General features: G+C 71.4%; 51 protein-coding genes and 1 pseudogene (2 of these 52 running past the window's edge). 24 read left to right on the forward strand and 28 right to left on the reverse strand.

The window, feature by feature from the left end; translation table 11 throughout:
• From ACFFR3_RS39400 to ACFFR3_RS39420, 5 genes are all read right to left on the reverse strand, one after another.
• Nucleotides 1–396, reverse strand: the 5' end (the start) of a protein-coding gene (locus ACFFR3_RS39400; protein ID WP_364369062.1) for a glycoside hydrolase family 30 protein. Its footprint begins 936 nt before the window's first position; only the first 396 of its 1,332 coding nucleotides appear in the window; it begins with the start codon at nt 394–396; its stop codon lies off the left edge, out of view.
• A 207-nt stretch (nt 397–603) separates the two neighbouring features.
• Complete coding sequence (locus ACFFR3_RS39405) at nt 604–1,482, reverse strand: hypothetical protein (RefSeq protein ID WP_379484777.1); 879 nt, start codon at nt 1,480–1,482, stop codon at nt 604–606.
• 441 nt (nt 1,483–1,923) lie between these two features.
• Entirely contained in the window at nt 1,924–2,481 is a 558-nt protein-coding gene (locus ACFFR3_RS39410; RefSeq protein ID WP_345399621.1) for a GOLPH3/VPS74 family protein, read from the reverse strand.
• Nucleotides 2,482–2,491: 10 nt separating this feature from the next.
• Nucleotides 2,492–3,877 carry an APC family permease gene (locus ACFFR3_RS39415; RefSeq protein ID WP_379484778.1) on the reverse strand — a complete coding sequence of 462 codons (1,386 nt, stop codon included), beginning with the start codon at nt 3,875–3,877 and terminating at the stop codon, nt 2,492–2,494.
• 159 nt (nt 3,878–4,036) lie between these two features.
• The gene (locus tag ACFFR3_RS39420; protein WP_364369071.1) at nt 4,037–5,491 is read right to left on the reverse strand and encodes a multicopper oxidase family protein; all 1,455 of its coding nucleotides are present in this window, start codon (nt 5,489–5,491) and stop codon (nt 4,037–4,039) included.
• Nucleotides 5,492–5,739: 248 nt separating this feature from the next.
• Between ACFFR3_RS39420 and ACFFR3_RS39425 the strand changes: the two genes are divergently transcribed.
• The 5 genes from ACFFR3_RS39425 to ACFFR3_RS39445 are packed head-to-tail and all read left to right on the forward strand — an operon-like array spanning nt 5,740 to nt 11,083.
• On the forward strand, nt 5,740–6,741 hold the full coding sequence (locus tag ACFFR3_RS39425; RefSeq protein WP_345399636.1) for a LacI family DNA-binding transcriptional regulator: 1,002 nt from the start codon (nt 5,740–5,742) through the stop codon (nt 6,739–6,741).
• A gap of 13 nt (nt 6,742–6,754) precedes the next feature.
• Nucleotides 6,755–8,032, forward strand: a complete 1,278-nt coding sequence (locus ACFFR3_RS39430; RefSeq protein ID WP_364369074.1) for a sugar ABC transporter substrate-binding protein — start codon at nt 6,755–6,757, stop codon at nt 8,030–8,032.
• The gene (locus ACFFR3_RS39435; protein ID WP_364369077.1) at nt 8,029–8,901 is read left to right on the forward strand and encodes a carbohydrate ABC transporter permease; all 873 of its coding nucleotides are present in this window, start codon (nt 8,029–8,031) and stop codon (nt 8,899–8,901) included. Before ACFFR3_RS39430 ends, ACFFR3_RS39435 begins: the two co-directional genes overlap by 4 nt.
• Complete coding sequence (locus ACFFR3_RS39440) at nt 8,901–9,710, forward strand: carbohydrate ABC transporter permease (protein WP_345399642.1); 810 nt, start codon at nt 8,901–8,903, stop codon at nt 9,708–9,710. Before ACFFR3_RS39435 ends, ACFFR3_RS39440 begins: the two co-directional genes overlap by 1 nt.
• Before the next feature lie 11 nt (nt 9,711–9,721).
• Nucleotides 9,722–11,083: a sulfatase family protein gene (locus ACFFR3_RS39445; protein WP_345399645.1), complete on the forward strand. Its 1,362-nt coding sequence runs from the start codon at nt 9,722–9,724 to the stop codon at nt 11,081–11,083.
• Nucleotides 11,084–11,321: 238 nt separating this feature from the next.
• Here the strand turns inward: ACFFR3_RS39445 and ACFFR3_RS39450 are convergent, their stop codons facing one another.
• Complete coding sequence (locus tag ACFFR3_RS39450) at nt 11,322–12,902, reverse strand: M28 family metallopeptidase (protein WP_345399648.1); 1,581 nt, start codon at nt 12,900–12,902, stop codon at nt 11,322–11,324.
• A gap of 146 nt (nt 12,903–13,048) precedes the next feature.
• Here ACFFR3_RS39450 and ACFFR3_RS39455 point away from each other — a divergent pair, with 146 nt between their 5' ends.
• Nucleotides 13,049–13,894, forward strand: a complete 846-nt coding sequence (locus tag ACFFR3_RS39455) for an aldo/keto reductase (protein ID WP_364369087.1) — start codon at nt 13,049–13,051, stop codon at nt 13,892–13,894.
• Between the two features lie 53 nt (nt 13,895–13,947).
• On the opposite strand, the gene ACFFR3_RS39460 is transcribed toward ACFFR3_RS39455, so the two are convergent.
• From ACFFR3_RS39460 to ACFFR3_RS39470, 3 genes are all read right to left on the reverse strand, one after another.
• Nucleotides 13,948–15,921, reverse strand: coding sequence for a glycosyl hydrolase family 18 protein (locus ACFFR3_RS39460; protein WP_364369090.1), 1,974 nt, complete (start codon nt 15,919–15,921; stop codon nt 13,948–13,950).
• 122 nt (nt 15,922–16,043) lie between these two features.
• On the reverse strand, nt 16,044–16,772 hold the full coding sequence (locus ACFFR3_RS39465) for an aspartate/glutamate racemase family protein (protein ID WP_364369093.1): 729 nt from the start codon (nt 16,770–16,772) through the stop codon (nt 16,044–16,046).
• Nucleotides 16,769–18,229 carry an NCS1 family nucleobase:cation symporter-1 gene (locus ACFFR3_RS39470; protein ID WP_379484779.1) on the reverse strand — a complete coding sequence of 487 codons (1,461 nt, stop codon included), beginning with the start codon at nt 18,227–18,229 and terminating at the stop codon, nt 16,769–16,771. The genes ACFFR3_RS39465 and ACFFR3_RS39470 overlap by 4 nt, the downstream gene beginning before the upstream one ends.
• Before the next feature lie 109 nt (nt 18,230–18,338).
• On the opposite strand from ACFFR3_RS39470, the gene ACFFR3_RS39475 reads away from it, so the two are divergent.
• From ACFFR3_RS39475 to ACFFR3_RS39490, 4 genes are all read left to right on the forward strand, one after another.
• Nucleotides 18,339–18,926 carry a helix-turn-helix domain-containing protein gene (locus ACFFR3_RS39475; protein ID WP_379484780.1) on the forward strand — a complete coding sequence of 196 codons (588 nt, stop codon included), beginning with the start codon at nt 18,339–18,341 and terminating at the stop codon, nt 18,924–18,926.
• A gap of 79 nt (nt 18,927–19,005) precedes the next feature.
• A complete protein-coding gene (locus ACFFR3_RS39480; RefSeq protein ID WP_345399666.1) occupies nt 19,006–20,235 on the forward strand; it encodes a Tm-1-like ATP-binding domain-containing protein in 1,230 nt (409 codons plus the stop codon).
• On the forward strand, nt 20,232–21,047 hold the full coding sequence (locus ACFFR3_RS39485; RefSeq protein ID WP_345399669.1) for a phosphoenolpyruvate hydrolase family protein: 816 nt from the start codon (nt 20,232–20,234) through the stop codon (nt 21,045–21,047). The genes ACFFR3_RS39480 and ACFFR3_RS39485 overlap by 4 nt, the downstream gene beginning before the upstream one ends.
• Before the next feature lie 19 nt (nt 21,048–21,066).
• Complete coding sequence (locus ACFFR3_RS39490; RefSeq protein WP_345399672.1) at nt 21,067–21,480, forward strand: cupin domain-containing protein; 414 nt, start codon at nt 21,067–21,069, stop codon at nt 21,478–21,480.
• Nucleotides 21,481–21,511: 31 nt separating this feature from the next.
• On the opposite strand, the gene ACFFR3_RS39495 is transcribed toward ACFFR3_RS39490, so the two are convergent.
• Nucleotides 21,512–22,213: a 4-carboxy-4-hydroxy-2-oxoadipate aldolase/oxaloacetate decarboxylase gene (locus tag ACFFR3_RS39495; protein WP_364369103.1), complete on the reverse strand. Its 702-nt coding sequence runs from the start codon at nt 22,211–22,213 to the stop codon at nt 21,512–21,514.
• Nucleotides 22,210–22,941, reverse strand: a complete 732-nt coding sequence (locus ACFFR3_RS39500; protein ID WP_379484781.1) for a PIG-L deacetylase family protein — start codon at nt 22,939–22,941, stop codon at nt 22,210–22,212. The genes ACFFR3_RS39495 and ACFFR3_RS39500 overlap by 4 nt, the downstream gene beginning before the upstream one ends.
• A 122-nt stretch (nt 22,942–23,063) precedes the next feature.
• Here ACFFR3_RS39500 and ACFFR3_RS39505 point away from each other — a divergent pair, with 122 nt between their 5' ends.
• Nucleotides 23,064–23,876 (forward strand): NAD(P)-dependent oxidoreductase, encoded by an 813-nt coding sequence (locus tag ACFFR3_RS39505; RefSeq protein WP_379484782.1) that lies wholly within the window; start codon nt 23,064–23,066, stop codon nt 23,874–23,876.
• On the opposite strand, the gene ACFFR3_RS39510 is transcribed toward ACFFR3_RS39505, so the two are convergent.
• Nucleotides 23,873–24,514 carry a GntR family transcriptional regulator gene (locus ACFFR3_RS39510; protein WP_345399690.1) on the reverse strand — a complete coding sequence of 214 codons (642 nt, stop codon included), beginning with the start codon at nt 24,512–24,514 and terminating at the stop codon, nt 23,873–23,875. The genes ACFFR3_RS39505 and ACFFR3_RS39510 overlap by 4 nt on opposite strands.
• A 229-nt stretch (nt 24,515–24,743) precedes the next feature.
• Here ACFFR3_RS39510 and ACFFR3_RS39515 point away from each other — a divergent pair, with 229 nt between their 5' ends.
• From ACFFR3_RS39515 to ACFFR3_RS39535, 5 genes are read left to right on the forward strand one after another with little or no spacing between them, the layout of a single operon-like run.
• Entirely contained in the window at nt 24,744–25,235 is a 492-nt protein-coding gene (locus ACFFR3_RS39515; protein ID WP_364369112.1) for a hypothetical protein, read from the forward strand.
• Between the two features lie 34 nt (nt 25,236–25,269).
• The gene (locus tag ACFFR3_RS39520) at nt 25,270–26,664 is read left to right on the forward strand and encodes a hypothetical protein (protein ID WP_379484783.1); all 1,395 of its coding nucleotides are present in this window, start codon (nt 25,270–25,272) and stop codon (nt 26,662–26,664) included.
• On the forward strand, nt 26,661–28,001 hold the full coding sequence (locus ACFFR3_RS39525) for a VWA domain-containing protein (RefSeq protein WP_345399699.1): 1,341 nt from the start codon (nt 26,661–26,663) through the stop codon (nt 27,999–28,001). Before ACFFR3_RS39520 ends, ACFFR3_RS39525 begins: the two co-directional genes overlap by 4 nt.
• Before the next feature lie 15 nt (nt 28,002–28,016).
• Nucleotides 28,017–29,129, forward strand: coding sequence for an ATP-binding protein (locus ACFFR3_RS39530; RefSeq protein WP_345399702.1), 1,113 nt, complete (start codon nt 28,017–28,019; stop codon nt 29,127–29,129).
• The gene (locus tag ACFFR3_RS39535) at nt 29,126–31,900 is read left to right on the forward strand and encodes a DUF5682 family protein (protein WP_379484784.1); all 2,775 of its coding nucleotides are present in this window, start codon (nt 29,126–29,128) and stop codon (nt 31,898–31,900) included. Before ACFFR3_RS39530 ends, ACFFR3_RS39535 begins: the two co-directional genes overlap by 4 nt.
• A gap of 3 nt (nt 31,901–31,903) precedes the next feature.
• On the opposite strand, the pseudogene ACFFR3_RS39540 reads toward ACFFR3_RS39535, so the two are convergent.
• The 6 genes and pseudogenes from ACFFR3_RS39540 to ACFFR3_RS39565 all read right to left on the reverse strand — a co-directional run.
• A pseudogene (locus ACFFR3_RS39540) lies at nt 31,904–32,062 on the reverse strand (alpha/beta hydrolase); the annotation flags it as partial.
• 231 nt (nt 32,063–32,293) lie between these two features.
• Entirely contained in the window at nt 32,294–33,616 is a 1,323-nt protein-coding gene (locus tag ACFFR3_RS39545; RefSeq protein WP_379484785.1) for a PepSY-associated TM helix domain-containing protein, read from the reverse strand.
• A gap of 466 nt (nt 33,617–34,082) precedes the next feature.
• Entirely contained in the window at nt 34,083–34,754 is a 672-nt protein-coding gene (locus tag ACFFR3_RS39550; RefSeq protein ID WP_379484786.1) for a hypothetical protein, read from the reverse strand.
• A gap of 78 nt (nt 34,755–34,832) precedes the next feature.
• Nucleotides 34,833–35,705 (reverse strand): polysaccharide deacetylase family protein, encoded by an 873-nt coding sequence (locus tag ACFFR3_RS39555; RefSeq protein ID WP_364369129.1) that lies wholly within the window; start codon nt 35,703–35,705, stop codon nt 34,833–34,835.
• Nucleotides 35,706–35,942: 237 nt separating this feature from the next.
• The gene (qcrB, locus tag ACFFR3_RS39560) at nt 35,943–37,460 is read right to left on the reverse strand and encodes a cytochrome bc1 complex cytochrome b subunit (protein ID WP_345399721.1); all 1,518 of its coding nucleotides are present in this window, start codon (nt 37,458–37,460) and stop codon (nt 35,943–35,945) included.
• Nucleotides 37,461–37,553: 93 nt separating this feature from the next.
• Nucleotides 37,554–38,201 carry a hypothetical protein gene (locus ACFFR3_RS39565; RefSeq protein WP_345399724.1) on the reverse strand — a complete coding sequence of 216 codons (648 nt, stop codon included), beginning with the start codon at nt 38,199–38,201 and terminating at the stop codon, nt 37,554–37,556.
• A 164-nt stretch (nt 38,202–38,365) separates the two neighbouring features.
• Here ACFFR3_RS39565 and ACFFR3_RS39570 point away from each other — a divergent pair, with 164 nt between their 5' ends.
• Complete coding sequence (locus ACFFR3_RS39570; protein WP_379484787.1) at nt 38,366–39,574, forward strand: L,D-transpeptidase; 1,209 nt, start codon at nt 38,366–38,368, stop codon at nt 39,572–39,574.
• Nucleotides 39,575–39,806: 232 nt separating this feature from the next.
• On the opposite strand, the gene ACFFR3_RS39575 is transcribed toward ACFFR3_RS39570, so the two are convergent.
• Together ACFFR3_RS39575 and ACFFR3_RS39580 are read right to left on the reverse strand one after the other, a co-directional pair.
• Nucleotides 39,807–40,490 carry a response regulator gene (locus ACFFR3_RS39575; protein WP_345409635.1) on the reverse strand — a complete coding sequence of 228 codons (684 nt, stop codon included), beginning with the start codon at nt 40,488–40,490 and terminating at the stop codon, nt 39,807–39,809.
• Nucleotides 40,487–41,659, reverse strand: a complete 1,173-nt coding sequence (locus ACFFR3_RS39580; protein WP_364369138.1) for a sensor histidine kinase — start codon at nt 41,657–41,659, stop codon at nt 40,487–40,489. The genes ACFFR3_RS39575 and ACFFR3_RS39580 overlap by 4 nt, the downstream gene beginning before the upstream one ends.
• A gap of 152 nt (nt 41,660–41,811) precedes the next feature.
• Here ACFFR3_RS39580 and ACFFR3_RS39585 point away from each other — a divergent pair, with 152 nt between their 5' ends.
• The 3 genes from ACFFR3_RS39585 to ACFFR3_RS39595 all read left to right on the forward strand — a co-directional run bounded on the left by ACFFR3_RS39585 (nt 41,812) and on the right by ACFFR3_RS39595 (nt 44,708).
• Nucleotides 41,812–42,258, forward strand: a complete 447-nt coding sequence (locus ACFFR3_RS39585; RefSeq protein ID WP_345399733.1) for a hypothetical protein — start codon at nt 41,812–41,814, stop codon at nt 42,256–42,258.
• Entirely contained in the window at nt 42,255–43,745 is a 1,491-nt protein-coding gene (locus ACFFR3_RS39590) for a multicopper oxidase family protein (RefSeq protein ID WP_379484788.1), read from the forward strand. The genes ACFFR3_RS39585 and ACFFR3_RS39590 overlap by 4 nt, the downstream gene beginning before the upstream one ends.
• Nucleotides 43,746–43,841: 96 nt before the next feature.
• Nucleotides 43,842–44,708 (forward strand): fumarylacetoacetate hydrolase family protein, encoded by an 867-nt coding sequence (locus ACFFR3_RS39595; RefSeq protein WP_345399739.1) that lies wholly within the window; start codon nt 43,842–43,844, stop codon nt 44,706–44,708.
• A gap of 9 nt (nt 44,709–44,717) precedes the next feature.
• On the opposite strand, the gene ACFFR3_RS39600 is transcribed toward ACFFR3_RS39595, so the two are convergent.
• The 8 genes from ACFFR3_RS39600 to ACFFR3_RS39635 all read right to left on the reverse strand — a co-directional run bounded on the left by ACFFR3_RS39600 (nt 44,718) and on the right by ACFFR3_RS39635 (nt 51,966).
• Nucleotides 44,718–45,011 (reverse strand): hypothetical protein, encoded by a 294-nt coding sequence (locus ACFFR3_RS39600; RefSeq protein WP_379484789.1) that lies wholly within the window; start codon nt 45,009–45,011, stop codon nt 44,718–44,720.
• A gap of 6 nt (nt 45,012–45,017) precedes the next feature.
• Nucleotides 45,018–45,932 carry a hypothetical protein gene (locus ACFFR3_RS39605; RefSeq protein WP_379484790.1) on the reverse strand — a complete coding sequence of 305 codons (915 nt, stop codon included), beginning with the start codon at nt 45,930–45,932 and terminating at the stop codon, nt 45,018–45,020.
• A gap of 105 nt (nt 45,933–46,037) precedes the next feature.
• Nucleotides 46,038–47,543, reverse strand: coding sequence for a sulfatase family protein (locus tag ACFFR3_RS39610; protein WP_379484791.1), 1,506 nt, complete (start codon nt 47,541–47,543; stop codon nt 46,038–46,040).
• Nucleotides 47,540–48,508 (reverse strand): aliphatic sulfonate ABC transporter substrate-binding protein, encoded by a 969-nt coding sequence (locus ACFFR3_RS39615; RefSeq protein ID WP_364369156.1) that lies wholly within the window; start codon nt 48,506–48,508, stop codon nt 47,540–47,542. Before ACFFR3_RS39615 ends, ACFFR3_RS39610 begins: the two co-directional genes overlap by 4 nt.
• Before the next feature lie 32 nt (nt 48,509–48,540).
• Nucleotides 48,541–49,311: an ABC transporter ATP-binding protein gene (locus ACFFR3_RS39620; RefSeq protein WP_345399754.1), complete on the reverse strand. Its 771-nt coding sequence runs from the start codon at nt 49,309–49,311 to the stop codon at nt 48,541–48,543.
• Nucleotides 49,308–50,117, reverse strand: coding sequence for an ABC transporter permease (locus ACFFR3_RS39625; protein ID WP_364369159.1), 810 nt, complete (start codon nt 50,115–50,117; stop codon nt 49,308–49,310). Before ACFFR3_RS39625 ends, ACFFR3_RS39620 begins: the two co-directional genes overlap by 4 nt.
• Before the next feature lie 19 nt (nt 50,118–50,136).
• Nucleotides 50,137–51,399, reverse strand: coding sequence for an ROK family transcriptional regulator (locus tag ACFFR3_RS39630; protein ID WP_379484792.1), 1,263 nt, complete (start codon nt 51,397–51,399; stop codon nt 50,137–50,139).
• A 237-nt stretch (nt 51,400–51,636) separates the two neighbouring features.
• Nucleotides 51,637–51,966, reverse strand: coding sequence for a putative quinol monooxygenase (locus tag ACFFR3_RS39635; RefSeq protein WP_345399760.1), 330 nt, complete (start codon nt 51,964–51,966; stop codon nt 51,637–51,639).
• 120 nt (nt 51,967–52,086) lie between these two features.
• Between ACFFR3_RS39635 and ACFFR3_RS39640 the strand changes: the two genes are divergently transcribed.
• From ACFFR3_RS39640 to ACFFR3_RS39655, 4 genes are all read left to right on the forward strand, one after another.
• A complete protein-coding gene (locus ACFFR3_RS39640; RefSeq protein WP_364369165.1) occupies nt 52,087–52,881 on the forward strand; it encodes an ABC transporter ATP-binding protein in 795 nt (264 codons plus the stop codon).
• Nucleotides 52,874–53,029, forward strand: coding sequence for a hypothetical protein (locus tag ACFFR3_RS39645; protein WP_345399766.1), 156 nt, complete (start codon nt 52,874–52,876; stop codon nt 53,027–53,029). The genes ACFFR3_RS39640 and ACFFR3_RS39645 overlap by 8 nt, the downstream gene beginning before the upstream one ends.
• A complete protein-coding gene (locus tag ACFFR3_RS39650; protein ID WP_379484793.1) occupies nt 53,026–53,538 on the forward strand; it encodes an NADPH-dependent FMN reductase in 513 nt (170 codons plus the stop codon). Before ACFFR3_RS39645 ends, ACFFR3_RS39650 begins: the two co-directional genes overlap by 4 nt.
• A 208-nt stretch (nt 53,539–53,746) precedes the next feature.
• Nucleotides 53,747–55,948 carry the 5' portion of a M36 family metallopeptidase gene (locus tag ACFFR3_RS39655; RefSeq protein ID WP_345399775.1) on the forward strand. It continues 702 nt past the right edge of the window, so the window shows 2,202 of its 2,904 coding nt (coding positions 1–2,202); the start codon lies at nt 53,747–53,749; its stop codon lies beyond the right edge, outside the window.

Consider the following 55,948-nt stretch of genomic DNA (forward strand, 5'->3'; position numbering starts at 1 on the left):
GTACCGCTGGGCCTCCTTGGCCACCCAGACCTGGCTGTTGTCGTCGCCGTCCCACACGTAGTCCGGCTTGGCGTCCGGGCCGCCCGGGTCCTCGGGCTGGATCGAGACCATGTGGTCGTACGGGCTGCCGGCGGGGGAGGAGCCGATGCCGAGCCGCAGGATGCTGAGGCCCGCACCCTTGCTCCGGTGGAACCACAGGTCGAGCACCTCGCGCTGCTGGGCCGGCGAGAGGGCTTTGAGCAGCTCGTTGCGGCGGAACGCCTGGGAGATGCCGAAGCCGTCGATCTCCTGGTGCCGGACGCGTTCGTTCAGGGAGATCGCCGGTTGCGGAGCCGGGTGGCCGGGGTGGACGGCGGGGAGGCCGAGCAGGCCGATCGCGATGATCCCTCTTAACATGGCGCCTCCGAAAATTTCGGAATCGTGACGATACATTTCGTCGATCGCCGAGAAACGTAAGCGTTCATGGCGGGCTCGTCAACCATGTGTCAACCCGCGCGCAAAAGCACGGCGGCCCCCGGGGTCTCGCCGGGGGCCGCCGTGGCGCTCATCCACGAACCGGAATTCGCCTGTGGAACGATTCTGGTAAGACGAAAAGACCGGTGATCAGATCTGGCGCGCTTTCCACACGGTCAGGCCGTACTTTTCCGCCACCGGCCGCCACGTCCGCACGAATCGCGTCTTCGCCTCGTGAGCCGCCTTCGACCAGTCCAGGCCGCGCCGGTAATCGGGGTGGTCCCTGCCCACCCCGGGGCAGCCGTCCGCCGCCAGCTTCCTGGCCCACCTCAGGAACGCCAGATCGGCCTGGTACGAGGCGTCCAGCGCGGTCACCAGGGCGTCCCGCAACTGCGCCCCGTCCGGCAGCGCCGACACCGTCAGCCTCCTGGCGGCGGTGAGCTGCCTGCGGCGGGCGTTCGTGATGTCCTTGATCGTGTCCAGGCCGGCGCGCTCGCACAGGACGGCTTCGTCGATGGCCTCGGTGAGGTCGGAGCGGGAGGAGTTGCTGCTGGACAGCAGCTTCTCCAGCTCCTGAGCCTGCCGCCCGGCCTCCTTGCCCGACCCGGCCTGCTCTTCTGCCTGCTCTTCAACAGGTTCTTCGGCCTGCTCATCGGTCTCGTCGGTCTCGTCGTCCGTCTGGGCGCCGGCGTCCGCGGCGGCGTCGCCGGTCGCCAAGGCGGGGTCGGCGTCGTCGGCGGGGGTGCTCTCCCAGACGGGCGGGGGGACGTCGGCCTGGTTCGTGCCGGCGGGGCCGCCGGAGCCCGCCGCCGCGCCGCCCGTGTCGGTGCGCCCTACGACGAGCCACCCGGTCAGGGCGAGGACGAGCAGGGCCGCCACCGCGCCGACCAGCACGGGCGCGCGCCGCCACGCCGGGGGCTCGGCGGGTAACCGCTCGGGCTCCCAGTCCAGGTACGGCGAGGGCGCTGGCCGGTCATCGGGCGCCACCTGCGGGGCCCGGCAGCGGGGGCATGGGGAGAGGGAGCCCACGTGCGCTCCGCAACGCCCGCACGGGCGGCCCGACCCTGATCCGTACGCCACAGCACCCTCCCGGCAGTATCGCGAGAAAACGGGACAAAAAGGGGTGTGCTTGATTTGTCGGTGGTTCCGGCATTTCGTACTACGGACGAGAGACTATTTGATAACAACCCTCTTTCGCAGCATTCGCCGCCCACAAGATCTGCCGTCCTCGAGAAAGGCCGGCACCGCACCGCCCGCCATTTTCGACAGCGATTTCCGTTATCGCGTGAAGTGGAGGGTACGGCCGTCCGTGACGTGCGGCGGGTGCAAGGGCGCGCCCGGGGGAGCGGGGTCGGGGCTGATGACGAAGCTGCCGCGTAACAGGGTGTAGGTCATGGGTGCCCCCTCCGAGCGGATGGCCGGCCCCCGAACCGTCGCCTGCGGAGCGTAACTCGCATAAGGGGCACGCCGCTAGCGGTAGACGGCGACGGCGGCCTCCGCGACCAGCGTGTCCACGATCTCCACCAGCTCGCCCACGGGCGATGCGGCGGAGGCGGCGATCTCGCGCAGTCTGGCGACCAGCCGGGCGGCCGGCTGGTCGAGATAGAGCTCGCCCTCCAGGCGGAGCACCGCGACCAGCCCGCACAGCCCGGCGCAGCGCGCGTCCGGCGTCTTCCAGCCCTCGACCGCCGAGCGCACCCCGGAGGACGCGCGGACGACGGAGGCGATGTCGGCCAGCTCGTACCGCGTGTACGGCAGCATGCCGAGCCGCCGCCCGGTCACCCGTACGAGCACCCCGGAGCCCAGCAGCTCCTCCCTGGTGCGGTCGTAGATCCCGCCGGCCGCGGCCCCCTTGATGAGCGCGACGGGGCCGGGATTGAGCAGCGGCTTGACGGGCCCGGTGAGCAGCCGGTCGAGCAGCGCGGCGCCGGCCAGCCCGAGCGCGAGCGACGCCGGATGGACGTACGGTTTGCCGGTCTTGTCGTGGGCGATGAGATAGAGGTCCTGGTGCAGCGGCAGCCGGTCCATGCAAGTCTCCTCAGCGGCGGTCGGATCCGGCGGGCATGCCGCGCAGCGTGGGGCGGCGGCCGAGCGCGTACAGGGTGATGAGCGCCAGCGCGCCGAGGCCGAGCCAGACCAGGCCGAGGAGCTGGGCCAGGAGGTTCGCGTTGATCACGACGAAGACCAGGATGCCCGCGCCGATCAGCGGCGAGATCAGGTGGGCCCAGAGCCGGTCGGAGCCGGAGCGCAGCGCGTAGTGCACGATGACCGACACGTGCAGGACGATGAACGCGACCATGGCGCCCATGTTGATCAGGCTGCTGAGCAGGGCGACCCCGTCGGCCCGGGTGGCCGCCCAGATGCCGACGCCGATCGACAGCAGGCAGCTCAGCAGGATCGCGTTGGACGGCACCGAGTGCCGTACCGAGACCTTGGCGAGGAACGAGGGGAGCTGACGGTCGCGGGCCATCGCGTACAGCAGCCGCGAGACCGACACCTGGGCGACCATGGTGTTGACCAGGCCCCAGGACAGCGCGGTGGCGGCGGTGGTGACGTGCCTGAGCCACTCGCCGCCCGCGACGGCGGCGGCGTCGTAGAAGGCGGTGTCGCTGGGCTGGTCGAGCAGCCCGGCCGGGTCGGGCACGAGCAGCGCGGCCACCCAGACCTGCGTGATGAACAGCACGCCCGCCAGCAGCAGCGCGACCCGCATGGCCCGGCCGACCTGGGCGGAGCCGCCGGTCGACTCCTCCACCAGCATGGAGATGCCGTCGAAGCCGAGGAAGGACAGCACGGCCACCGACACCGCGGCGAACATCACCGGCCAGGCGAAGGTCTCGGCGTTGAACAGCGGCGTGAGGCTGAACCCGCGGCCCGCGCCCCGCAGCAGCGCCCAGACGCCGACGAGCAGGAACAGGGCGAGCACGGCCAGCTCGATCGCGATGAGCACGCGGGTGAGCTGGACCGTTATCCTGATGCCGCGCAGGTTGATCGCCGTGTTGACGGCGACGAAGCCGATCAGCCAGGCCCAGACGGGGACGCCGGGCACGCTGTCGTTCATGGCGATCGAGGCCACCAGGTAGAGCAGGCAGGGCAGCAGGATGTAGTCCAGCAGGATCATCCAGCCGGTCATGAACCCGACGGGGGGAGCGATGCCGCGCCCGGCGTAGTTGTAGACCGAGCCGGACAGCGGGAACGCCTTCACCATCTGCGCGTACGAGGCGGCGGTGAACAGCAGCGCGATCATCCCGACGAGGTACGCCAGGACCGGCATACCACCGGATTCCGAATAAACATTCCCGAAAATCGCGAAAGGTGCGATCGGTACCATGTATGCCAAACCGTAGAAAATGAGGTCGGCGAGGCCGACCGTACGGTGTAACTCCTGGCGGTAGCCGAACTGCTCGATGTTCTGTTGTGCGCGCACGACAGGCGTCTCCAGTCGTCCTGCGAGGGGCTGGGGTCCGACTGGTGATCCTTTCGCAGCGCGGGTGCGCGTCGCAAGAGTGCGTGGAGTGAATCACGTTAATAGTGAAATGTCGCGCCTGTAGCACATTACTTGCGCGTAACCCCGACAAATGCCGCCTTAATGGCTCATGTGGCGATTTCGGGGCGGAGCCTGGCCGTACCCGAGGACGCCCATCATCCCCTGCTCCTGGTGGTAGAGATTGTGGCAGTGGAACATCCACTCGCCCGGGTTGTCGCACTCCACGTCCACGCTCAGCCGCTCGCGCGGCTTGATGTTCACCGTGTCCTTGCGCACCCCGCGCCGCTCGCCCGCCCGCAGCTGGAAGGTGTGGCCGTGCAGGTGCATCGGATGCCACATGGGCGACTGGTTGTCCATGACGATCCTGATCGTCTCGCCCTTCTCCACCCGCACCCGCAGCGGGTCGGCGGCCAGCCGGTCGTTGAGCGTCCACTCGTTGCCCGACGGCCGCATGCCGAGCGTCACCGTGACGGTCCTGCCCGGGCGGGGCAGCGCGTCGGCCCTGCGCGGCCGCAGGTCGGCGTAGGCGAGCAGGCGCCGCTCCAGCTCCGGCACCTTGACGTCGCGCGGCGGCCGGCGCGCGCCCGGCGTCGTCCTGACGATCGCGAACGCCCGCGCCTGCTTCCCCTCAGCCAGCGCGACCAGCGGGAACGCGCCCGCGCCCAGCCGGGTGACGAAGTCGTAGCGCTCGCCCATGCCGATGAGGAACGTGTCCACGGTGGCGGGCGCGCACGGGAACCCGTCGGTGTGGGTGATCGTCATGCGGTGGCCGCCGAGCGCCACCCGGTACGCCGTGTCGGCCGCCGCGTTGATCACCCGGAACCGCACCGTCCGCCCAGGCCGGCTGGCGAACACCTCGGGCGCCTCCGCCATCCGGCCGTTGACCAGGTGGTACGGATGCCGCACCTCGCCGGTGACCCCGCCGAGCAGGTCGCTGCGCAGCGTGTCGTCGTGCTCGGTGCTGGCGTTGAGCCGCCTCAGCGCGTCGTCGGGCGTGCCGTCGATCCCGTCCAGCCAGTCGTCGAGCAGGACCACGAACTCCTCGTCGTAGCCGAGCGGCTCGCGCGGGTCGGCCACCACGAGCGGGCCGTACAGGCCGCGGTCGTTCTGCATGCCGACGTGCGAGTGGTAGAAGTACGTGCCGGGGTCGGGCACCCGGAAGACGTAGTCGAAGGTGCGGCCCGGCTTCGTGGGCGCCTGGGTGTAGCCGGGGGCGCCGTCCATCCTCGGGTCGATCCTGATGCCGTGCCAGTGCACGGTGGTCTCGGCGGGCAGGTCGTTGACGAGCCTGGCGCGCACCATGCCGCCCGCCGTCGCGCGGATGATCGGCCCCGGCACCGTGCCGCCGTACGTCCAGGTCGCGACCTTGCGCCCGCCCAGCGAGACGGTCGCGGGCCTGGCCCGCAACACCGTGCCGCGCGCCGGCCCCCTAGGACGGCTTCGCCGGTCGGCCGTGGCGACCTCGGTCAGCGCACTCGTCGCGACGGCGAACGTACCGGTGAACAGCAGCCGGCGGGAAAGACCCCCGCCGGTACCCCATGCCGAACCATTCACTACAGATCCCCCCATCCACCTCGCAAGGTAACGGAGAGTGATCGCGAAAGCCCGTACGCCACGCTGATCGGGAGCCCCTGGCCGCGTGCCCCCTTGTCGGAGCGGCACCCTCGACCTATCGTGTTAATCGATTCACATCGGCCGAGCGCCGTACGGCGACCATCACCCCACCTCCGACCTGCTCGCCCAGATCCGCCGCCACCAATTACCCCATAATCCCATAGGGAATGCTAGGTTATTCGACTAACATGAGACCCACAGCGCGACAAGTGGCCGAGCTGGCGAACGTGTCAGTGGCGACCGTCTCCTACGTGCTCAGCGGCCGCGACCGACCCGTGGCCGCCGAGACCAGGCAGCGGGTGCTCGACGCCGCAAGGCAGCTCGGCTACACCCCCAACCAGGCCGCGAGGAGCCTGCGCAGGCGCCGCACCCAGCGCGTCTGCCTGGTGCTGAGCACGTTCGGCGGCGTTCCCACCGACGAACGGCTGGCCACCGACCTGCACGAGATGGCCGACGCGCGCGGCTACTCCGTGGTCACGCTCGCCGTCTACTCCGAGGCGAGGGCGAAGGCCGCGATCGAGATGCTGCGCGGTGGCATCGCCGACGGCGCCCTGATCAACGTGGTCGGCGACCACCTCGCCCACGACCTGCTCGCCGGGCTGGCCGCCACCGGGCTGCCGATGGTGGTGCTGAGCAACGAGAGCGGGCTCGAAGGCTGCGACGTCGTCCGCACCCCGGAGACCGAGGCCAGCGCCGAGGCCGTCGAGCACCTGCTGGCCACCGGCCGGCGGCGCATCGCGTTCATGGGGCAGCGGCACGAGCTCTACCGCGACCGGCCGGCCGGGCGGCTGCTCGGCTACCTCACCGCCCTCGACCGGCACGGCGTCACCGACCGCGTCGTCACCGGGGGCGCCGACGACCGCGTGGCGGCGTACCAGACGGCGACCGAGCTGCTCGGCTCGCCCGACCGGCCCGACGCGATCTTCGCCGCCGCCGACCGGGCGGCGATCAGCGCCATCGCAGCCGCCAGGGACCTCGGGCTGAGCGTGCCGGGCGACGTCGCGATCGTCGGGGTCGGCAACATCGACGAGGGTCTCATCACCAATCCGCAGCTCAGCACCGTCGGCCCGCTGCGCCACGACTACACCGACGTCGTACGCCTGCTCTTCGACCGCCTCCAGGCCGATGAGCCGCCGCCCGCCCGCGAGATCGTCCGGTCGTGGACCTTCGTGCGGCGGGGCTCGTCCTAGAAGGGAAACCCCGATGCCCGCCCACCCCTCACGCCGTGACCTGATCCGGCTCCTCGGCGTGGCCGCCACCGCCGCAGCAGGCGTGCCGGCCCTGTCGTCGTGCGCGGGAGCGCCGGCCCCGCAGAGCGCCGCCCCCGGCACCTTCACCGTCTATTGGAACGCCGGCCACGACTACCAGGCCTACCGCAAGGTGATCGCCGAGTTCGAGCAGGCCCACAAGGTCACCGTCAACCTGCAAAAATATCAGTGGCCCGACCTGCGCACCAGGCTGCTGGCCGACTTCGCCTCCGGCACCGTGCCCGACCTGGTGGAGGAGCCCGGCGGGTGGGTGCAGGAGTTCGCGCTGTCCGGCAACGCCCGCTCGCTGCAGGACTTCGTCGACCGCGACGGCGCCGCCATGGGCTTCCCCGCCGACTGGCAGCCGGTGACCGTCGAGCGCAACTCCTACCAGGGCAAGGTGTACGGCGTGCAGCTGCACCTGACCTGCAACACCCTGCTCCACAACAAGGGCATGCTCAGCGACGCCGGCGTCGAGGTGCCCACCACCTGGGAGGAGTTCCTCGCCGCCGCGAAGAAGCTGACCAAGGACGGCGTGTACGGCGTCGCGCTCAACCAGGACTACACCTACATGTGGCCCTGGATGACGCAGGCCGGCGTCACCCCGTACGACCCGGAGACCGGCAAGGTCATGACCCCGCTCGCCGACGCGATCGAGGCCCTGCAGTTCCAGGCCGACCTCATCCACAAGCACAAGGTCGCGCCCGTGCCCGTCGCGAGCACCGACTACTCCGGCCCGCAGAAGCTGTTCTCCGCCGGGCGCGCCGCGATGATCCTCACCGGCCCCTGGGACCTCGACCCGATCAGGAGGACCAGCCCCGACATCGACCTCGGCGTGGCGCCGCCGCTGGAGCACAAGGTGCGGGCCACGCAGGCCGCCGGGGTGAGCATGTTCGTGCCGGCCAAGGCGAGCAGGCCCGAGCTGTCGTGGGACTTCATCAAACGCGTCACCGCCCTGGAGGTCGAGCAGGCCGCCACCAAGGAGACCGGCATGCTCATGCCCCGCGTGTCCTGGGCGAAGCTGCCCGAGGTGCAGGCCGACCCGGCGACCAAGGTGTTCGCCGACGCGCTGCCGCAGGCCGAGGACTCCTCCCAGGCGGTGCGGCTGACCGGGCAGTTCGGCAAGTGGGAGGAGCAGCTGAAGGTCATGTACCAGCAGGTGCTCATCCAGAACCGGCCCGCCGCCGACGTGCTGACGGAGTTCGCGAAGACGGCGGAGGGTTACCTGAAGTGAGGCCGCGCACGCTCTCCGGCCGGTACGCGAGGACCGCCTACCTCTTCCTGCTGCCGGCCATCCTGTTCTTCGCGGCCCTGTTCTACCTGCCGATCGGCAACGTGGTCGCCACCGGCTTCCGCACCGGGCCGATGGCCGACCAGTGGGCCGGGCTCGGCAACTACAGCCAGGCCCTGGCCGACCCCGCCGTGCGCCACTCGTTCCTCGTCACGGTGGTCTTCGCGGTGCTGGTCGTGGCCGGCTCCATCGTGCTCGGGCTGGCCCTCGCGCTGGCCATCGACCAGCCGCTCAAGGGCCGGGTGGCCTTCCGGGTGCTGCTGCTGGTGCCGTACCTGACGTCGGTGGCGATCGTCGGGCTGCTGTGGCGCAACATCCTCGACCCCGATCTGGGCGTGCTCAACCGGGTGCTGCTCGCGGCCGGGCTGCCCGGCCAGCAGTGGCTCAACACCGCGCCGCTGCTCACCATCGCCGCCGTCACCCTGTGGCAGAGCGTCGGCTACACGATGGTGCTGTTCCTCGCCGGGCTGCAGGGCATCCCCGAGACCTACCACGAGGCCGCCAAGATCGACGGGGCGGACGCCTGGCGCCGGTTCTGGCGCATCACGCTGCCGCTGCTGGCCCCGACCACGCTGTTCGTCTCAGTGATGGCGGTGATCTCGGGGCTGCAGGCGTTCGGGCAGGCGTACATCATCACCGGCGGCGGGCCGGGCGACGCCACCGACCTGTCGGTCTTCCACATCTTCAACGTCGCCTTCCGCACCAGGGACTTCGGCTACTCCTCCGCGCAGTCGGTGCTGCTGCTGCTCGTGATCGTGGCCTTCACCGTGATCCAGCTCAGGGCCGGGCGGCGGGGGGAGGTGACGTACTGATGAGCCGCAAGGTGCTGCTCTACACCGTGCTCACGCTGGCGAGCCTGGTGACGGTGCTGCCGCTGCTCTACATGGTCTCGCTGTCGCTGCAGACCGAGGCGGAGACGCTGGCGGCGAGCGCCGTGCTCTGGCCGGAGACGCCGCAGTGGGGCAACTACGCCGAGCTGTTCGCCCGCGCGCCGTTCGGCGACTTCATCGTCAACAGCCTCGTCGTGGCCGGCGCGATCACGCTGTCGCACCTGCTGTTCGACCCGCTCGTCGGCTACGTGTTCGCCAAGTTCCGCTTCCCGCTGCGCAACACGCTGTTCGTGGCGCTGCTGGCCACGCTCATGGTTCCGTTCTTCGTGCGGATGATCCCGCTGTACGTGCTCATGGCCAACCTCGGGTGGCTGAACACGTACCAGGGGCTCATCACCCCGTTCCTCATGGACGCGTTCGGGATCTTCCTGATGCGGCAGTTCATCCAGCCCATCCCGGACGACCTCATCAGCGCGGCCCGCATCGACGGGGCCTCCGAGCTGCGCATCTACCGCAGCGTCATCCTGCCGCAGACCAGGCCCGCGCTGGCCGTGCTCGCGCTGTTCACGTTCGTCTTCCAGTGGAACGAGTTCCTCTGGCCGCTGGTCGCCACCAGCACGCCCGAGATGCGCACCATCCCGGTCGGGCTCACCCTGTTCAACCAGGAGTACTTCACGCTGTGGCACCTCACGGCGGCCGGCTCGGTGATCCTCTTCGTGCCCACCGCCGTCCTGTTCGTCCTCACCCAGAGATATTTCGTGCGGGGCATCGCCCTCACCGGCCTTCGATAGGAGTCTCCCTTTTGCGCCCGAACGTGATCGTCGTCTTCACCGACCAGCAGCGGTGGGACACCGTCGGCCCGCTCACCCCCAACCTCGACCGCATGGCCAGGCACGGCACGCAGGCCACGGTCGCGCTCACGCCGCAGCCGGTGTGCGCGCCGGCCCGCGCGGCGCTGCAGACGGGCCGCTACGCGACCACGACCGGCGTGCACCGCAACGGCCGCGTCCTGCCGCCCGAAGAGCGCACGCTCGCGCACCACTTCGGCGCGGCCGGCTACGCCACCGGCTACATCGGCAAGTGGCACCTGGCCGGCTCAGAGCCGGTGCCTGAGCACCAGCGCGGCGGCTACCAGAGCTGGCTGGCCGCCAACGCGCTCGAGCACACCTCCGACGCCTACCGCACGATCGTCTACGACGAGGCGAACGAGCCCGTCATGCTGCCCGGCTACCGCTCCGACGCGCTCGTGGACGCGGCCGTGCGGTTCGTGGCCGACCACGCCGGCGAGCCGTTCTACCTGTTCCTGTCGCTCCTTGAGCCGCACCACCAGAACGAGGTGGACAACTACCCGGCGCCCGACGGCTACGAGGAGCGCTATCAGGGCACCTGGATGCCGCCCGACCTCGCCGCGCTCGGCGGCACCGCGCACCAGCACATGGGCGGCTATCTCGGCCAGGTCAAGCGCCTCGACGAGGGGCTCGGGCGGCTGCTCGACGCGCTGCGCAGCATGGACCTGCTGGACGACACGATCGTGGCGTACACCTCCGACCACGGCAACCACTTCAAGACCCGCAACGGCGAGTACAAGCGGTCCTGCCACGACGCGTCGCTGCGGGTGCCGCTGGCGCTGCGCGGGCCCGGCTTCGACGGCGGCGGCGCCATCGCGCGGCCCGTCAGCACGCTCGACCTGCCGCCCACCCTGCTGGAGGCGGCCGGGCTGCCGGTGCCCGACGCGATGCAGGGGCGCTCGTTCCTGCCGCTGCTGCGCGACCCCCGGGCCGACTGGCCCGGCGAGGTGTTCTTCCAGGTGAGCGAGTCCGAGGTGGGGCGCGGGATCAGGACGTCGCGGTGGAAGTACTACGCCGTCGCCGAAGGCGCCGACCCCTGGGACGACCCCGCCGCCGCCCGCTACCGGGAGCAGGCCCTGTACGACGTGGTCAACGATCCGTACGAGCTGGTCAACCTGGCCGGCCACCCCTCGCATGAGGCGGTCGCTGCCGAACTGCGCGAACGCCTGATCCGCCGCATCGTCGCGGCCGGGGAGGCCGAGCCGGTCGTGGAGCCCGCCGAGCGGGTGCCCGGCCGCACCCAGGCGATGCCCGACCCGGCGGTCCGCTCAACGGCTCCGAAGCCGGCCCGCTTCGGCCACCAGCCCCGCCCTTAGCGGAGGGTGCAGCGTCCCGGGCCCCGCGGCGTGCTCGCCCAAGCCGAGGTCCTTTCGAGGGGAGGGGTTCGCCACAGGCTGTCCGCGGGGTCTCCCGGGCGACGGCCTGTTGGCTGGGGGCGGGCCTGGTAGGCGGGTCTGGTCGGTGGGTCTTTCCGGCCGGGCAGGCGTGCTCCCCTCCCGGCAGGTGGGCGCCTCCCCACCCCCTTCCTTCGAGGGTGGAGAGGCGCCTGTGGGGTCAGGCCGCCGCGTCGGCGGGCTGGTGGGTGTGCTTCTCGGCGGTGCGGGCCGCACTCGCCGGGGCGGGCGGTGCGGTGCCTATCGTGCCGATGTCGAACGCGTACGTGCCCGCCAGCGTGGCGATGGCGTCGGAGTTCACGTCCAGGGCCTTGTCGTTGATGTTCTTGATCGTGTCGCAGACGCTGTGGTAGCACGGGTCGAGCGGGAGGCCGGCGGTGCCGCCGAAGATGGCCGCCTCCTCCTCGGTCTTGAGCTCCTCGGCCCCGGTGAACAGGCCGCCCGACGCGATGCCGACCGCGATGAACGGCCCGTAGTCGGAGCGCCCGGTGAACGCCGTGGCCGTGAACGGCAGCCGCCGCCCGGCGAAGAACTTCTCGAAGTCCTCCTCGATCTTGTCGGATCCGGGAGGCCCGGCGGTGCCGAACGCGTCGCCGTCACCGTCGTAGATGCCGAACGTGTAGTTGGGCGAGCCGATCATGTCGAAGTTGAGGTACAGCTTGATCCTGGCCCGCTCCTCCTCGCTCAGCGAGGCCACGTAGTGCTCGGAGCCGAGCAGCCCGAACTCCTCGGCGCCCCAGAAGGCGAAGCGCAGCTGGTTCTTGGGCTTGAGCTTGGCCGCCTGCAGCGCCACCTCCAGGACGCCCGCGCTGCCGGAGCCGTTGTCGTTGATGCCCGGCCCTTCCTGCACGCCGTCGAGGTGCGCGCCGAGCATGACGACCTTGTTCGGGTCGCCCTTCCTGCTCTGCGCGATCACGTTGTAGGTGGTCCTGGTCTCGACGATCGGGTCCCAGTTCATGGTGACCGTGGTGCCGGCCGCGGCCAGCTCCTCGCCGACCGAGAAGCTGGTGAAGAACGAGGGGATCGTCACGCCGGGCCCGCCGAGCACCGGGTTGAGGTCCACCTCCGTACGCCCCTCCTGGCCCTCGTTGAAGACGATGGCCCCGATCGCCCCGGCGGCCATCGCGTTGTCCACCTTCACCCGGAAGTTGCAGGTGCCGCGCTGCATGAGCGCGATGTTGCCGGCGGTGAACCCGGCGAAGTCCTCCGGCTCGCACCCCGAGGTCGAGCTGTTCTCGGGCCCTGGCGGCAGCGTCAGGTCGACGGCCTGGACCGTGCCGGTGACCGACCCGGCGGGCGAGTCGCCCATCGCCACGTAGTCGCTGAAGAACCCGTACTGGTACGTCTTGGGCGTCCCACTGGTGGTCTGCAGCACCGGCGGGGTGACGTAGCCGTCGAAGACGAACTCGAAGGGCTGGATCGTCACCTGGTAGCCGGCCTTGCGCAGCTTGCCCGCCACGTAGTCGCGGGAGGCGTCGAAGCCGCGCGTACCGGAGACGCGGGTGCCGTTGTTGGCGTCGGCGATGGCCTGGAACGCCTTGAGGTGCTTCTTGACGTTCTTGCCCGAGACGGCCTTGACGAGCTTCTCGACTTCCTTCTTGTGCGGGTCCTTGGGCCCGTGCCCGTGCCCGTGCCCGTGCCCGCCTTGGGCGGCGGCGGTTCCGGTGAAGGCGAGGGGTGACAAGGCCACGGCCACGGCGGTGATGGCGCCGAGCATGCCTTTACGTAAGCGGTAAGACATGGTGCTCCTCGTACGTGGAGGGGTGAACCGGGTCATTTTGCGCACGTGTTCCGAAACGTATTCATCGGGCGGGTGATAGGGAAGATTTGTCCGCGTATCCGTTGCATCACGGACTTGGAACGTCGCATCCGAGACGAGGAACTGTCATGTCCATATCGCTCCCATCCACCGGCTCCATCACCATCGGCGGCAAGACCGTGCACCGCCTGGGCTTCGGCGCCATGAGCCTGACCGGCCCAGGAGTCTGGGGACCGCCGTCCGACAGGGACGCGGCCGTCAAGGTTTTGCGCCGTGTCGTCGAGCTGGGGGTGAACCTCATCGACACGGCCGACTCCTACGGCCCGTACGTCAGCGAGGAGATCATCCGCGAGGCGCTGCACCCGTACCCCGAGGACCTGCTGATCGCCACCAAGGCCGGTTTCGTGCGCACCGGGCCCGGCCAGTGGCACGCCGTGGGCCGCCCCGAGTACCTCCGCCAGGAGGTCGAGATGAGCCTGCGCCGGCTCGGCCAGGACCGGCTCGACCTGCTCCAGCTGCACCGCATCGACCCGAAGGTGCCGCTTGAGGACCAGATCGGCGAGCTGAAGGCGCTTCAGGACGAGGGCAAGATCGCCGCCATCGGCCTGTCGGAGGTGAGCGTCGAGGAGCTGGAGCAGGCGCGGCGCATCGCCGGCATCGTTTCCGTCCAGAACCGCTACAACCTCACCAACCGCTTCTCCGAGTCCGTGCTCGACCACTGCACCGAGCAGGGCATCGTGTTCATCCCCTACAGCCCCATCGCCAAGGGCGCGCTGGCCGCGCCCGGCGGGCCCGTCGAGCACGTCGCCAAGCTGCTCGGCGCGACGCCCGCGCAGGTCAGCCTGGCCTGGCTGCTGGCCCGCTCGCCGGTGGTCGCGCCGATCCCCGGCACGTCGTCGATCGCCCACCTGGAGGAGAACCTGGGCGCCTCCACGGTGACGCTGACCGCCGAGCAGGTCGCCGAGCTGAGCTGAGACGCGAGGGAGCCGGCCCTCCACACCCGCGTGGAGAGCCGGCTCGCCGACGGTCAGCCCAGGCCGTTCTTCATGGCCGTGAGCAGCTCGGCGTTGGTCGTGTCGCCGCTGAGCTCCCAGAAGAACGCGCCGCCGAGGCCCTGATCCTTCGAGTAGTTCATCTTGCCGCCGATGGTGGCCGGCGTGTCGTAGCTCCACCACTGGTTGCCGCAGTACGCGTACGCCGTGCCCGCGACCGTCCCGGTGGCCGGGCAGCGGGTCTTGAGCACCTTGTAGTCCTCGATGCCCTGCTCGTACGTGCCCGGCGCGGGCCCGGTGGCGGTGCCGCCCGGCGCCGACTGCGTGACCCCGGCCCAGCCGCGCCCGTAGAAGCCGATGCCGAGCAGCAGCTTGCTGGCCGGCACGCCCTTGCTCTTCAGCTTCTGGATGGCCGCGTCGGAGTGGAAGCCCGCCGTCGGGATGCCCGGGTAGGACGTGAGCGGCGAGTGCGGGGCCGTCGGGCCCTGCGCCGCGAAGGCGCCGAAGTAGTCGTAGGTCATGACGTTGTACCAGTCGAGGTACTGCGCGGCGCCGGCGTAGTCGGCCGCGTCGATCTTGCCGCCGTTGGTGCCGTCGGCCGTGATCGCGGCGGTGACCAGGTAGTTCTGGCCGAAGCGGTTGCGCAGCGCCTGCATGAGGTTCCTGAACGCGGCGGGGCCGCTGCTGTCACAGGTCAGGCCGCAGGCGTTCGGGTACTCCCAGTCGATGTCGATGCCGTCGAAGACGTCGGCCCAGCGCGGGTCCTCGACCAGGCGGTAGCAGGACTCGGCGAACGCGGCCGGGTTCTGCGCGGCCTGCGCGAAGCCGCCGGACCAGGTCCAGCCGCCGAAGGAGAACAGCACCTTGATGTGCGGGTGCTTCTGCTTCAGCTTGCGCAGCTGGTTGAAGCTGCCGCGCAGCGCGCCCGGGTCCCAGGTGTCGGCGACGCCGTCCACGCTCTCGTTGGCCTGGTAGAAGCGGTCGTAGTCGGCGTGGCTGTCGCCGATCGCGCACTGGCCGTTCGTCACGTTGCCGAAGGCGTAGTTGATGTGCGTCAGCTTGGCCGCCGAGCCGCTGGTGTCGATGTTCTTGACGTGGTAGTTGCGGGTGTAGACGCCCCACTGCACGAAGTAGCCGAGGACCTTCTTGCCCCCGCCTCCGCCGCCGCCCGTGGTCGTCGCCGTGACGCTGTTGCTGGTGCCTGAGCGGTTTCCTGCGGCGTCGCGGGCGCGGACGGTGTAGCTGTAGGAGGTGTTGGCGTTCAGTCCGGTGTCGGTGTACGTCGTGCCGGTCACGGTGGCGACCAGGGTGCCGCCGCGATAGACCTCGTAGCCGGTCACGGCGACGTTGTCGGTCGAGGCGTTCCAGGCCAGCGTGACGGAGCCGCCGGTGACGCCGGTCGAGCGCAGGTTGCCCGGCACGCTCGGCGCGCTCGTGTCACCGCCCCCGCCGCCCGAGGTGGTGGCCGTGAGGCTGTTGCTGGTGCCTGAGCGGTTTCCTGCGGCGTCGCGGGCGCGGACGGTGTAGCTGTAGGAGGTGTTCGCGCTGAGGCCGGTGTCGGTGTGGCTGGTGCCGGTGACGGTGGCGACGAGGGTGCCGCCGCGGTAGATCTCGTAGCCGGTGACGGCGACGTTGTCGGTGGAGGCGTTCCAGGCGAGGGTGACGCTCGTGTTCGTCACGCCGGTCGAGCGCAGGTTGCCGGGGACGCTCGGCGCGCTGGTGTCTCCGCCGCCGCCCGAGACGACCTTCCACAGGGCGGGCACGTTCGGCGGCTCCCAGCCGGGCTGGGAGGTGTGGCTCTGGACGCACTCGTACTGCACGCCGTTGTACGTCACGCGCGTGCCGGCCGTGTACGCCGTCCACGCCGCCCAGTCGGCCTGCAGGGCCTGTAAGGAGGACTGCGCGGCGGCGGCGGTGGCCGTGCCGGGCGCGGCGACGAGGGTGGTCAGCGGCAGCGCCAGGGCCGCCAGACCGGCGAGGACCTTGCTCAGGGTGGGGTTCTTCATCATGCTCCGACATCCGGTCGAGGGTGAACGGGGGGTGGGATGCCTGATCAAACTATTAGGAAAGTTTCCTTTTAGTTATGAGCCGACAGTAACCCCAACCCGAGCAGGCGGTCAAGACGTCCGGTCTAGATCGTGAAATCGCGCAGCAGGCCCGTGTAGCGCTTGGGGAGCGGGCGGGCGTACTCGCCGCGCGTGCTCGTCCGCAGCCCCAGCGCCACCAGCGACTCGGCGAACCGCGTGGCCGCCGCCACCCCGTCGATCACCGGCACGCCGGTCGCCCGCGTCACCTCGGCGCAGAAGTCCGCCATGCCCGCGCAGCCCAGCACGATCACGTCGCTGCCGTCCCGCTCGGCCACCGACGCGCACAGCTCGGTCACCGCCGCCCGGGCCGGCGGCTTCTCCAGGTCCAGCACGGGGATCTCGCAGGCGTGCACGCCCCGGCAGGCGGCGGCGAAGCCGTACCGGTGGGCCAGCTCCCACGCCCTGCCGGTGGTCCTGGCCAGCGTGGTCACCACGCTGAAGGTCCTGCCGACCATCGTGGCGGCGTGCATCGCGGCCTCCGCGATGCCCAGCACGGGGCCCGCCGCCAGCTCGCGCGCCGCGTCCAGGCCAGGGTCGCCGAAACAGGCGATCACGTACGCGTCCACGCCGGCCCGCTCGCCCGCCGCGATCTCGGCCAGCAGCCCCGGCACCGCCAGCGCCTCGTCGTAGTGGCTCTCGATCGACTCCGGCCCCATGGCCGGGCTCACCGCCGTCACCTCGGTCGACGACGACACCACCGCCCTGGCGCACCGGCCGATGGACTCGGTCATCTCCAGGGCGGTGTTCGGGTTGATCACCCGGATATGGGTCATGCCGGCATGATCCGGGGTACGCGCCGCTCCAGCAGCACCATCGCCACGAACCCGATCCCGCAGCCGATGAACCAGCTGAAGTCGGCCAGCCAGGCCAGCTCGACGACCGTGATCCACTTGGGCACCAGCACCGAGGCGATGGCCGGCACGCCCGCCGCCACCGTGGCCCAGACCGCGTTGGGGTTGTAGCCCTTGCTGAACCAGTAGCGCCCGCCCGGGTCCATCGTGAACATCTCGTCCACCGAGACCCGCTGCCGCGCGCACACGTAGTAGCCCGCGATCAGGATGCCGAACAGCGGCCCGATCAGTGCCCCCAGCAGGCCCAGCGTGTAGTGGATGGCGTCGGGGTTGCCGTACCAGTTCCACGGGGTGAGCAGCACCGAGCCGACAGCCGCGATCATCCCGCCGGTACGCCAGCTGATGCGCTGCGGGCTGACGTTGGAGAAGTCGAAGGCCGGGGAGATGAAGTTCGCCACGATGTTGATGCCCACGGTAGCGATCACGAACGTCAGGCCGCCCAGCAGGATCGCGAACGGCGTGTCGATGCGCTGCACGGTGTGGATCGGGTCGGTGATCAGCTCACCGAACACCGGCACCGTGGCCGACGCCGTGATGACCGTCAGCAGGGAGAAGAACAGGAAGTTGATCGGCAGGCCGAGGAAGTTGCCGCGCTTGACCGCGTCGAACGAGCGGCCGTAGCGGGAGAAGTCGCCGAAGTTCAGCATCGGCCCGGAGAAGTACGACACCACCAGCGCGATCGCGCTCAGCATCACCGGGATCGACTCGGCGAAGCCCAGGCTCTCGCCCTGCGACAGGTCCAGGCTGATGTTCTCCCAGCCGGCCCTGCTCACCAGATAGCCGGCCAGGACCAGCATGACCACGTAGACGGCGGGCCCCGCCCAGTCCACGAAGCGGCGGATGGCGTCCATGCCGCGCCAGAACACCGCCGCCTGCGCCACCCACAGGATGGCGTAGCAGATGTAGCCGAGCACGGACAGGCCGAGGAAGGTCGGCTCGTTGAGCGCGGCCGTGGCGGGCCAGAACTTCAGGAAGATGATGATGAGCGACTGCGAGGCGAGGTACGTCTGCACGCCGTACCAGGCGATGGCGATCGAGCCACGCACGATGGCCGGGATGTTCGCGCCCAGCACGCCGAAGACCACCCGGTTGATCACCGGGTACGGCACCCCGGTGACCTGGCTCGGCTTGGCGACCAGGTTGCAGAAGACGTTGACGATGACGATGCCGGCCAGCAGCGCGAACAGCACCTGCCAGCTCGCCAGGCCCAGCGCGAACAGGCTGCCCGCGGTGACGTAGCCGCCGACACTGTGCACGTCGGACATCCAGAAGGCGAAGATGTTGTACGACGACCAGGTCTGCTTGCGCAGCGGGGCCAGGTCCTCATTGGTGAGCCGGGGGTCGTGGGGAGGTGCTTGGGCGACGGTCGGCTGTGTCATGTGCGGCATCCTTGGGGGGTAGGGTCGCCGGACGGTGTTAAGCCATCACTTAACACCCTGCGTGCGGCGGCCCCGATTTCGCAAGTGTTAAAGACGTGTGACGGAGGTCATGGAGGACCTGGAGGCGATCGGCGGCGAGCGGCTCGGGCGGCGGCTGCGCGAGCTGCGCACGGAATCGGGCAAGTCGCTGCGGACGGTGGCGAAGGAGCTCGGCATCTCGCCCAGCGCCGTGTCCCAGATCGAGCGCGGCACCATGCGGCCGTCGGTGAGCCGGTTGATCGCGTACGTGACGGCCATCGGGGCGCCGCTGGCGGCGGTCTTCGACCCGCCCGAGCCTCGGGAGGACGCCGTTCCCGGGCTCGCGGTGGGGCGGGCCGGTGAGGTGGCGCCGATCCGGCTGGGCGGCGGGGTGACGTTCCGCCGGTTGTCGCCGGGGCCGACCCCCGACGTCGAGTTCTTCGAGTCCACGTACCCGCCGCACGCGGTCTCCACCGCGCACGGCCGCTTCCTGCGCCACGAGGGGTACGAGGTCGGCACGGTGACGGCCGGGGAGCTGACGATCGAGTTCGAGTCGGAGACCGTCACGCTGGCGCAGGGCGACTCCATCACGTTCCCGTGCAGCAGGCCGCACATCATCGGCAACCGCTCGGCCACCGTCACCGCCGTCGCGACCTGGCTGATCGTGCAGGGCCGCTGACCGGCAGGCGTGAGTCACGGCGCGGCTGGGGAGGCTGTCCGATGGCAGCGAACCCGTCGTTCCCCCTGAGGAGGGTCGGATGGCCGTACTACTGCTGGGCACGCTCGACACCAAGGGCGCGGAGTACGCCCATGTCCGCGACCTCGTCACGGCCGCGGGACAGGAGGTCGTCCTGCTCGACGCAGGCGTCATGGGCGGCGGGACGCTCGCGCCCGACATCCCGGCGGCCGAGGTGGCCGAGGCGGGCGGGGCGAGCCTGGAGGAGCTCAGGAGCGCCGGCGACCGTGGCGCGGCCCTGAGCGCGATGGCCGCCGGAGCCGCGCGCGTCGCCCGCGCGCTGTACGAGCGCGGCGGGCTGAGCGGCGTGCTGGCGCTGGGCGGCAGCGGCGGCTCCTCGATCGCGGCGGCCGCCATGGCGGCGCTGCCCGTGGGCCTGCCCAAGCTGCTCGTCTCGACCATGGCGTCCGGCGACGTGTCGGCGTACGTGGGGCAGAGCGACGTGACGCTCATGTACAGCGTCGTCGACGTGGCCGGGGTCAACTCGATCTCCCGGCAGATCCTCGGCAACGCCGCCGCCGCGATCGCCGCCATGGCCGCCGCGTACGACGCCCGCGCCGGTGCCCCGCCCGGCGAGGACCGGCCGCTGGTGGCGGCCACGATGTTCGGCGTCACCACGCCCGCCGTCGACGCCGCCCGCGCCCGCCTCGAGGAGCTGGGCTACGAGGTGATCGTCTTCCACGCCACCGGCTCGGGCGGCCGGGCCATGGAGGCGCTCACCGCGAGCGGCTACTTCGCCGGCGTGCTCGACCTCACCACCACCGAACTCGCGGACGACCTGGTCGGCGGCGTGCTCTCGGCGGGCCCCGACCGGCTGACCGCCGCGGGAGCCGCCGGGGTGCCGCAGGTCGTCAGCCTGGGCGCGCTCGACATGGTCAACTTCGGGCCGATGGACACCGTGCCCGCCCGCTTCCGCGAACGGAACCTGCTCGTGCACAACCCGACCGTGACGCTCATGCGCACCACCCCCGAGGAGAACGCCGAGCTGGGCCGGCGCATCGGCGCCAAGCTGGCCGCCGCCACCGGGCCCGTCGTGCTGTTCGTGCCGCGCGGCGGCGTCTCGGCCGTGGACGTGCCGGGCGGCCCGTTCCACGACCCGGCCGCCGACGCCGCCTGCTTCGACGCCGTGCTGGACGCCGTGGCGGGCACCGGCGTACAGGTGGTGGAGAGCGCCGACGACATCAACCGGCCGGCGTTCGCGGTGGCCGCCGCGGACCGGCTGCACGAGCTCATCCAGAAGGGAACGGCATGAAGCGTGACGAGGCGCTCGGCAGGTTGCGGGCCGAGCGGAAGGCGGGGCGGCTGATCATCGGAGCCGGCGCGGGCACCGGCCTGTCGGCCAAGGCGGCCGAGGCCGGCGGCGTCGATCTGATCATCATCTACAACTCGGGCCGGTTCAGGATGGCCGGGCGCGGCTCGCTCGCGGGGCTGCTGCCGTACGGGGACGCCAACGCGATCGTGGTCGAGATGGCCGGCGAGGTGCTGCCGGTCGTCAAGGACACCCCCGTGCTGGCCGGGGTGTGCGGCACCGACCCGTTCCGGCTCATGCCGCAGTTCCTCGACCAGCTCAGCGCGATGGGCTTCACCGGCGTCCAGAACTTCCCCACCGTCGGCCTCATCGACGGCGTCTTCCGGGCGAACCTGGAGGAGACCGGCATGGGGTTCGACCTGGAGATCGAGATGATCCGGCTGGCCGCCGAGCGCGGCCTGCTCACCGCCCCCTACGTCTTCACCGCCGAGCAGGCCACCGCCATGGCCGAGGCGGGCGCCGACATCCTGGTGCCGCACATGGGCCTGACCACCAAGGGCAGCATCGGCGCCAGGACCGCGCTCAGCCTGGAGGAGTCGGCCGTACGCGTGCAGGAGATGCACGACGCCGCCGTGGCGGTCAACCCCGACGTCATCGTGCTGTGCCACGGCGGACCGATCGCCGAGCCGGACGACGTCCGCTTCATCCAGGAACGCACCACCGGCGTGGCCGGCTTCTTCGGCGCCTCCTCGATGGAACGCCTGCCCGCCGAGCGCGCCATCGCCGACCAGCTCCGGGCCTTCAAGGCCCTCTGACGACCGAGGGAGTCCCTCCATGCACCGCAGGCCAGAAGACGTCCCGACCATGCTCTTCGACTGGGGCTCGATCAAGTGGCACGTCACCCCGGCCACCGTGCCGGGCGCGTCGTCCACGTTCGGCGAGGTGGTGATCAACCCCGACCGGGGGCACGACCGCCACCTGCACCCCGCCTCCGACGAGGTGCTCTACATCATCGAGGGGGAGGGGCGGCAGACGGTCGGCGACGGGCCCGAGTTCGCGGTGAAGGCGGGCGACGCCGTCTACATCCCCATGGGGACGCTGCACTCGACGTTCAACACCGGGTGGCGGCCGCTGCGGATCATCGCGACGTACACGCCTGGCGGGGAGGAGGAGGCGCTGCGCGAGCTGCCCGGCTTCGTCGAGCTGCCGCCGGGCGAGCATCCGAGCTGGGCGGTCAAGCTGGGGTGACCCGCACCGCAGGCCCTGCTCCGAGCCGTCGCTACCGGTCGCGCTCGTACTCGTCGGCCGTGACGTACGTGATGCCCAGCTCGGGCAGGCGGGCGCGCAGGCCGTAGCGGTCGAGGCCCAGCTCGCCCTTCTCGAACGCCTCGCGCGTCGCCGCCTCCTTGGCGGCCCGCGCGGCGGCGGCCTCGATGCCGCGCTCCAGGTCGGCGCGCGGGCACACCAGCACGCCGTCGTCGTCGGCGATCACCGCGTCACCCGGCCTGACGAGCTGCCCGCCGATCGTGACCGGCACGTTCACCGCGCCAGGCGTCGCCTTCACCGTGCCCTGCGCGCTGACGGCGGAGCTCCACGCCGGGAAGCCCATGGCCCGCAGCTCGGCCACGTCGCGCACGCCCGCGTCGATCACCACGCCGCGCACCCCCCTATGCCGCAGCGCGGTCGCGAACAGCTCGCCGAACATGCCGTCCGTGCACGGCGACGTCGTGGTGACCACCAGCAGGTCGCCCTCCTGGCACTGCTCCACCGCCACGTGGATCATCAGGTTGTCGCCCGGCCAGCACACCGCCGTGACCGCGTTGCCGCCCGCCCGCGCTCCCGGCCAGGCGGGGCGCAGACCGGGGCCGAGGTAGCCGGTGCGGCCGAGCGCCTCGTGCACGGTCGCGACGCCGTACGCGGCCAGCGCGTCGACCCTGTCGACCGGCGAGCGCGGGATGCCGGTGACGACCACGTTCCTCATGCGAGCACGTCCGTCACCTGCGGGTACAGCCGCATGTACGCCTCGCCCATCGTCGCGTGCGGCAGCCCCAGGTTGGGGCCGGCGTTGCGCTTGAGCTGCACGCCCCTGCGCTTGGCGAGGTCGGTGTAGTAGTCCCACATGTGCTGCTGGGCCGGCAGGCACTCCATCGCCTTGCGCTTCTTGTCGAACACCGGCGTGATGTCGAGCAGCACGTCCGGCTTGAAGTCGCACTGCTCGGGCTGGTGCGGCTCGAAGAAGAACACCGGCGGCGCGCCCAGCGGCTCGCCCGGCGCGTCGTAGCCGGCGGCCTGGGCGAGCACGCGCGCCTGCAACGCCATGCGCGCCGCGGCCGGGTGGTCGCCGTTGTACGGGTCGGCCGGCGGGTGGGTCAGGACGACGTCGGGCTCGAGGTCGCGGTAGACGCGTACCAGCCGGTCCACCAGCTCGCGGCTCTCCAGCAGGGGGTAGTCGCCGGCGTCGAGGAACTCGATCTCGGCGCCCAGGGCGGCGGCGGCGTTCTGCGCCTCCTCGCGGCGGATCGCCTTGATCTCCTGCAGCGAGTGGCCGGCCCGCCACGCCTTGGCGGACTCGCCGCGCTCACCGAAACTGAGGCAGACCACCTTGGCGCGCTCGCCGCGGCTGGTGGCGAGCGCGATGGCACCGGCCGCCCGCCAGACGAAGTCGCCCGCGTGGGCGCTGATCACCAGAAGGGTACGGGGTGTGGTCACCCGCCGACGCTAAGAGCCCCTGTAACGATTGTCAACACTTATCGAGCGAGAACGGCATCGAACGCCGCTTCCACCCTATGAGGCGATGTTCTTCAACAATATTGTCAACATAAGGAGGCTCTATGAAAGGACTCAAGGTGGCAGTGCTCGGCTGCGGCGAGGTCGGCCGCATCCTCGCCGCCGGCCTCGCCGACAAGACCCACCTCCGCGCCTACGACCCGGCGTACCCACCGGAACCAGGCAGGGTGGAGCTTGCCGGGGGTAATGCGGAGGCCGTGCGCGGCGCTGATGTCGTCATCGCGGTCACCACGGGGGCCGATGCTCTCGCCGCCGGTGCCGAGTCGCTTCCGCACCTCGCGCCCGGCACGCTCTATGCCGACCTCTCCACCGCAGCCCCCGAGGACAAGCGCCGCCTGGCCGACCTCCTCAGGCCCGCGGGGGCGGAGTTCGTGGACGGGGCGATCATGGCGCCGATCCCGCTGCGCGGCCTCGCGACCCCGATCCTGGCGGCCGGCGACCACGCGGACCGCTTCGCCGCCTTCGCCACCGCCCACGGCATGAACGTCACCCCCATCGGCGGCGCACCGGGCGACGCCGCGGCGCGCAAACTGCTCCGCAGCGTCCTGGTGAAGGGCCTGAGCGCGCTGGTCATCGAGTCACAGCGAGCGGCCGATGCGGCAGGACTGGGGGAGTGGTTCTGGCACCACCTCGTGGAGACGGTCACGGACGCGGACGAGCGGTTCGTCGTACGGCTCCTGCGCGGCGCCGCCCAGCACGGCACCCGCCGCGTCCACGAGATGGAAGCCGCCACCCGCATGCTCGCCTCTTTGGGCGTCCCCCACACGATGACGCTCGCCACCACGACCACCCTCGCCGCAACCGAACGCACCGGCCCCCCACCCCTCCCGGGAACAGACCGGCCCACCGCTGGTTAGTCGGGGGTGGCTTCCAGGGACTTGGTGACACTGCGGAGGTGTTGTTGCATGGCCGTCTGGGCTGCTTCCGGGTCGCGGGCGACGATGGCGGCCACGATCAGCTCGTGTTGCGGCAACGAGACGGCGGCACGGCCTGGCTGGCGGGCCAGGCGGAATTTGTGGCGGACCACCTGGGCGCCCAGGCGTTCGATGATGGCCGCCGACGTGCGGTGGCCGGCGATCTCGCGGACCTTGGCGTGGAGGGCGGCGTTGAGCTCGGAGTAGCGGTCGAGGTCGTTGGAGTCGACGGCGGCGCGCATCTCGGCCACCAGCCGCCGCAGCTCCCCGGCCTGCTCCGACGTCACCCGCTCCGCCGCCTTGGCCGCCGACAGCCCTTCGAGCACCATCCGCACCTCGGTGATCTCGATGGCCTCGGCCTTCGAGACGGCCCGCACCCTGGCGCCCTTGTTGCGCAGGATCTCCACCAGCCCCTCTCCGGCCAGCTCCTTGAAGCTCTCGCGCACGGCGGCGCGCGGCGCGCCGAACTGCTCGCACACGTCGGCCTCGACCAGCCGCTGGTTGGGCACGAAGCCGCCGTCGAGTATGGCGGCCCTGAGCCGGTCGGTCAGCGTCTCCCCGCGCGGGGGCTCTGGGGTCACGCGATCCTCCGGGCGTCCGTACGAAACTTGTTCGACAATATTATGAACAATCCCCGGAGCACCGTGGCCACCGACCCCCGGCGGCGCTCCCACCTGCGAGCTTGATCGTTTGACCGTGTTCTGTCGGTGACCTCCGGTAAGTTCCTCGATCAATTGATCAGCCGGCCGCACGGGTCCAGGCATTCCCGCCTGCGCTCGTGAGCCGGCCGGGGTGGGAGGTTACGACATCGTGGACGCGGACGAAACCGCGTGGGAGCAACGCAGCGTGCTACGGGTGGTCCCGCCCGTGCAGCCGCGCAAGCTGGCCAAGGTGCCCTTCGTCGAGCTGGCCGACGGCCGCCTCCAGGGCGTCGTGTCGAGCGGATCCGACATCGAGCGGGTCTACGTCTCGTCGATCACCGCCGGCACCCTCGCGCTGAGCTGCAGCACCAACAACAACCGGCCGTGCGGCGCGCTGCACGGTTACGCGTGCAAGCACATCAAGATGCTGGCCGACGAGGCGGTCGTCCAATACGGGCTCGACCGGGTGGCCCGCTACCTGCGCATCGAGGTGCCCGAGGGCGACTCGCTCATGGCCCACGTCAACGGGCCGGTCGAGCGGACACCGGCGGCCGTGGTGTTCAGCCGGTTCCTGCGCCACCTGGCCTACCTCGAGGTGCCCGACAGCACCGACCCGCTGGTGGAGCTGCACTGGTTCCCCGCGACGGGGGCGGTGGGCTGATGCCGATCGATGACACGGACAGGGCGGTGTGGTGATGCTGGACGTACAGCTCGGTGAGCTGCTCGACGCGGCCCCCGAGGGCGTGGACGCGGCGCTCGGCCTGGTCGACGACTTCGACGCGGCCCTCACGTACGGCTTCGCGCGCCTCGGCGACGAGCGCGCCGAGGCGCTGACCGCCTTCGCGGGCGCGCTGGCCGGCACCCCCGTCGGCGACCGGCTGGGCGAGGCCGTGGCGAAGGTGGCGGCGGGCTCGGTGGCCGACGAGCATCTGGCGGCGCTGGCCGGCGGCCGGGCCGCGCTGCTCGGCGCGGCCCACGACGCGCTGCTCGCCCGCCTCGACGCGGCCCTGGGCCGCACCCGCGACACCGGCGACACCGGCGACACGGCGGGAGCGCACGCCGAGGTGGCCGACAACCTGCTGGCCGGCTGCCGTGGGTGGCTGCGCGAGCTGGCCATCGCCGGCTGGCGCGGGGTCGATCACGACCTCGTCTCCTCCGCCGACCAGACGATCGAGGCGCTGCTCGCTGAGCCGGCGCTGCGCGGCCTCGCGGTGCTGCTCGACGGGCTGGCCACGGAGCTGCGCGCGTCGTCGCCGGTCGCCACGATGGAGCGGCTGCCCGCGCGCCGGTGGGCCGACCTGTGGACCCGCGCGACGCTGCTGGCGCAGCGCGGCCCGTGGCCGGGCGAGGCTGATGAGGTGTCGGGGCGGCTGCTGATCCTGGGCGCCGACGTCCACGAGCACGCCACCGCCGTACGCGTGCAGGTGCACGCCGTCCTGGAGCCCTCGGGCGGCGGGCCGGCCAGGCTCATCCGTACGAGCGTGGCCGCCGCCAAGGTCGACACCATCGTCGGCCCGACCGTGTGGCGGCTGTTCGGCGGCCATCCCACCCTGCTGGCCGCGCTGGCCGGCCACCGGAGCCTCGACGTCACCGGCATGCCGCTGCTGCCCGGCGGCGACCTGATCTGGCACGACGACCGGGCGAGCGCGGGCGACGAGGCCGATCCGCTCGCGGTGGCCAGGCTCCAGCTCGGGGTGGCGACGGCGCCCGCGGTGCCGCCGCTCGACCGGCATCCCGTACGCATCGGCGAGCCCGTCTTCGTCGAGGGCTACAAGACCGACGGCCGCGCGCTCACGCTGGGCGGCCACACGATCGCGTTCGACCTCGACCGGCTGCCCTCCTGCGGCCCGCTCACCCCCGCGCTGCTCAAGGCGTCCACCGCCTGCGTCGGGCTGCTGCACTGGGACGCCGGCCGCTGGACGCTGCAGCCGCTGGGCGTGCAGGCCACGGTGAAGAAGCAGCCGGTCGCGGCGCACACCGGCGACTGGGCGCAGGGCCCCACCGACCCCAAGGTGGTCAAGGCCGAGGCCAAGGCCGGCGACGTGGTCGCGGTGCTGCGCGAACGAGCGGGACGGTTGCTGCGCAAATGACCGATCCCACCGACCTCACCCCCGACACGCCGGCGGTCGACGACGGCTCACAGAGCGCCGATCAGACGCGGCGGCAGGTGCTCTACTGGCGGTTGCTGTCGCGGCTGTTCAGCCCTGACGAGGAGCCCGCGCTCGAGACGGCCAGCGTCGGCATCGTCGGCGACCTCGGCCTGCCGCCGGCGCTGCTCGACCCGGGCGTCTCGGTCGACAACCTGGTGCAGCGATTCCCCGACCTGGCCGCCGAGTTCCAGGACCTCATGGCCGAGAAGGAGCACGGCGACGGCGACGAGGTGCGCCGGGCCGCGCTGGTGTCGAAGCTGCTGCTCAACGTCTTCGCCACGGGCTCGGGCAACGTCACCGCGACGCAGCTGGAGAGCTGGAAGTCCGACGCCGGCTGGTTCGAGAAGGGCATGGGCTGCGAGCCGGGCGGCCTGCGCCACCGCGTCGGCGACGAAGAGCTGGCCAAGGTGCTCGCCGGCATCGAGGGCGACCTGGTCAGGCGCATGCACCTGCGCGAGGTGCTGGCCGACCCCGCGCTGGCCAGGCAGCTCACGCCCAGCATGTCGCTCATCGAGCAGCTGCTGCACGACAAGTCCAACCTGTCGGGCGTCGCGCTGGCCAACGCCAAGGCGCTGATCCGCAGGTTCGTGGACGAGGTGGCGCAGGTGCTGCGCACCCAGGTCGAGAAGTCCAGCGTGGGCACCATCGACCGGTCGGTGCCGCCGAAGCGGGTCTTCCGCAACCTCGACGTCGAGCGCACGATCTGGAAGAACCTCACCAACTGGAACGAGGAAGACCAGCGCCTCTACGTCGACCGCCTCTACTACAAGCAGACCGCCAGGCGCACCACCCCGGCCCGCATGATCGTGGTGGTCGACCAGTCGGGCTCGATGGTCGACGCGATGGTCAACTGCACCATCCTCGCCTCCATCTTCGCCGGGCTGCCGAAGGTCGACGTACACCTGGTCGCCTACGACACCAGGGCGCTCGACCTGACCCCGTGGGTGCACGACCCGTTCGAGGTGCTGCTGCGCACCACGCTCGGCGGCGGCACCGACGGCACGGTCGCGATGGCGCTGGCCAGGCCGAAGATCACCGATCCGCGCAACACCGTGATGGTGTGGATCTCCGACTTCTACGACAACCGTTCCCTGATCAACGACTTCGAGGCGATCCACCGGTCGGGGGTCAAGTTCATCCCCGTCGGCTCGGTCAACAGCTCAGGCCACGCGAGCGTCGACCCGTGGTATCGCCAGAAGCTCAAGGCCATGGGCACCCCCGTGCTCTCCGGCCACATCCGCAAGCTCGTGTCCGAGCTCAAGAACTTCCTCACCTAGGAGACCCCGACAACCATGAGTGACATGCTGCGCGCACCCGCAGAGGTCAAGTACGCCGAAGAGCTCGACTACCTCGAGTCCATCGACACCGCGCCGAAGCCGTTCTCGTGGCGGCTCAGCCCCCGCATGATCCGGATCTTCATCCTGGGCTCCGAGCGGGCCGACGGCATCGACAGGGAGATCCCGCAGAAGTGGTTCGGCGACCGCAGCTTCGTCGAACGCAGCGTCGTGACCCTGGCCTCCGACCGCGGCCTGCTGCTGATCGGCGACCCCGGCACCGGCAAGAGCTGGCTGGCCGAGCTGCTGTCGGCGGCGATCTGCCGTAACTCCACGCTGGTCGTGCAGGGCACCGCGGGCACCACGGAAGACCACATCAAATACTCGTGGAACGTCTCCATGGTCATCGCCAAGGGGCAGTCCCGCCAGTCGATGATCCCCTCGCCGATCATGACGGCGATGGAGCGCGGCGTGATCGGCCGGTTCGAGGAGCTGACCCGCTCGACGAGCGACGTCCAGGACGCGCTCATCTCGATCCTGTCGGAGAAGTACGTCTCCATCCCCGAGCTCGACGACGACAACATCGTCTTCGCCCAGCCCGGCTTCTCCATCATCGCCACCGCCAACAGCCGTGACCGCGGGGTCAACGACCTGTCGTCGGCGCTCAAGCGGCGCTTCAACTTCGTGCGCATCCCGGTGGTGACGAACAAGAAGAGCGAGGCGGAGATCGTCCGCTTCCGTACCGAAGAGCTGCTGCGCCGGCACCAGATCGAGCTGGACCTGCCGCCCACACTGCTCGACATCCTGCTGCAGAGCTTCGCCGACCTGCGCTCGGCGGCGGCCTCGGCCACCAGCGACGACGACAAGCTGGAGTCGGCGCTGTCGACGGCCGAGCAGATCGGCGTGCTGGAGGACGCGATCCTGCACAGCCACTTCTTCGGCGACCGGACGCTGCGCGCGCAGACGCTGGCGAGCTCGCTGGTCGGGTCGCTGGCCCGGCGCAGCCCCGAGGACCTGGCGATACTCAACAAGTACTGGCACGGCGTGGTCGAGCCGCGCAGCAAGAAGGACGGCGGCGAGTGGCCGGAGTTCCTCGAGGGCGGCCGCGAGGCCATCTCCACGCTCTCATGAGCGATCAGCCCATGACCGGCCGGCAGGGCACCTTCGGTTCGCTCCGCGAGCAGCTCCTCGACGCCGCAGAGACGTTCGCCGGCGGCCCCGTCGAGGTCTCCGGCATCCTGTCCGGCCTGGTGGACGACGTCGATCGGGCGCTGCGCGAGGAGCTGGAGATCTTCCCGGTCTGCCACCACTCGCCGGCCTCGGCGCTGGCGATGGTGCGCAGGCTGCGCGAGAAGCAGCCGAAGGTCATCTATCTGGAGCTGTGCGAGGACCTGCAGCCGCTGCTCACCGAGCTGCGCAACTGCCGGCTGCCGGTGGCGGTGCAGGCGTTCGCGACCGACCTCGACGGGTTCCCGAAGACGTGGGCGCCGCTCAGCGTGGTGGCGCCCATCACCGAGGCGTCCGCCGAATACCAGGCCATCGCCTACGCGCTCGACACCCCCGGCGTCGAGCTGGTGCTGGTCGACCGCTCCACCGACCACGTCTTCCAGTGGGCGCCAGGCGAGGAGCCCAGGCCGAAGGCCGAGGAGGGCGCGGGCCTGCACGGCGACGCGGTCGGCGTGGAGATCGGCGACCTGCGGCCGCGCTTCGCCGAGCTGGAGGAGCACCTGCTGCACCACGGCAAGGTGCGCCACTGGTCGGAGTGGTGGGACCAATACGTCGAGCAGCCCCTGTCCGGCGCGGACTACGACACCTACCGCCAGGTCATGGTGCTGGTCGGCAGCCTGTTCCGTCGGCTGCGCCCCGAGGGCGACGCCCGCCTGACCGTGGACGAGGACCGCGAGCGCCACATGTGGACCAGGATGCGCGAGCACCTGGCCGCCTCCGGCGCCGACCCGGCCGACTGCCTCTACGTCTGCGGCGCCTTCCACGCCGCGAGCCGGGTCGAGGAGTTCGGGCTGCGATCCACGGCCACGTTCGAGATCAGCCCCCGCACCGGCACGAAATGGCTGTACGGGCTCATCCCGTCCAGCCACTCGGCCATCGAGGCCCAGTTCGGGCTGGCGCCTGGCTCGGTGTCGATCGCGGCGGCGACCTGGACCAAGGCGCTGACGCGGAGCAAGCTGACCCCGTTCCAGCTCGCCGGGCAGAAGGGCGCGCGCAAGCGCCAGGTCAAGCTGCCGCCGCCCGCGCCGCAGGGCGAGGTGGCCGACAAGCTGACCGGGTTCCTGTCCAGGCCGCCGGCGCTCGACCCGCTCGACGAGGCCGAGCTGCTCGGCTGGTCGGTCGACATCGTCCGGCTGGCCCGCCGCAACGGCTACCTCGCCAGCACCGCCGACGCGATCGCGGTCTACGAGACCTCGATCCTGCTGGCCGGCATGCGCAACCGCGCCAGGCCGACGCCGTACGACTTCCAGGACGCCGCCGTCACCTGCATCGAGAAGGACGTCGTGCCGGGCCGGCGCGACGTGCGGCGGCTCTGCGAGATCCTGCTCGGCGGCGACAAGCTCGGCGAGGTCGGCTACGACGCGCTGCCGCCGCTGGCCAGAGACGTCTACGACCGGCTCGCGCCGCTCGGGCTCGACCTGGAGAAGCGGACGATCCAGCGGGCGCTGCTCGACCTCAACGCGGAGCCCGAGCTGCGGCCCTGCTCCGATCTGCTGTGGATGCTGCGCTACCTGCTGCCGTCCGACGCGGTGCGGCCCATCATGGGGGAACGGCGCCTCGGCGAGCGCTCGATCCAGGAGAGCTGGGACCTCGCGTTCGGCAAGCACCAGCGCTCGATCATCGAGCTCGGCTACGAGGGCGTCACCGTCGAGCAGGTGGTGGAGCAGCGGCTGCGGCGCTCGGTCTGGGACCAGAAGGCCACCGCCGCCGTCGCGCTCGCGGCCGTCGAGGACGCCATCCTGTTCCTCGGCAGCCGCCGCTTCGCCGACGAGCTGGGGGCGCGGGCGGTGGAGCTGCTCGCGTCCGAGCGGACCGTGGACGACGCGCCCGACGTGCTGCGCCGCATCCGGCGGCTGCTCGCCCACTACCGCGCCACCGAGCCGGAGCTGCCCGCGTGGTGCGAGGCGTTCGTGACGGCCGGCTACGCCCACTACTGCACGCTGCTGCCCACGGCGTTCGTCGACGACGACACCGGCGTGCGGCAGGTGGGGGCCATGCTGGGCTTCCTGTTCGGCATGGAGAGCCTGGCGCTCTCGCTCGGCTGCGAGCGGGCCCAGCTGGAGCTCGCCGTGCAGCAGTCGCACCCCGGGTCGCCGGCCAAGGTGGCGCTGCTGTGGGCCGCCCAGCACCAGCTCGGCCTGCTGCCGTTGGCCGCGCTGCGGTCGCGGTGTGACGAGCTGCTGGCCAACCCGCTGGTGATCCCGTCGTTCCCGCAGTACATCATCGGGTTCGTCCAGGCTCTTGAGCCGGTGCCGGCGTTGTCGGGGTTCGTGGTGGAGGTGATCTCCAAGGCGTTCGGGCGGCTGCCGGACAACGTCCTGCTGCCGTGGCTGCCGAAGCTCATCACCGCTCTGCGCGCCGGTGCCGCCGAGCTGGTGCCGCTGCTGGTCCGCGAGGCGGGGCGCACGTTCCCCGGCTCGCTGACGGCGGTCGACTCCTGGGTGCCGCCGTGGACCGCCCGCCCCAAGCCGGCCGTGACCGCCGCTCCGGTGGCGGCCGGGCCGGTGGCCGAGCTGCTGCGGGCCCATCCCGCGGCCTGCGACGCCGTGGCCGGGGTGCTGGGCTGCTCGGGCGAGTGGGCCGCGCCCGGCGAGCCCGCCGGTGACCCGCGCGTGGCGGCCCTGCTCGCCGCGCACCCGGAGCCCGCGCTGGCGGTGGCCGGGCTGCTGGGCTGACGATCAGGAGGCGGGGCGGCAGGTGGTGCCGGGCGGGGGCAGGCGCAGGTCCGTCAGGTACGCGTTCGTGCACGCGTCCCCCGTCAGGTAGAGCCCGTGCCCGGGGCCGTCGAAGCGGACGGTCACCGAGCCGGGCACCCGCCTTACGAGGTCGGCCGTGTCCGCGTAGTAGGTCCACGTGCCCGCGCCGAGGAACGCCGCCGTACGAGGTGGCGAGGAAGCTCAGCCGTTCCTCGCCGAGCGCCGCCCGCATCGCCTCGATGTCGCGCGCCTGGCCACCTTCAGCGTGATCGCCCGGCCGCGCGGGGCGTCCCGGTCCAGCGGCACCCCGACGGACGAACACCGCAGATCGCTCGGCCGCCCCTCGCCGTCGCAGGGTCCCCAGCACTACCGTCAGCCGAAGAGGCGGGCGAGGGGCTTGATCCGGCGCAGGACCAGCCAGTCGATGAGCAGGACCGCCGCCATCGTGATCCCCGCCAGCGGGAACAGCAGCCCGAGCACCGCCATCACGGCGATCAGCCGGTACGCCGTCCTGCGGTCGGTGGGCCGGGCCGGTGCGCCCAAGCGGCCACGGGGGCGGCGCTTCCACCACATCCAGGCGCCGGTGACGATCAGCGTGACGAGGGTCAGGCAGGCGCCCAGCATGAGCAGCAGGTTGGCCGTCCCGTAGCGGCGGCCCTCGTGCAGGGCGACCCCCTGTTCGACGGCCTTGGCGATGACGCCGTACTCGTTCCAGCCGTACGACACCAGGACCCGCCCGCTGTACTGGTCCACGTGCAGCGTCTGCGCGTCGGACGGGTCGCGGCGCGGGTCCGTCACCACCGTGTAGACGCCCTTCGGGCCGTCCGGCAGCAGGATCTTCAGGTCGCACTCGTCCGGCGGGCACGACCTGATCGCGGGCCGCGCCGCCGCCAGGGCGTCCTCGAGGGGCAGGGCGCCGTCCCGCAGCACGCCGTGCGTGGTGCCGTGGCCGGCGTGCCCGTCCTCGGACGGCGGGACGGGCAGCCGTTCCGCCGCCCACGGGACCTTGGCGTCCGGGTTGGCGGACAGGTCGCCCGAGGTGTGCGGGTAGTCCTCGGCGCTGGGGTACGTGGAGCCCGTACGGTCCTGCAGCCGTTGCAGGCCGTCACCCCACACGCCCGACCACGGCAGCCCGGACAGGACGAGGAACGCGACCACCGCGCCCCCGCCGGCCCCCGCCCACGTGTGAACCCTGCGCAGCCCGCCCCGGCCCTTCCTGGGTCTGCGCGGGCCTGGCTTCCTGCGGCGGGTGCTCCACCACAGGTACGTGCCGGTCGCGACCAGGATCAGCGACCAGCAGGCGGCGGTCTCCACGACCCGGTCGCCGACGGTGCCTCCCGTCTCGGTGCCCTGGAGGATGACGCGGGTGCTCCGGTCGGGTGACATGGGCGGGATGACGGACATGACCGGCGCACCGGGATGCGCCCGCTGAGCCGCCGCGATCTGCTCCGACAGCGGCCGGGCCCGGGTGACGGGCTCGCTGAGCGTGCGCACGTCCTGATATCGCCATTCCTCGAACGGCTCCTTGAACAGATAGATCGACCCGGTGACGGCCAGGACGAGCAGCACGGGCGCAACGAAGATCCCGGCGTAGAAGTGCCACCGCCAGACGGCCCGGTAGCGCTGCGACGCGACCGGCCGCGCCGGCTCGGGCCCTTCTCGGGCCGGTGTGGGACGAGTCTCGATCGATGTCATGGGGGCTCCCTTCCGGGGGCGCTTTCGTGGGTACGGCGACGGCACGCCAGGGCGCGAGGCGGCCACAGCGTGGAGGCCGGGTGACGATCGGCCTGGTGCGCGAGGCGAGCAGGGCACCGGCGAGATGCGGGGAGGCAGGGTCAGCTGCGGTCATGGGTGTCCGTGGCGCCTTGCGATCGCCATGGCCTCAAGGTGCTGCGCACCGCGATGGGGTCGCAGGTCACGCGGCGCGGCGGACGGCGGCACCGCGAGTCGGCGCCGTTCACAGGTGGTGTGGTGAGCGCGCGACGCGGTGCGCGTGTGGGCAAGGCCGCCGGGCGACGCGGTGGGCGCTCGGCGTGTGGGGCGATGCGGTGGGCGCGCGGTGTGCGGGGCGATGCCGTGAGCGTCCGGCGTAGGGCGCGCCGAGTGCGGAAACGGTGCCGGCGACCGGCGGTGCGGGAGCGCGGTGCTCAGGAAGCTCGCGTCACGACAACGCGTCAGGGCGGGGTGGTCCTCGGCGGCACAGCGTCCAGATCAGAGCCTGGGGTGTGAGGGGGCCGAGGGGAGCTGCGGCGAGGAGGGCCGGGCGGCGGGTGGGGGCCGGGGGTGCGGGGTCCCAGGTGGTCAGGAGGGCCCAGAGGTCGCGGAGAGAGGTGGCCAGGAGGTGGAGGATCGTGGCCAGGGTCGTCTCGCCCCGGTCCAGCCACCACGCCGACAGCACCGCCACCACCACGTGGGCCAGCAGCATCCCGACGCTCGCGCTGAGGCCGCCCCCGTGGTGGGCGCCGAGCGCGGAGGCGTCCGTGGCGTGCGCGGCATGGAGGGCTGGTGGGGTGGTGGTGAGGAGATCTTGTACGGCGTGGGGGGTGGTGGTGAAGAGCTGGTGCATGCCGTACTGGGCGGCGAAGGAGGCGGCCAGCAAGGTGCGGCGGGAGCGGCGGCGGGTGAGGAGGAAGGCCCCCGCGCCGGTGATCACCGTGGCGGCCGGCACCGTGCCGAATCCCGCTACCGGACCTCCGGCCAGGACGTGCATGGCGAGGGCGGTGAGCACGCAGACGACCGCGAACACCGTCGTACGCAGCCCGCGCAGGCCGGTCCCCCCGGCCTGCGCGGTGTCCCCGCTGCCGATGCCGCATCCTCTCTCGTCGGGGTTCATGCGCGATCACCGCTCACATGACGAGATACGGCGGCCGCCCGGCCCCGGTTCAGCCGGATGCGACGAACTCTCGCGTCGTCAGGTCAGCCCGGCGCTGTAGACGGTTCTGGGCGGGTGCCCGTTGAAGAGACGGGTGACGGTGACGAAGCGGTAGCCGCGCTTGGACAGGGCCTTCAGGATGCGGGGCATCGCCCGCACCGTCGACGGGTGGATGTCGTGGAAGAGGATGACGCTCCCCGGGCGTACGGACCTGACGGCCTTGCGGGCCACCTTGGCGCTGTCGCGGTGCCGCCAGTCCAGGGTGTCCACGCTCCACAACACCATCGGCCGCCCGGTCAGCCGGCTCACCGCCGCGTTGACCGCCCCGTACGGCGGCCGGACGAGCCTGGGCACCACCCCGATGGCCGCCTTCACCACCCGGTCCGTACGCGCGAGCTGCGCCCGCACCCCGGCGGCCGGCAGCTTCGTCAGGTCGGGGTGCGACCAGGTGTGGCTGCCGATTTCGTGCCCCGCCGCGTACGTCCTGCGCACGATCCCCGGGTTCGCCGCCACGTTCTGCCCGACGACGAAGAACGTCGCCTTGGCCCGGTACGCGGCCAGGTGCCGCAGCAGCGCGTCCGTGTACGCCCCCGGCCCGTCGTCGAAGGTAAGCGCCACGCATTTCGCCCGCCGGCAGTCCACCGGCCTGGCCCTGGCCGCCACCTTCACCACTTTCACCACCCTCACCGCCGAGGCGGGTAAACCGGCCACGCGGGACGCCGCGGCAGTGCCGGCGGAAAGGCCGGACGTGATGGTGCCGGATGCCGGGACCGCGGATGCGGGCGACGCCGTGCCGGGATCGACGTTCCTGTCCGTGGTGCAGGCCGTCGTCAGCAGCGTCGTCAGTAGAGTCGTCAGTAGAGCGGTCAAGGTGAGTGCCCCCGCCGTCCCCCGTAGCGCGCCGATCTTCATGCCGTATCCCCCTAAGCGCACCGCCCCCGGTGCGTCCCCCATGAGCGCGGGACCGTTCCAAAGGTTGGACTCCCGCCGTCCGCTCATGGTTCGCGCGAAGGCCGTCCCCGCCGTCACCGTTCCTTGAGCCGCCGGAAAAACCGCCCCGGAAAAACCGCCCCGGAAAAACCGCCCCGGAAAAACCGCCCCGGAGAGGCCGCCCCGGAGAGGCCGCCCCGGAGAGGCCGGGGCGGCGGGTCAGTTGAGCCAGGAGCGTTGGAGTGCGCGGCGGACGCGTTCACCGGCCGGCGGTGGCACGTCGCCGCCGGCCGGTGGGGCGGGTGGTAGCGCGGGTGGGGAGCCGGGTTCCAGGACGGCCTGCTCCTCCTCGGTCACCGGGCGTTCGATCTCGGTGAAGCCGCCGTCGGGCCCGCGTACGATCACCCCGGTCTCCACCCCGTGCGCGAGCGTGTGCCGGTCGCGTAGCTGCAGGCCCAGGCAGATCCGGTGGGTGACGACGTACCCCAGCACGGGCCCGGCGACGATGGCGACGCGGAAGATCCAGGTGGTCGCGTTGAGCGAGATGTGGAAGGTCGAGGCGATCAGGTCGTTGCCGCCGGCCAGCCACAGCACGCCGTAGTAGACGATGCCCGCGACCCCGAGCGCCGTCCGCACGGGCACGTCGCGCGGCCGGTCGAGCAGGTGGTGCACGGCACGGTCACGGGTGACCCACCGCTCGGCGAACGGATAGAGCGCGAGCGCGGTGAACAGCAGGCCGGGCGCGCCGAGCGCCGGGATCAGCACGCTCATCGTCACCGTGGAGCCGAAGACGGTGAACTCCCACGGCGGCATGATCCGCAGCGCGCCCTCCAGGAAGCCCATGTACCAGTCGGGCTGGGAGCCGGCGCTGACCGTGCTGGGCAGGTAAGGACCGTACAGCCAGATGGGGTTGATCTGGAACATCGTGGCGAGCAGTGTGATCACCCCGGTCACCCACAGGAAGAACACCGTCGTCTTCGCCAGGAACGCGGGGAAGAACGGCGCGCCGCGCACCTGATCGTTGCGCAGCCCCTTGGCGCGGAACTGGGTGTGCGTCTGCCGCCACGTCAGCACCACCGCGTGCAGCGGGAGCAGCACGAGCAGCAGCGCGGGGATCAGCAGCACGTGCAGGCTGAAGAGGCGGGCGATGATGTCCTCGCCGGGGAACTCCCCGCCGAACAGGAACATCGCCAGGTACGTCCCCACCAGCGGCACCGAGATGATCACCCCGTGCAGGATGCGCAGCCCGGCACCGGACAGCAGGTCGTCCGGCAGCGAGTAGCCGAACAGCCCGTTGATCAGCACCAGGGCGAACAGCGTGACGCCGATCAGCCAGTTGAGGTCGCGCGGCTTGCGGAAGGCGCCGGTGAAGAAGTTGCGCAGCAGGTGGATGACGATGGCGCCGAGGAAGATGAGTGTGGCCCAGTGGTGCATCTGCCGCATCAGCAGGCCGCCGCGCACCTCGAAGGTGATCTCCAGCGACGACGCGTACGCCTCGCTCATCGTGACGCCGTGCAGCGGCACGTAGCTGCCGTCGTAGACGACCTCCTGCATGGACGGCTTGAAGAAGAACGTCAGGAAGACGCCGGTGAGCAGGATGACCACGAAGGCGTATAACGCGATCTCGCCCAGCAGGAACGTCCAGTGGTCGGGGAAGACCTTCCGCATCGCCTTCTTCAGAAACCCGGCCCCGCCGAGCCGGTCGTCCAGCGCCCCGGCCAGTGAGCTGCCCTTCATCGCCACTCCGCATGCGTCTTGTCCGGATCCTTATGGACAAGACGGAGTAGGGGCCGCGAATGTGACACTCACCGGCCGGCGAATGTCGTTCTCTCAGGCGAAGCGTTCGACGGTGACGGGGATGAGGCCCTGCTCGCGCACCGCTTGGCGGTGGTGGTGCAGCAGCGCGCCGAGTGCGGTCACCGGGCCAGAGCCGAGCCGTGCGGTGACGTCCACGCACCAGGCGATGCCCGCGCCGATCCGGCGCAGCTCCCAGGTGAAGCCGTGGCCGCCCGCGTCGGCCGAGGCGGCGCCGATCACGCGCGGGTCGCCGGTCGGCTCGAGCCTCAGCGCCGTGCGCGCGTTCTCCAGGCCGTCGGCGCCCAGCTCGCCGGCGAACAGGATGCGGTAACGGCGCGCTCTGGAGCCGCCGAGGTTGAGCGGGGCGGTGGTGGGCAGCGTGCGGCGCTCCTGGAAGAGCGTGCGCAGCCCGGCCTCCTCCGGCAGCACGCCGCCGCCCATGCGGGCGAAGGCGTTGTACGCCTCCTGCCTGCTGACCGGCGTCACCCGGCCGCGCAGCGCGCGGTCGGCGCGGATGGCGCGGCTCAGCTCGGCGGAGGAGGACCAGGCCCCGTTCTCCGGCCTCCACTCGGCGCCGTCGATTCCGGCCGCCGTGTAGTCCTCACACAGGACGAACTCCTCCACCAGGAGCCCTGCGGGCGTGCGATCGCCCGCGGTCGAGGAGATCAGGTAGTAATCCACCGGCCCATGATTGTGCCCGGCGGATCGTCAGATCAAGATCATTCACTCGCGCCGCGCGTGCCGTGGCCGCATGTCCGAGCTCAATCCGGGCAGGAGTCCGCCTGATCTCCGTAAACGGTCTAATGTGAATAATTGCCTTATGTCAGGCACGGGAGGCATCGACGATGCGGAACGGCCGGACCGCGACCCTCGCCCCATCACTCACCGCCGCCGCCATGGCGGCGCTGCTCACCGTCGCAGGCTGTACGTCGTCCGGCGGCGGCCCCGGCCCTCAGAGCGGCCCTCAGGGCGGCCCTCAGCAGCAGGGCCCCGTGGCCAAGCTGGCGATCACCCCCGCCGACGGCACCAAGAAGGTCGCCCCCGACACCGGCATCGCGGTCAAGGTGAGCGCCGGCAAGGTCACGAAGGTGGCCGTGGCCGACGCCAAGGGCCGCGCCGTCAAGGGCGCCATGGGTGACGACGGCACGTGGCGGCCGGCCTGGCCGCTGCGGCCCTCGACCACGTACACGGTCAGCGCCCAGGCCACCGGCACCGACGGCAAGCAGGTCAGCGGCACCTCGACGTTCACCACGCTCAAGCCGAAACGGGTGCTGGAGAGCGGCATGGCGCCGCTCGACGGCGAGAAGGTCGGCGTGGGCATGCCCGTGCAGCTCCTGCTCTCGCAGCCGATCACCTCGCAGAAGGCCAGGGCGGCGATCGAGCGGTCGCTGGTCGTGCGCATGTCCAAGCCGGTCGAGGGCGCGTGGAGCTGGGTGAGCGACCGCGAGGTGCAGTTCAGGCCGCGGGAGTACTGGCCGGCCGGGCAGAAGGTGACCGTCGTCGCGCACCTCGCCGGGCTGCGCGCCGGCTCCGGGCTGTGGGGCACCAAGGACCGCAGCCTGACGTTCACCGTCGGGCCCGAGCACATCACCAAGGTCAGCGCCAAGGCCCACAAGGCGGTCGTCCGCGAGAACGGGAAGGTCGTCAAGACCATTCCGGTCAGCCTCGGGCGGCCGGGCGACGACAGTTATTCCGGCGTCATGATCGCGCAGGAGAAGGCGGCCGACATCGTCATGGACTCCGCCACGATCGGCGAGCCCGGCGAATATCGCATCAAGACCAAGTGGAACGTGCGCATGACGTACAGCGGCACTTTCTTCCACGCCGCCCCCTGGTCCACCGGCGCGCAGGGCAGCTCGAACGTCAGCCACGGCTGCGTGAACGCCAGCCCCGCCAACGCCCGCTGGTTCTACGACTTCACCCAGCGCGGCGACATCATCGAGGTGACGGGCACGTCCAGGAAACTCCAGTTCGGCAACGGGCCGACGCCGTGGGCCAAGTCGTGGGAAGACTGGCTGGCGGGCAGCGCGCTCGGCAAGCCGGTGAACGGATAGGCCGAGGCTTTCAGTACGCGGTTTCCGTACGCGTTTCAGTAAAGGACACAATCAGGAATCCTTTGTCGGCCTATACCGCTTTCGCGCAGAGCGGCGAATTACCATGAGGGCACAAGCAGGAACGCCGTCCCGTTCACGGGAGCTGGTATCGGGTGCCTGAAGACGGAACCGGCCGGGGGCTGATCCGGCTCCCGACCCTCGCGCTGTGGCTGCTCGTCTGGCTGCTCAACTGCTACGAGTTCCTGGTGACGTTCTGATCTCCTGGGACCACCAGGCCCGACTCGTACGCGAAGACGACCAGCTGGGCCCGGTCGCGGACGCCCAGCTTGACCATCGACCTGCTCACGTGGGTCTTCGCGGTGGCGCCGCTGATCACCAGGTGCTCGGCGATCTCCTCGTTCGACAGGCCCCTGCCGACCAGGGCGACGATCTCGCGTTCGCGGACGGTCAGCCGGTCGAGCTCCGGCCCTGAGGCCGCCGGGCGGGGCGGGGTGCTGACGTACTCCTCGATCAGGCGGCGGGTCACCGACGGCGACAGCAGCGCCTCGCCCTTCGCCGCCACCCGCACCGACTGCAGCAGGTCGCCGGGCTCGATGTCCTTCAGCAGGAAGCCGGTGGCGCCGGCTCTGAGGGCGGCGAAGACGTACTCGTCGAGGGCGTAGTTGGTGAGGATCACCACGCGGACGTCGTTCAGCTCGGGGCTCGCGCCGATCCTGCGGGTGGCCTGGATGCCGTCCATCAGCGGCATGCGGACGTCGAACAGCGCGACGTCCGGGCGCAGCCGCTCGGCCAGCTCCACCGCCTGCGCGCCGTCGCCCGCCTCGCCGACCACGGTGATGTCGTCGGTGAGCTCCAGCAGTGCCTTGAAGCCGGCCCTGATCAGCGGCTGGTCGTCGGCCAGCAGCACCCGGATCACGACCGCCCCCCGGCCCCCGTCGGCAGTTCGGCGCGTACCGTGAAGCCGCCGTGCTCGCCCGGGCCCGCCGTCAGCGAGCCGCCGACGGCGACCGCGCGCTCCCGCATCCCGATCAACCCCATTCCAGGCCCGGCCACGCCGGGCTCGCCGTCGTTCTCCACCCGCAGCACGATCGCCGAGGGAGCGTACTGGAGGCTCACCGTGACCGCCGCGGACGCGCCCGCGTGCCGCAGCACGTTGGTCAGCGCCTCCTGGGCGATCCGGTACGCGGCCCGATCGACCTCAGGCGCCGCCGTGTACGGGACGCCCGACACGGTGTGCCTCACCCGCAGCCCTGCACCCTCGGCCCTGGCGACCAGGCGCGGCAGCCCGGACAGCCCCGCCTCCACCCCCTCGGGACTACGCAGCACGCCGAGGGTGGCACGCAGCTCGTTCATCGCCTCGTGCCCCGACTCCTTGATCGCCAGCAGCGCCTCCCTGACCCGCTCGGGACGGCGTTCCAGCAGCTCAAGCGCCAGCGCGGTCTGGACGTTGACCACGGAGATGCTGTGCGTGAGCGAGTCGTGCAGCTCCTGCGCGATCCACAGCCGCTCCTCGCTCGCCTGCCGCAGCGCCGCCTCCTCCCGCGTGCGCTCGGCCTCCAGCGCCCGCTGCTCCACGGCCTCGGCCCGCTGCTCCATCGCCTCGGCGCGCTGCTCCACCGCCCGCAGGTACGCCCTGCCGCTCCTGGTCACCTCGCCCACCAGCACCATGGCCATCAGCCAGCCGCTCAGCAGCGCCATCCAGCTGCCCGGCGGCGGATCCTCGGGCGCGAGCGCCATGAGGCCGTACATCGTCACGGCCAGCACCGCCGCCAGCCAGATCGCCGCCTTGCGGTGGCCGAGCACGGCGAGGGTGTAGATCGAGGCCAGCGCGGGCGCGGTGGCGAACACGCCGGGGTAGTGGGCGGCGTAGTAGGCGACCGCGCAGGCCGCCGCGACGATGCCGGCCGCCAGCGGGGCGGTGCGCCGGAAGGCCAGCGACAGCGCCGCGACCGTGATCAGCGCCAGGCCCGCCGGGTCGAGCGGGCGTTCCTGGGGACCCGACCACGACAGGTTCGCGTACGTGCCCGCCGTGATCGCCGCCAGCGCGCCCGCCGCGACCAGCGCGTCCTTCCCGCGGGTGTCCATGCACCCAAGGTAGGGGAGCGGCGCCGGCGGGGCGTCAGCCCGCGGGCGTACGTTTCCGGCGCCGGGCGGCTCGCGTACGCCCCCGGGAGTACGGGCCAGAGCCCCCCGTCGCGGGATGTGACCGCGATGGCGTTCGGTGGAGCATTCCTGGCATGACCTCCTCCGACCCCGGCTCCTCCGACCCCGGCTCCTCCGACCCCGGCTCCTCCGAGGCCGTTCCGCGTCCGCCCGGCTGGATCGTCTGGTCGTTGCGCGTGACGGCCACCGGGCACCTGACCGGGGTGCTCGTGCAGGCGGCGCTCGCCGGGCTGTTCGTCACCGGCGACGTCGATCTGCTGGCCTGGCACCGCGACAACGCCGGCTACACCCACGCGCTGCTCTACGCGCAGGTGGTGACCGCCGTGCTGCTGTGGCGGCCGGGGCGCGGCCCAGGATGGCCGGCGCTGGCCGGGCTGGGGCTCGTGGTGCTGGAGACGGCGCAGGTCGGGCTGGGGCAGGCGCGGATCATCGCGGGGCACTTCCCGCTCGGCATGGCCGTTTTCGGGCTGTCCGCCGTCTTCACCGCGTGGACGTGGCGCACGCTGCGCGGTGCCGCATGAGGATCTCCAGGCGGGCGTTCGTGGGGATGCTGGGCGGGGCCGGGCTGGGCATCGCGGGCTGCGGGGCCGAGGTGGCGGGGCAGTTGCTGCGGAGCAGGGCGCGGCTGCCGGAGCCTTTCACGGCGCCGCTGCCGATCCCGGACGTGGCCAGGCCGGTCGGCCCCGGCCGGTACGAGGTGACGCAGCGGGTGGCGGCGGCCGAGATCCTGCCGGGGCTGCGGACCGAGGTGTGGGGGTACGGCGGCACCTTCCCGGGGCCCACGTTCGAGCTGCGGCGCGGGGAACCAGTCACGGTCGCGGTGCGCAACGAGCTGCCCGTGCCCACCTCCACCCACCTGCACGGCGGCGTCACCCCGCCGGGCTCCGACGGCTACCCGACCGACCTCGTCGTGCCCGCCGGCGCCCCGCCGCACCCCGCTCACCCAGGGGAGGTGCACCACCCGCTGGTCAAGGAGTACCGCTATCCGGTGGGCCAGCGGGCCGCCACGCTCTGGTACCACGACCACCGGATGGACTTCACCGCCCCGCAGGTGTGGCGCGGGCTGGCCGGGATGGCGCTGGTCCGCGACGAGGAGGAGGACGCGCTGCCGCTGCCGCGCGGCGAGCGGGAGCTGCCGCTGATGATCTGCGACCGGGCCTTCGAGGAGGACGGCTCGTTCCGCTACCCGCGGGCCCACCGGAGCGGGCACGGTGAGCACGGCGGCCGGGGGAGGCTGGACGGCGACTACATGGAGGGCGTCGAAGGGGACGTGATCCTGGTGAACGGCGCTCCCTGGCCGGTCGCCGAGGTGACCGCCACCCGCTACCGGCTGCGCCTGCTCAACGCGTCCAACGCGCGCAGATACCTGCTCAGGCTGGCCCCCGGCGGCCGGTTCACGCAGATCGGCAGCGACTCGGGGCTGCTCGCCGCGCCGGTGACGCACGACGCGATCCCGATCTCTCCAGGCGAGCGGTACGACGTCGTCGTCGACTTCTCCGGCTACCCCGTCGGCACCGCCGTCACCCTGGTCAACGCCCTGGCCGACGGGCCGGCCGGGAACGTCATGGGCTTCGTCGTCACCCGGCGGGCGCCGGACGACAGCGCCGTGCCCGCCGTCCTGTCCCGCCCGCCTGGACGGCCGCGTCCCGTGGCCACCCGCCGCTTCGACTTCCGCGCGACGGACGGCGCCTGGACGATCAACGGTCATCGCTACCGGCCCGGCGTGCCGCTGGCCCGTCCCCGCGTGGGCACCGCCGAGGTGTGGCGGCTGACCGGTGACTTCCGTCATCCCGTGCACGTGCACCTGGCCCACTTCCAGGTGCTGGCCAGGAACGGCCGCCCGCCCGCCGCCACGGACGCGGGCTGGAAGGACACCGTGGACGTGGGGCCGTACGAGGTCGTGGACGTGCTGGCCCGCTTCGACGGGCACCGCGGCACGTACATGCTGCACTGCCACAACCTCGAACACGAGGACATGGCGATGATGGCCGACTTCGAGGTGATATGAGCAGATGCCCCCTCCCGATCGACCCGTCGAACTATTAAGTTGATCCCATAGGCGACCATTCATCGGATGACTCGGTTGACGGAGCTAGGAGCAGGCATGCAGATCGTACGGTTCACCAGCCCACTGACCAGCGCCGCCGCAGTAGGAATCGACGACGGCGAGCAGGTGGTGGAGCTGGCCGGAATCACCACCGTCGGTGAGCTGCTCCGACTTTCCTCCGATGAACTCAAGGAGCGGTGCGCGTCCGCCGACGGCCCCCGCCACCCCTCGGGCTCCGTCGCCCTGCTCCCGCCCGTGGACGGGCGCATGGAGGTGTGGGCCGCGGGCGTCACCTACCGGCGCTCCCGCGAGGCCAGGGTGCTGGAGAGCGAGCGCGCCGCCGACGTGTACGAGCTGGTCTACGACGCCGAGCGGCCCGAGCTGTTCTTCAAGTCGGTGGCGTGGAAGGTGTCGGGCGACGGCGGCCGCATCTCCGTCCGCGAGGACTCCGGGATCGACGTGCCGGAGCCCGAGCTGGGTCTCGTGCTGAACGCGGGCGGCGAGATCGTCGGCTACACGGTCGTCGACGACGTCAGCTCCCGCACCATCGAGGGGGTCAACCCGCTCTACCTGCCGCAGGCCAAGATCTACCTCGGCGCCTGCGCGGTCGGCCCCGGCATCAGGCCCGCGTGGGAGGTGGCGGACCCGTACACGCTGGACATCACGCTCACCATCGCCAGGGCCGGCGAGACCGTCTGGGACGGCAAGGCCAGCACCTCCCAGCTCAACCGGCGGCTCGACGACCTGGCCGGTTACCTCTACCGCGCCGACGCCTTCCCCGACGGCGCCGTGCTGGCGACCGGCACGTGCCTGGTGCCCGACCTGCCGTTCACGCTCCAGGACGGCGACACCGTCACGATCGGCATCTCCGAGATCGGCACGCTCACCACCAGCGTGGTGCGCGGCCTGGACGCGATGCGTTAGCCCCTGGGCTCAGGGGTCGGCGACGATGGTCGCGGCGGCGGCGCGCAGGCTCGCCGCGCGGCGGCGCAGGTTGTCGGCGGTGGCCAGGCAGGAGTCCTCCAGGTCGGCCACCTCGCGCCTGACCTTGACCACCTGCGTCAGGTACCGCTGCGCGGCCGGCCCCGTCCAGTACGACTCGCAGTCGCCAGGCCGCGCCGGGATGCCGTCGAACGCGCCCGCGAGCCCCCTGGCGTACCGCATGAACGCGGCGGCCAGCGACTCCTTGTCGGCAGCCTCGCGGAGGAGCTGGTGCTTCGTCGCCATCGCGGGTCAGCCGCCCTCGGCGGCGGTCCTGCCGCCCGGGGTGCCGATGACGGTGGCCCAGGCGCGCTCGCGCAGCCCGTCGGCCCCGACCCCGGGCTTGAGCGCCTCGTGCAACGCGGTCGCGAGCGCCTGGGCGGCGGCCGGGTCGGCGGTGGCGGCGCTCAGCAGGGCGCGCGCCTCGCGGGGATGCTCGGCCAGCAGCTGCTGGAAGGCCAGCGGGTTGCCCGCGTACGGCCGGAGCAGGTCGCCGGGGCTCCAGCCGGTGTCCTGCGGGCGGTTCAGCAGCGTGGTCGCGACCCGGTTGAGCACCGTGCCCGACTGCTCGGCGCCCGTGACCAGGGCCGTCAGCGCCCCGGCCGGGGCGGTCGCCACCAGCTCGTGCCAGGCGTCGCCGAGCCGCCCGGTGCGCTCGGCACTCGCGTACGCCTGCGCCAGCGGCCCGCCGTGCCCTTCGAGCAGCCGGGTGAACGTCTCGATGCCGAGCGTGGAAAGCAGCGCCGTCGCGTACGCGGGGTCGCGGACCTCGCCCTCGACGGCCGCGACCGCCGCCGCCACGTCCCCACCCTCCCGCTCACCCTCCCGCTCGGCGGCCAGGATGGCGTGGGCCGCGCTCTCCGCGGCCAGCCGTGCCTCGTGCTCGGCCGTGAAAGGGAAGGTCGCGGACAGCATGCCGCGCTCCCGCACCGGTACGAGCTGCTCGATCGTGTCGATGCGCCACCGCAGGTCCTGCTGGGAGTCGTGGAACAACACCCAGGCGCGGTGCAGGGCCGTGGTGCCCTGGCGGCCGGCCCAGTCCTGCTCCGCCTCGGCGATCGCCGTCTCGAGACCCGGCCGGGTCGCGCTGACATAAGCCTTGCCCGCCTCCATACGGCGGATCAGTTCGTGCGCGCCACGGGGGTCGATCCCCACGAACTCCGCCATGAACTCTCCCCATCGGTGCGGTAGTGCCAAGGCGGGAGTCAAGCACACGAACCGGGCCGGGCGACACGCGTTTGCCAGAACGGGAATCGGTCCGGCCGATGCCGGTCAGGCGGGGGAGTCCTCCTTCTCGCCCTCCTTCTCGCCCTCCTTCTCGCCCTCCTTCTCGAAGGAGCTGAGCGTGGGGTCGTAGTCGAGGGCGCCGATGTCGTACATCGGGGTCATCCAGTGGTAGAAGTTGTCGCCCCGCTCGCGCAGCAGGTCGTACAGCCGGCGCATCAGCCGGCGGCGCACGGGGGCCAGCTCGTGGTGGGTGTAGCGGTTGCTCAGCTCGTGCGGGTCGGCGTGCAGGTCGTACAGCTCGTTGACCGACTCGGGGTTGACGATCAGCTTGTAGCGGTCGTCGCGGATCATCCGTTGCGGATACGGGAAGTGGTGGCCGTGGAACTCGGCCAGCAGCTCGCCGGGCCACTCCGGGTGCTCGCCGCGGACGAGCGGGAGCAGGCTGCGGCTGTCCACGGCCGGCCCGGTGTCGCAGCCGGCCAGGTCGAGGATGGTCGCCGTGCAGTCGGTCAGCGTGACGAACTCGTCCCTGACCTGCGGCTGCTGCCCGGGGACGCGGATGATGCCGGGGATGCGGTAGATGTCCTCGTACATGGCCGGGCCCTTGTCGTGCAGGCGGTGGGCGCCGGTGAACTCGCCGTGGTCGGCGGTGAAGAAGACGGACGTGCTGTCGCTCAGCCCCAGCTCGTCCATGCGGTCGAGGATGCGGCCGATCTGCTCGTCGATCAGCGTCACGTAACCCCAGTAGACGGCGATCAGCTTGCGGGTGACCTCGATCGGGATCGTGTCGAACGTCCAGTGCGCGCTGTAGTTGCGCTGCACCGGCGGCTTGCCCTCGAACGTCTCGGCGATCGACGGCGGCAGCTCCACCAGGCTCGGGTCGTACATGTCGAAGTACTCGTCGGGCAGCAGGTACGGCAGGTGCGGCCCGAAGAAGTGGGTGGCGAGGAAGAACGGCCGGCCGTCGGCGGCGTAGCGCTCCATGTGCTCGATCGCCCTGGTCGCCAGGTAGTGCTCGAACGTGGCCTCCACCGGCTGGTGCAGCCGCGCGGCCAGCAGGTTGCCCTGGTTGCCGTTCGGCGTCGTCCCTCGGACGAGGTCCGAGATCCGGTACGGCGGCAGCCCGCGCTCCTCCAGGTAGGCGAGGTAGTCGGGATGGTCGACCGGGTTGTGCCAGCCGGGCAGGTCGGGGCCGTCGAAGCCGTAGGAGGCGGCGTTGCGGCTGGTGCCGCCGTGCCACTTGCCGATGAGCCCGAGCTGGTAGCCGCGCTCCTTGAGCGCCTCGGGGAAGGTGAAGGCGTCCTCCCGCAGGTCCTCCAGGTAACCGACGTTGCGCTCGTAGTTCGCCAGCAGCCGGTGACGGAACGGGGCCTGCCCGGTGAGCAGGCTGGCCCGCGCCGGCGTGCAGATGGCCGTCGGCGTGTAGAACCGGTCGAACCGGGTGCCGCTCGCGGCCAGCCTGTCGAGGTTGGGCGTGGCGACGTGCGGGTTGCCGTAGCAGCCCAGGGTGTCGACGCGGTGCTGGTCGGTCATCAGGAACAGCAGGTTCACTTGGTGAAGGCCTTCGTGTAGAGATCGCCGGTGTAGTACGTGGAGGGGTCGGGCCTGGACTTGAGCTGGCCGGTGCCGACGAAGAAGTCGCCGAGGCTGTTCAGCCACTTGGCCACCGTGCCGTCCTTGGTCTTGTTCACCAGGTCCTCGGTGGTCATCGTCTGGACGTTCGCCGCGTCCGCCTTGACCTTGGCCGGGTCGAGCTTGAGCAGCGCGGCGGACTCGGTGATGGCCTCCTCTGGGTGTGCGGCCCGCCAGTCGTTGGCCTCCTGCAGCACCTTGATCACCTTGTTGGTGAGCGCCTCGTCCACCTCCGTGCCGCCGACGAACGCGGTCGGGAACGAGCTGTCCGGCCACTCCTTCGTACTGGCGATCTCCACCATGTCCGGCACCTGCTGCTTGATGTTGTCGATCAGCGGATACCAGATGCCGGCCCCGTCGATCTGCCCGGAGGCGAACGCCGACACCACCGTGGCCGGGTCCATCGGCACCTTCTCGATGTCCTTGACCGACATGCCGGCCTTCTGCAGCGCCAGGTTGAGCACCATGTCGCCGGACGTGCCCTCCGGCACGCCGACCTTCTTGCCCTTGAGGTCCTGGATCGTCTTGATGCCGGGCCGGCCGATCACGCGGTCGGCGTACGCCAGCGTGTTGATCGCGACGACCTTGGCCTTGCCCGTGGCGGGCAGCCACATCGCGCCGGGGCCGATGTAGCCGAAGTCGAGGTCGCCCGCGCCGAGCGCCTGGATCTGCAGCGGCCCGTTCGTGAACACCTTGATCTCGGGGGTGAGCCCCTGCTTGTCCCACAGGCCCTGCTTCTCGGCGATGGCGAGCAGGCTGGCGCCGTTGTAGTCGCTGATGTAGCCGAACCTGACGGTGGAGCCGTCGTCGGAGCAGGCGGTCACGGAGAGTGCCAGCAGGCTCACCGCCGAGGCGGCCGTCAGGGCGCGGCGAAGGGAACGCATGGCCATCGGGTCCTTCTTTCTGTACGGGAAACTCAGGCGGCGGACGCCTGGTGGTAGACGGCGTGCCAGACCTCGTTGCGGATCCGCCCGAACTCGGGCGAGAGCCGCATCTCCTCGGTCCTCGGGTACGGCAGGTCGACGTCGATGATCTGCTGGATGCGGCCGGGCCGCGCGGCCATGACGATGACCCGCCTGGCCAGGTAGACGGCCTCGTCCACGTCGTGGGTGATGAACATGACCGTGCGCTGCTCCCTGCTCCACGTGGCGAGGAGCTGGTCCTGCAGCTGCACCCTGGTCAGCGCGTCGAGCGCGCCGAACGGCTCGTCCATGAGCAGGACCTGCGGGTCCACCGCGTACGCGCGGGCGATCGCGCAGCGCTGCCGCATGCCGCCCGACAGCGCCTTCGGCAGCGCGTCGGCGAAGTCGGACAGGCCCACCAGCTCGATCGCCTGCTCGGCCCGCCGCCTGCGCTCGTCGGCCGGCAGCCCCTTGAGCTTCAGCCCGAACTCGACGTTCCTGCGCACGGTCAGCCACGGGAACAGCGCGTACTGCTGGAAGATCACCCCGCGCTCGGGTCCTGGACCGTCGACCGGCCGGCCGTCCACCAGCACCTCGCCGCCGGTCGGCTCGACCAGCCCGGCCGCCATGCTCATCAGCGTGCTCTTGCCGCACCCCGAAGGGCCGACGACGGTGACGAACTCGCGGTCGGCGATGTCCAGCGACACGTGGTCGAGCGCGGTGAAGGTGCCGTCCTTCATCGGGTACGTCTTGACGACGTCCCTGAACGAGATCTTGTTGTTCATCGGCGCTCCTGCCAGTTGGTGAGGCGGCGTTCGGCCAGCAGCAGCAGGCGGTCCATCAGCAGGCCGAGCACGCCGATGGTGATCAGGCCCACGAAGATCGTGGACAGGTCGTAGTAGAGCTGGGCCTGCTGCATCCGGAAGCCCAGGCCCTCCTGCGCGGCGATCAGCTCGGCCGCGACCAGCGTGCCCCAGGCCGCGCCCAGCCCCACCCGCATCCCGACCAGGATGAACGGCGTCGAGGCCGGCACCACGACCCGCAGGAAGATCGTCCGGTCGGACGCGCCGAGCACCCGGGCGGCGTTGATCAGCGTCTTGTCCACGTCCACGACGCCCTGGAACGTGGAGACCACGCTCGACAGGAACGCCGCCAGGAAGATGACGAAGATCTTCGGCCGCTCGTCGATGCCCATGAGCACGATGGCCAGCGGGATGATCGCCAGCGGCGGGATCGTCCTGAAGAACTGCACGTACGGCTCCAGCAGGCCGCGCGCGGTGGCGTACCAGCCCATGAGGAAGCCGACGGGGATCGCCAGCAGCGTGCCGAGCAGGAAGCCGATCAGGACGCGGCGCAGGCTCGCCAGGGCGTCGGTCACCAGCGTGCCGTCGCCGATCAGCTCGGCCGCGCGGCCGGCCACCTCCAGCGGGTTCGGCAGCCCCTGCACGCCTATGGTGGCCAGCGCCGTCCAGACGAGCAGGCCGACGACGACGGCGACGAGGTTGAGTACGAGGGCGCGCCGCGAGCGCCTGGGCCCGCGCCGCACGGCCGGAGCCGCCTGCGCCTTGCCCGTCGCGGTGAGCTGGGTCATGGGTGGTGCCTCGATTGCGTCATGGTGATGTGAGGTCCTCAGCGAGATCCGGGCCTGCCGGATAGCGGGACAGCAAGGGGGATTCGTGCAGCACCAGGGCGATGCCGCCGAGCGCGCCCGCGACCTCGCCGAGCGTCGCCCTGCGCAGGCTCACCCGGTGCCGCGAGACCGGCATGACGTGGTCGTGCAGCGTGCGCTCGATCGGCTCGACCAGCGCCTGGCCGGTCTCGACCAGCTCGCCGCCGACCACGATGACGCTGGGGCCGATCGCGTTGCAGACGGCGGCCAGCACCTCGCCGATCCTGCCGCCCACCCGCTCCAGCACGTCCAGCGCGCTCGGCTCGCCCGCCCTGACCGCCTTGACCAGCTCCGGCACGTCCGCGGCCCTTCCGCCGGTGGCTCGGTAGGCGTCCAGCACGGCCCTTATGGAGGCGACGGTCTCCAGGCAGCCGGTGCCGCCGCAGTCGCAGCGCGCGCCGCCCGGCTCGACCGTGATGTGGCCGAACTCGCCCGACAGCCCGTACGCGCCTCTGTGCAACGACCCGCCGACCACCAGCCCGCCGCCTACACCGTGGGACAGCCGCAGATAGAGCACGTCCTGCCCGCCTGCCGCCGCCCCCCAGATCGCCTCGCCGAGCGCGGCCAGCCTGGTGTTGTTGTCGAGCAGCACCGGCACGCCGAACCGCTCCCGCAGCAGCACCTGCACGGGGTGGGGCGGGGTTTCGCCGGATTCCGGCCCGGGTCCTTCGCCTTCGCGGCCCTTGGTTCGTTCCTCACTCAGGCCCTCAGCTGGAAGGCCTTCGACCTGGGCGCCGACGACGCCGACGCCGATCGCGTCCAGCGCGCCCAGCCGCAGCGCGCCCGAGCCGGTGCCGGTGAGGGAGCCGATGAGCCGTTCGGCCAGCTCGACCCGCTGCTCCCACGGCAGGTCGGCGTCGTGCGGCTCGCTGGCCGAGCCGACGATCTCGTGCGCCAGGTTGACGGCCGCGACGTGCAGGCCGCGCCGGGCGAAGTCGATGCCGATGGCCTGGCCGGCGTCGGGGTTGAGGGTCAGCGTCTCGGCCGGTCTGCCCCGGCCGCGCGGGGTCTCCTGCGGGGACGCGGTGACCACGGCGCCGCTCGCCACCAGCTCGGCGAGGATGTCGTAGAGGGTCGTCCTGGACAGGCCGCAACGCTTGCCCAGCTCGCCCCGGCTCAGGGGGCCGTGCTTGCGCAACAGGCCGAGCACGAGCTCTTCGTGCCCGCGCCGGAGTTGCGAAAGGGGGCCACGGGGTGGTGCCATGCGGAGAGTCTGCCGAGGTCCATGGTTTTTCGTCAATAACCCGGAAAAAAACGCGCCCGCGCCGCGATGTGCACTGTGACCTGCGATGACGCGCCTGTAAGGGGTTCCGGCACGCTCGTAACGTTCGCGTAACGGCCGCCGTGAGGCGTCACGCTCGCTCGGCTGCGATGCGGTCCGCCGCCACGCGCCCTGGTGCCGTGGCCCCGGGCCGCCGTGTGGGCGGCCCGGGGAGGTGGGTCAGGCGTTCTTGACGGCCATTTCCCCCAGTTCGGACCAGTCGTCCTGGGCGATGGTGGTGTTGACGATGCGCGGCGTCTCCGCCAGGTGCGGCGGGAGGGTCTGCTGGGCCTGCTTGAAGTGGTCGGACTGGACGTGGGCGGCGCCCGCCTCGTCGTCTCTGAAGGCCTCCACCAGTACGTACTCGTTCGGATCGTCGAGGCTGCGCGACCAGTCGAACCACAGGCAGCCGGGCTCGGCGCGGGTGGCGGCGGTGAAGTCGCGGGTGATGGCCGGCCAGTCGTCGGCGTGCTCGGGCAGGACGCGGAACTTCGCGGTGATGAAGATCATCGAAACCCCTCGATGTGAATCGTCAGGCGGCGTTACGGCACGACGATATCGAGGGAGCATTGTCTTCATCTCATGTAGGAAATGTTGACTTTGCGGGCGGTGCCTCGTAGCTTCGTACGCATGAGTCAGGCCCCGCATCTCACCCTCAGGAACGTGACGCTGGAGGCCGGCGATCCCGCCGCCCCCGTCACGGTGCTGTCGGGCGTCGACCTCGACGTGCCGGGAGGCGAGCTGCTCACGATCGTCGGCCCGAGCGGATGCGGCAAGTCCAGCGTGTTCGCGCTGGTCGCCGGGCTCGTCCGGCCGACCCGCGGGCAGGTGCTCATCGGCGGCGCGCCCGTCACGGGGCCGGCGCTGGAGCGGGGCGTGGTCGTGCAGCAGCACGCGTTGTTCCCGTGGCGCAGCGCGCGGGCCAACGTGGCGTTCGGGCTGGAGGCCGGCGCGGCGCCCAGGCCGGAGCGCGACCGGCGGACACGCGAGCTGCTCGCGCTCGTGGGGCTGGACGGGGTCGCCGGCAAGTATCCATACGAGCTGTCGCCCGCCGACCGGCAGCTCGTCGCGCTCGCCCGCAGCCTCGCCTTCGACCCGGGCGTGTTGCTGCTGGACGAGCCGTTCGCCGGGCTGGACGCGCCGAGCAGGGCCAGGCTGGGCGACGAGCTCGTCCGCGTCTGGCGGGAGACCGGCAAGACCGTGCTGTTCATCACCCATGACCTCGGCGTGGCCGTCCGGCTGGGGCGGCGGGTCGCGGTGATGACGGCGGCGCCCGGCCGGATCAAGGAGATCGTCGACGTGGGCCCGCCGGGAGTCCTCCCGCCGGGCCGGCCGGCGGCGCGGAGCCGGCGGCGCGTATGGAGCCTGCTGCGCGGCGAGGTCGCGGCGGCCAGGGAACGAAGGGTGGCGGCCGCGCATGGCTGACACGGCACGGCTGGACGGGCTGAACGGGCTGGAGGGCGACGTCCACTGGTACGACCTGCCCGACGACGAGGCTGAGGAGGACTGGGTGAGTGAACGACGGGTGCCCGGCGGCCGGCTCCGGGTGATCGCCGCGGTGGTGGGCCGATGAGCGTCGTCGCCCTGGTGGGCAACCCGCGCTCCGGGTCAAGGACGCTGACCGTGGCCGCCGAGGCCGCCAAGGCCGTCGGGCAGCGGCTCGACCGGCTGGGGGCGGCGGACTCGTACGAGGTGATCGACCTGTCGGCGCTCGGCCCGCACCTGCTCAGCCCCGGCGTCTCCACCGGCGTGGAGGTCGCGCTCGAACTGGTCGCCGAGGCGAGCGTGCTGGTCGTGGCCAGCCCCACCTACAAGGGCACCTACACCGGGCTGCTCAAGGCGTTCCTGGACCGGCTGCCGCCGCAGGCGCTGGCCGGCAAGGCGGCGCTGCCGCTGCTGGTCATGGGCGACGCCCGGCACGCGCTCGCGGTCGAGGTGCACCTGCGGCCGCTGCTGGTGGAGCTGGGCGCGACCGTCCCCACGCCGGGCCTCGCCGTCGTCGAGGCGGACCTGCCCCGGCTGGACGAGGTGCTCACCACCTGGTCGGAACGCGTCGCCCCGCAGATCAACGCCACCCTCTGACCGCCCGCTTGACAGCCCCGCTTGACGGCCCCGCTTGACGGCGTCGTCCGGCCCGTTCCGGTGGCACGTGGGCTGCTGGGGCAGGCGTTATCTGCCGCTTATACGCTGATATTTGCGCCTTTACAAGATCTTGTCAGCTTAGTTGGCCGGTGATTTCCTCTTGCGAGATGCGCGACGCTGCGCATCCTCAGGCACGCAGGAGGGAAACGTGTCGACCAGGTCCTGGTTACGCAGCTCACTCGTCGTCGTCGCGATGACCGCGGCGACCCTTCCCCTCACCGGAGCGGCACGGGGCGAACCCGCCGCGCAGGCTCCGGAGATCCACGACTTCCAGGCGGAGCTCCACGGCGAACCCGATGTGGACAACCGCCAGGGTCAGGTGCCGCCCCCGGCGTCGGCGGAGCGGCGCGTCGCGGGGTCCGCCGCCGAGGTCCGCTGGAACGCTCTCGGCACCCCCGCCACCGTCACCGGCGCGCAGCCCCTGGCGGAAGGGCTCGGCGGCGACCCGGAGAAGGCGGCGCGCGACTACCTCAAGGCCAACGAGCAGCTCTTCGGCCTGTCCGCCGCCTCGATCGACGCGCTGGAGACGGTCGCGGTCAACCCCATCGGGCCCGGCCACGCGGTGCTGCTGCGCCAGCGCTTCGGCGACCTGCCCGCCGGGGTGGACGGGCTGGTCGCGATCGGCGTGACGGACGGCCAGGTCAGGCACGTCACGTCGTCGCTGTCGCGCGAGACGGGCACGCCGCCGGCCGCCGCGATCACCGCGCAGCGGGCCATGGAGATCGCGGCCGAGGACGGCGGCATCGACCTCGCCACGGCCGTCACCAAGCAGGCCACGGAGGTGGCGGTGCCGGCGCCCGGCGGGGTGCACAGCGCGTACCAGGTGGTGCTGATCGGCGGCGCGCAGGGCGCGGAGGCGGCGTACACGACGCACGTGGACGCGGTCACCGGCGCGATCCTGACCCGCGAGAACCTGGTCGACCACCACGCCGACCCGGGAAACCCCGAGTGGTCGGTCTTCCCGTCGAACCCGCGCGACGACTACTCCTCCAAGGACACCCGCCAGAAGTGGTGCGCCGCGCCAGGACCCGGCTGTGACCGGGTGATCGGCGGCGACCCGGCGGCCGGCAAGCCATGGGACGTCGACCACCTCACGAACGAGCCCACGAACACCAGCGTCGGCAACGCGGCCAGGACGTACGAGAACCGCGCCAGCGGCGACCCGTTCTCCGTCGGCACCCGTACCAACGTGCTCACCCCGGCCAGGGACTACCGCTACCCGTGGAAGAACACCTGGCACAGGGCCAAGTGCGACCCGGCCGTGTTCGACCAGCCGGGCGAGGCCGACCTCGAAGCGGCCATCTCCAACCTGCACGTCGCGCACAACCGCATGCACGACTGGTCCTACCGGCTCGGCTTCACCGAGACGGCCTGGAACATGCAGGCGGACAACGGCGGTCGCGGCGGGCTCGGCGGCGACCCCGAGCAGGGCAACGCGCAGGCGGGCGCGCGGGTGCTGTCCGTACGGGACAACGCCAACCAGATCACCGGCCCCGACGGGGTGGCGCCGATCACCAACATGTACCTGTGGCAGCCGATCGCCGGGTCGTTCTACTCGCCGTGCGTGGACGGCGACTACGACATGTCGGTCATCGCCCACGAGTACACGCACGCCATCTCCGGCCGCATGATCGCCGGCCCGAACTCCGGCTGGAGCGGCGCCCAGGCCGGAGCCATGAACGAGAGCACGTCCGACCTGTTCTCCATGGAGTACCTCAACGAGTACGGCTTCCGCCCCTCCGGCCGCACCCCGTACGTCACGGGCGGCTACGTGACCGGCGACAAGGAACGCGGCATCCGCAACTACGACATGTCGAAGTCGCCGCTCAACTACAGCGACGTGGCGTACGACATCGTCGGCGCGCAGGTGCACGCGGACGGCGAGATCTGGTCGGCGACGCAGTTCGACGTGCGGGCGGCCTTCGTCAAGCGGTACGGCGCGGGCACGGCCAAGCAGCAGCAGGCGTGCGCCGACGGTAAGACGCCGGTCGAGAAGTGCCCGGGCAACCGGCGCTGGGCGCAGCTGTCGTTCGACGCGCTGCTGCTGATGGCCTCGGGCGCGGTCAGCTACGTCGACCACCGTGACGCGCTGCTCGCGGCCGACGCGATCCGGTTCGGCGGCAGGAACCAGGACATCATGTGGCGCGCGTTCGCCGAGCACGGCCTGGGCGAGGGTGCGTCCAGCCGCGGCGCGGGCGACGCCGACCCGACGCCGAGCTTCGTCGACCCGAGGGGCAGGAACGGCTCGCTGAAGCTCAAGCCGCTCGGCGAGGCGAAGGGCGCGGCGCTGCGGCTGTACGTGGGCGACTACGAGGCCCGCGCGGTCCCGGTGGCCGACACCGACCCGGCG

Source organism: Nonomuraea salmonea (assembly GCF_042428605.1).
GTDB lineage: Bacteria > Actinomycetota > Actinomycetes > Streptosporangiales > Streptosporangiaceae > Nonomuraea > Nonomuraea salmonea.

Bases quoted from the DNA above. Each gene is read 5' to 3' on its own strand.
- ACFFR3_RS39490 (WP_345399672.1), top strand. From the start codon at position 21,067: ATGCACCGCAGGCCAGAAGACGTCCCGACCATGCTCTTCGACTGGGGC.
- ACFFR3_RS39470 (WP_379484779.1), bottom strand. From the start codon at position 18,229: ATGACACAGCCGACCGTCGCCCAAGCACCTCCCCACGACCCCCGGCTC.
- ACFFR3_RS39635 (WP_345399760.1), bottom strand. From the start codon at position 51,966: ATGATCTTCATCACCGCGAAGTTCCGCGTCCTGCCCGAGCACGCCGAC.
- ACFFR3_RS39425 (WP_345399636.1), top strand. From the start codon at position 5,740: ATGAGACCCACAGCGCGACAAGTGGCCGAGCTGGCGAACGTGTCAGTG.
- ACFFR3_RS39535 (WP_379484784.1), top strand. From the start codon at position 29,126: ATGAGCGATCAGCCCATGACCGGCCGGCAGGGCACCTTCGGTTCGCTC.
- ACFFR3_RS39585 (WP_345399733.1), top strand. From the start codon at position 41,812: ATGACCTCCTCCGACCCCGGCTCCTCCGACCCCGGCTCCTCCGACCCC.
- ACFFR3_RS39570 (WP_379484787.1), top strand. From the start codon at position 38,366: ATGCGGAACGGCCGGACCGCGACCCTCGCCCCATCACTCACCGCCGCC.
- ACFFR3_RS39590 (WP_379484788.1), top strand. From the start codon at position 42,255: ATGAGGATCTCCAGGCGGGCGTTCGTGGGGATGCTGGGCGGGGCCGGG.
- ACFFR3_RS39650 (WP_379484793.1), top strand. From the start codon at position 53,026: ATGAGCGTCGTCGCCCTGGTGGGCAACCCGCGCTCCGGGTCAAGGACG.
- ACFFR3_RS39505 (WP_379484782.1), top strand. From the start codon at position 23,064: ATGAAAGGACTCAAGGTGGCAGTGCTCGGCTGCGGCGAGGTCGGCCGC.
- ACFFR3_RS39480 (WP_345399666.1), top strand. From the start codon at position 19,006: ATGGCCGTACTACTGCTGGGCACGCTCGACACCAAGGGCGCGGAGTAC.
- ACFFR3_RS39550 (WP_379484786.1), bottom strand. From the start codon at position 34,754: ATGAACCCCGACGAGAGAGGATGCGGCATCGGCAGCGGGGACACCGCG.
- ACFFR3_RS39530 (WP_345399702.1), top strand. From the start codon at position 28,017: ATGAGTGACATGCTGCGCGCACCCGCAGAGGTCAAGTACGCCGAAGAG.
- ACFFR3_RS39645 (WP_345399766.1), top strand. From the start codon at position 52,874: ATGGCTGACACGGCACGGCTGGACGGGCTGAACGGGCTGGAGGGCGAC.
- ACFFR3_RS39615 (WP_364369156.1), bottom strand. From the start codon at position 48,508: ATGCGTTCCCTTCGCCGCGCCCTGACGGCCGCCTCGGCGGTGAGCCTG.
- ACFFR3_RS39545 (WP_379484785.1), bottom strand. From the start codon at position 33,616: ATGACATCGATCGAGACTCGTCCCACACCGGCCCGAGAAGGGCCCGAG.
- ACFFR3_RS39595 (WP_345399739.1), top strand. From the start codon at position 43,842: ATGCAGATCGTACGGTTCACCAGCCCACTGACCAGCGCCGCCGCAGTA.
- ACFFR3_RS39620 (WP_345399754.1), bottom strand. From the start codon at position 49,311: ATGAACAACAAGATCTCGTTCAGGGACGTCGTCAAGACGTACCCGATG.
- ACFFR3_RS39475 (WP_379484780.1), top strand. From the start codon at position 18,339: ATGGAGGACCTGGAGGCGATCGGCGGCGAGCGGCTCGGGCGGCGGCTG.
- ACFFR3_RS39465 (WP_364369093.1), bottom strand. From the start codon at position 16,772: ATGACCCATATCCGGGTGATCAACCCGAACACCGCCCTGGAGATGACC.
- ACFFR3_RS39525 (WP_345399699.1), top strand. From the start codon at position 26,661: ATGACCGATCCCACCGACCTCACCCCCGACACGCCGGCGGTCGACGAC.
- ACFFR3_RS39630 (WP_379484792.1), bottom strand. From the start codon at position 51,399: ATGGCACCACCCCGTGGCCCCCTTTCGCAACTCCGGCGCGGGCACGAA.
- ACFFR3_RS39485 (WP_345399669.1), top strand. From the start codon at position 20,232: ATGAAGCGTGACGAGGCGCTCGGCAGGTTGCGGGCCGAGCGGAAGGCG.
- ACFFR3_RS39410 (WP_345399621.1), bottom strand. From the start codon at position 2,481: ATGGACCGGCTGCCGCTGCACCAGGACCTCTATCTCATCGCCCACGAC.
- ACFFR3_RS39450 (WP_345399648.1), bottom strand. From the start codon at position 12,902: ATGTCTTACCGCTTACGTAAAGGCATGCTCGGCGCCATCACCGCCGTG.
- ACFFR3_RS39580 (WP_364369138.1), bottom strand. From the start codon at position 41,659: ATGGACACCCGCGGGAAGGACGCGCTGGTCGCGGCGGGCGCGCTGGCG.
- ACFFR3_RS39600 (WP_379484789.1), bottom strand. From the start codon at position 45,011: ATGGCGACGAAGCACCAGCTCCTCCGCGAGGCTGCCGACAAGGAGTCG.
- ACFFR3_RS39640 (WP_364369165.1), top strand. From the start codon at position 52,087: ATGAGTCAGGCCCCGCATCTCACCCTCAGGAACGTGACGCTGGAGGCC.
- qcrB (WP_345399721.1), bottom strand. From the start codon at position 37,460: ATGAAGGGCAGCTCACTGGCCGGGGCGCTGGACGACCGGCTCGGCGGG.
- ACFFR3_RS39495 (WP_364369103.1), bottom strand. From the start codon at position 22,213: ATGAGGAACGTGGTCGTCACCGGCATCCCGCGCTCGCCGGTCGACAGG.
- ACFFR3_RS39520 (WP_379484783.1), top strand. From the start codon at position 25,270: ATGCTGGACGTACAGCTCGGTGAGCTGCTCGACGCGGCCCCCGAGGGC.
- ACFFR3_RS39605 (WP_379484790.1), bottom strand. From the start codon at position 45,932: ATGGCGGAGTTCGTGGGGATCGACCCCCGTGGCGCGCACGAACTGATC.
- ACFFR3_RS39430 (WP_364369074.1), top strand. From the start codon at position 6,755: ATGCCCGCCCACCCCTCACGCCGTGACCTGATCCGGCTCCTCGGCGTG.
- ACFFR3_RS39555 (WP_364369129.1), bottom strand. From the start codon at position 35,705: ATGAAGATCGGCGCGCTACGGGGGACGGCGGGGGCACTCACCTTGACC.
- ACFFR3_RS39460 (WP_364369090.1), bottom strand. From the start codon at position 15,921: ATGATGAAGAACCCCACCCTGAGCAAGGTCCTCGCCGGTCTGGCGGCC.
- ACFFR3_RS39625 (WP_364369159.1), bottom strand. From the start codon at position 50,117: ATGACCCAGCTCACCGCGACGGGCAAGGCGCAGGCGGCTCCGGCCGTG.
- ACFFR3_RS39440 (WP_345399642.1), top strand. From the start codon at position 8,901: ATGAGCCGCAAGGTGCTGCTCTACACCGTGCTCACGCTGGCGAGCCTG.
- ACFFR3_RS39455 (WP_364369087.1), top strand. From the start codon at position 13,049: ATGTCCATATCGCTCCCATCCACCGGCTCCATCACCATCGGCGGCAAG.